General features: G+C 61.9%; 42 protein-coding genes (2 of these 42 only partly in view). 26 read left to right on the top strand and 16 right to left on the bottom strand.

Translation table 11 applies throughout. The annotated features are described in order from the left end of the window. Positions 1-641, bottom strand: the 5' portion of a protein-coding gene (locus CEC48_RS02715; RefSeq protein WP_088422329.1) for a LysR family transcriptional regulator. The gene continues 277 nt to the left of window position 1, outside the view; 641 of the gene's 918 nt are visible here — the first part of the coding sequence; its start codon is at positions 639-641; its stop codon lies off the left edge, out of view. Between the two features lie 118 nt (positions 642-759). On the opposite strand from CEC48_RS02715, the gene CEC48_RS02720 reads away from it, so the two are divergent. Beyond that, a complete protein-coding gene (locus CEC48_RS02720) occupies positions 760-1,755 on the top strand; it encodes an aldo/keto reductase (RefSeq protein WP_088422330.1) in 996 nt (331 codons plus the stop codon). A 6-nt stretch (positions 1,756-1,761) separates the two neighbouring features. Here the strand turns inward: CEC48_RS02720 and CEC48_RS02725 are convergent, their stop codons facing one another. Continuing rightward, positions 1,762-2,160: a hypothetical protein gene (locus CEC48_RS02725; RefSeq protein WP_088422331.1), complete on the bottom strand. Its 399-nt coding sequence runs from the start codon at positions 2,158-2,160 to the stop codon at positions 1,762-1,764. 375 nt (positions 2,161-2,535) lie between these two features. Next, a complete protein-coding gene (locus CEC48_RS02735) occupies positions 2,536-3,426 on the bottom strand; it encodes a LysR family transcriptional regulator (RefSeq protein WP_088422333.1) in 891 nt (296 codons plus the stop codon). 182 nt (positions 3,427-3,608) lie between these two features. Here CEC48_RS02735 and CEC48_RS02740 point away from each other — a divergent pair, with 182 nt between their 5' ends. From CEC48_RS02740 to CEC48_RS02830, 19 genes are all read left to right on the top strand, one after another. Next, positions 3,609-4,280 carry a glutathione S-transferase family protein gene (locus CEC48_RS02740; protein ID WP_088422334.1) on the top strand — a complete coding sequence of 224 codons (672 nt, stop codon included), beginning with the start codon at positions 3,609-3,611 and terminating at the stop codon, positions 4,278-4,280. Positions 4,281-4,497: 217 nt separating this feature from the next. After that, positions 4,498-6,492, top strand: coding sequence for a methyl-accepting chemotaxis protein (locus tag CEC48_RS02745; protein ID WP_088422335.1), 1,995 nt, complete (start codon positions 4,498-4,500; stop codon positions 6,490-6,492). A gap of 82 nt (positions 6,493-6,574) precedes the next feature. Next, on the top strand, positions 6,575-7,030 hold the full coding sequence (locus CEC48_RS02750; protein WP_088422336.1) for an SRPBCC family protein: 456 nt from the start codon (positions 6,575-6,577) through the stop codon (positions 7,028-7,030). 154 nt (positions 7,031-7,184) lie between these two features. After that, positions 7,185-7,631 (top strand): DUF411 domain-containing protein, encoded by a 447-nt coding sequence (locus CEC48_RS02755; RefSeq protein WP_088422468.1) that lies wholly within the window; start codon positions 7,185-7,187, stop codon positions 7,629-7,631. Between the two features lie 3 nt (positions 7,632-7,634). After that, positions 7,635-8,066 (top strand): YqaA family protein, encoded by a 432-nt coding sequence (locus CEC48_RS02760; RefSeq protein ID WP_088422337.1) that lies wholly within the window; start codon positions 7,635-7,637, stop codon positions 8,064-8,066. 56 nt (positions 8,067-8,122) lie between these two features. After that, positions 8,123-9,136: an alpha/beta fold hydrolase gene (locus CEC48_RS02765; RefSeq protein WP_088422338.1), complete on the top strand. Its 1,014-nt coding sequence runs from the start codon at positions 8,123-8,125 to the stop codon at positions 9,134-9,136. 25 nt (positions 9,137-9,161) lie between these two features. Next, complete coding sequence (locus CEC48_RS02770; protein ID WP_088422339.1) at positions 9,162-10,115, top strand: D-2-hydroxyacid dehydrogenase family protein; 954 nt, start codon at positions 9,162-9,164, stop codon at positions 10,113-10,115. A 427-nt stretch (positions 10,116-10,542) separates the two neighbouring features. Then, positions 10,543-12,102 (top strand): glycogen synthase GlgA, encoded by a 1,560-nt coding sequence (glgA, locus tag CEC48_RS02775; RefSeq protein WP_088422340.1) that lies wholly within the window; start codon positions 10,543-10,545, stop codon positions 12,100-12,102. 17 nt (positions 12,103-12,119) lie between these two features. Beyond that, positions 12,120-13,871: a malto-oligosyltrehalose trehalohydrolase gene (treZ, locus tag CEC48_RS02780; RefSeq protein WP_088422341.1), complete on the top strand. Its 1,752-nt coding sequence runs from the start codon at positions 12,120-12,122 to the stop codon at positions 13,869-13,871. Further along, positions 13,868-15,952: a 4-alpha-glucanotransferase gene (gene malQ, locus CEC48_RS02785; protein ID WP_088422342.1), complete on the top strand. Its 2,085-nt coding sequence runs from the start codon at positions 13,868-13,870 to the stop codon at positions 15,950-15,952. The genes treZ and malQ overlap by 4 nt, the downstream gene beginning before the upstream one ends. Then, complete coding sequence (locus CEC48_RS02790; RefSeq protein ID WP_088422343.1) at positions 15,949-18,705, top strand: malto-oligosyltrehalose synthase; 2,757 nt, start codon at positions 15,949-15,951, stop codon at positions 18,703-18,705. The genes malQ and CEC48_RS02790 overlap by 4 nt, the downstream gene beginning before the upstream one ends. A gap of 23 nt (positions 18,706-18,728) precedes the next feature. Continuing rightward, the gene (locus tag CEC48_RS02795; RefSeq protein ID WP_088422344.1) at positions 18,729-19,007 is read left to right on the top strand and encodes a DUF2934 domain-containing protein; all 279 of its coding nucleotides are present in this window, start codon (positions 18,729-18,731) and stop codon (positions 19,005-19,007) included. A gap of 122 nt (positions 19,008-19,129) precedes the next feature. Next, complete coding sequence (gene glgX / locus CEC48_RS02800) at positions 19,130-21,289, top strand: glycogen debranching protein GlgX (protein WP_088422345.1); 2,160 nt, start codon at positions 19,130-19,132, stop codon at positions 21,287-21,289. 1 nt (position 21,290) lies between these two features. Further along, positions 21,291-22,289, top strand: a complete 999-nt coding sequence (locus CEC48_RS02805; RefSeq protein WP_088422346.1) for an acyl-CoA dehydrogenase family protein — start codon at positions 21,291-21,293, stop codon at positions 22,287-22,289. Then, positions 22,286-23,044: a PIG-L deacetylase family protein gene (locus tag CEC48_RS02810; protein ID WP_088422347.1), complete on the top strand. Its 759-nt coding sequence runs from the start codon at positions 22,286-22,288 to the stop codon at positions 23,042-23,044. Before CEC48_RS02805 ends, CEC48_RS02810 begins: the two co-directional genes overlap by 4 nt. Next, positions 23,041-23,640, top strand: coding sequence for an SAM-dependent methyltransferase (locus tag CEC48_RS02815; RefSeq protein WP_088422348.1), 600 nt, complete (start codon positions 23,041-23,043; stop codon positions 23,638-23,640). The genes CEC48_RS02810 and CEC48_RS02815 overlap by 4 nt, the downstream gene beginning before the upstream one ends. Then, positions 23,637-24,296 carry a glycosyltransferase family 2 protein gene (locus CEC48_RS02820; RefSeq protein WP_088422349.1) on the top strand — a complete coding sequence of 220 codons (660 nt, stop codon included), beginning with the start codon at positions 23,637-23,639 and terminating at the stop codon, positions 24,294-24,296. Before CEC48_RS02815 ends, CEC48_RS02820 begins: the two co-directional genes overlap by 4 nt. A 188-nt stretch (positions 24,297-24,484) precedes the next feature. Then, positions 24,485-25,246 carry a PIG-L deacetylase family protein gene (locus CEC48_RS02825; RefSeq protein WP_088422350.1) on the top strand — a complete coding sequence of 254 codons (762 nt, stop codon included), beginning with the start codon at positions 24,485-24,487 and terminating at the stop codon, positions 25,244-25,246. A gap of 110 nt (positions 25,247-25,356) precedes the next feature. Next, entirely contained in the window at positions 25,357-27,831 is a 2,475-nt protein-coding gene (locus CEC48_RS02830; protein ID WP_088422351.1) for an autotransporter outer membrane beta-barrel domain-containing protein, read from the top strand. A 112-nt stretch (positions 27,832-27,943) separates the two neighbouring features. On the opposite strand, the gene glgB is transcribed toward CEC48_RS02830, so the two are convergent. The 3 genes from glgB to CEC48_RS02850 form a co-directional block, all read right to left on the bottom strand. Continuing rightward, the gene (glgB, locus tag CEC48_RS02840) at positions 27,944-30,178 is read right to left on the bottom strand and encodes a 1,4-alpha-glucan branching protein GlgB (RefSeq protein WP_088422353.1); all 2,235 of its coding nucleotides are present in this window, start codon (positions 30,176-30,178) and stop codon (positions 27,944-27,946) included. Further along, complete coding sequence (treS, locus tag CEC48_RS02845) at positions 30,175-33,522, bottom strand: maltose alpha-D-glucosyltransferase (protein WP_088422354.1); 3,348 nt, start codon at positions 33,520-33,522, stop codon at positions 30,175-30,177. Before treS ends, glgB begins: the two co-directional genes overlap by 4 nt. 113 nt (positions 33,523-33,635) lie before the next feature. Further along, entirely contained in the window at positions 33,636-35,633 is a 1,998-nt protein-coding gene (locus CEC48_RS02850; protein ID WP_088422355.1) for an alpha-1,4-glucan--maltose-1-phosphate maltosyltransferase, read from the bottom strand. A gap of 205 nt (positions 35,634-35,838) precedes the next feature. Between CEC48_RS02850 and CEC48_RS31480 the strand changes: the two genes are divergently transcribed. Beyond that, positions 35,839-35,997 carry a hypothetical protein gene (locus CEC48_RS31480; RefSeq protein ID WP_166742161.1) on the top strand — a complete coding sequence of 53 codons (159 nt, stop codon included), beginning with the start codon at positions 35,839-35,841 and terminating at the stop codon, positions 35,995-35,997. A gap of 182 nt (positions 35,998-36,179) precedes the next feature. After that, positions 36,180-36,740: a hypothetical protein gene (locus CEC48_RS02855; protein WP_088422356.1), complete on the top strand. Its 561-nt coding sequence runs from the start codon at positions 36,180-36,182 to the stop codon at positions 36,738-36,740. On the opposite strand, the gene CEC48_RS02860 is transcribed toward CEC48_RS02855, so the two are convergent. Further along, positions 36,737-37,231, bottom strand: coding sequence for an MgtC/SapB family protein (locus CEC48_RS02860; protein WP_088422357.1), 495 nt, complete (start codon positions 37,229-37,231; stop codon positions 36,737-36,739). The genes CEC48_RS02855 and CEC48_RS02860 overlap by 4 nt on opposite strands. 120 nt (positions 37,232-37,351) lie before the next feature. Between CEC48_RS02860 and CEC48_RS02865 the strand changes: the two genes are divergently transcribed. From CEC48_RS02865 to CEC48_RS02880, 4 genes are all read left to right on the top strand, one after another. After that, complete coding sequence (locus CEC48_RS02865) at positions 37,352-37,591, top strand: DUF3203 family protein (protein WP_088422358.1); 240 nt, start codon at positions 37,352-37,354, stop codon at positions 37,589-37,591. A gap of 184 nt (positions 37,592-37,775) precedes the next feature. Continuing rightward, the gene (gene ccoG, locus CEC48_RS02870) at positions 37,776-39,191 is read left to right on the top strand and encodes a cytochrome c oxidase accessory protein CcoG (RefSeq protein ID WP_088422359.1); all 1,416 of its coding nucleotides are present in this window, start codon (positions 37,776-37,778) and stop codon (positions 39,189-39,191) included. 171 nt (positions 39,192-39,362) lie between these two features. Beyond that, positions 39,363-40,772, top strand: coding sequence for a GntR family transcriptional regulator MpaR (gene mapR / locus CEC48_RS02875; RefSeq protein ID WP_088422360.1), 1,410 nt, complete (start codon positions 39,363-39,365; stop codon positions 40,770-40,772). A gap of 93 nt (positions 40,773-40,865) precedes the next feature. Further along, positions 40,866-41,324 (top strand): hypothetical protein, encoded by a 459-nt coding sequence (locus CEC48_RS02880; protein WP_256579654.1) that lies wholly within the window; start codon positions 40,866-40,868, stop codon positions 41,322-41,324. Positions 41,325-41,374: 50 nt separating this feature from the next. Here the strand turns inward: CEC48_RS02880 and CEC48_RS02885 are convergent, their stop codons facing one another. The 9 genes from CEC48_RS02885 to CEC48_RS02925 all read right to left on the bottom strand — a co-directional run. Then, positions 41,375-42,121 carry an SDR family oxidoreductase gene (locus tag CEC48_RS02885; RefSeq protein WP_088422361.1) on the bottom strand — a complete coding sequence of 249 codons (747 nt, stop codon included), beginning with the start codon at positions 42,119-42,121 and terminating at the stop codon, positions 41,375-41,377. A gap of 72 nt (positions 42,122-42,193) precedes the next feature. Next, positions 42,194-44,287: a bifunctional diguanylate cyclase/phosphodiesterase gene (locus CEC48_RS02890; RefSeq protein ID WP_088422362.1), complete on the bottom strand. Its 2,094-nt coding sequence runs from the start codon at positions 44,285-44,287 to the stop codon at positions 42,194-42,196. A gap of 274 nt (positions 44,288-44,561) precedes the next feature. Continuing rightward, positions 44,562-46,094, bottom strand: a complete 1,533-nt coding sequence (locus tag CEC48_RS02895; RefSeq protein WP_088422363.1) for an efflux transporter outer membrane subunit — start codon at positions 46,092-46,094, stop codon at positions 44,562-44,564. Beyond that, positions 46,091-49,198 carry an efflux RND transporter permease subunit gene (locus CEC48_RS02900; RefSeq protein WP_088422364.1) on the bottom strand — a complete coding sequence of 1,036 codons (3,108 nt, stop codon included), beginning with the start codon at positions 49,196-49,198 and terminating at the stop codon, positions 46,091-46,093. Before CEC48_RS02900 ends, CEC48_RS02895 begins: the two co-directional genes overlap by 4 nt. Beyond that, the gene (locus CEC48_RS02905; RefSeq protein WP_088422365.1) at positions 49,195-52,296 is read right to left on the bottom strand and encodes an MdtB/MuxB family multidrug efflux RND transporter permease subunit; all 3,102 of its coding nucleotides are present in this window, start codon (positions 52,294-52,296) and stop codon (positions 49,195-49,197) included. The genes CEC48_RS02900 and CEC48_RS02905 overlap by 4 nt, the downstream gene beginning before the upstream one ends. Continuing rightward, on the bottom strand, positions 52,293-53,600 hold the full coding sequence (locus CEC48_RS02910) for an MdtA/MuxA family multidrug efflux RND transporter periplasmic adaptor subunit (RefSeq protein ID WP_088422366.1): 1,308 nt from the start codon (positions 53,598-53,600) through the stop codon (positions 52,293-52,295). The genes CEC48_RS02905 and CEC48_RS02910 overlap by 4 nt, the downstream gene beginning before the upstream one ends. A 230-nt stretch (positions 53,601-53,830) precedes the next feature. Next, positions 53,831-54,331, bottom strand: a complete 501-nt coding sequence (tpx, locus tag CEC48_RS02915) for a thiol peroxidase (RefSeq protein WP_088422367.1) — start codon at positions 54,329-54,331, stop codon at positions 53,831-53,833. Between the two features lie 108 nt (positions 54,332-54,439). Next, entirely contained in the window at positions 54,440-57,154 is a 2,715-nt protein-coding gene (metC, locus tag CEC48_RS02920) for a cystathionine beta-lyase (protein WP_088422368.1), read from the bottom strand. Positions 57,155-57,179: 25 nt separating this feature from the next. Next, positions 57,180-57,671, bottom strand: partial view of a glutathione S-transferase family protein gene (locus tag CEC48_RS02925; RefSeq protein WP_088422369.1) — the 3' portion only. 156 nt of this gene lie beyond the right edge of the window; 492 of the gene's 648 nt are visible here — the last part of the coding sequence; its start codon lies beyond the right edge, outside the window; the stop codon is at positions 57,180-57,182.

Genomic DNA, 57,671 nt, shown 5'->3' on the forward strand with positions numbered 1-57,671 from the left:
ACCAAACGTATGTCCTTGCCGATCTGGAACTCCAGGCCATACCGTTTGCCGCTGGTGCTGGAGAAGTACTCGACCACTTGATGGCCAGCCAGGTCATCCAGCGTTGATGGCATACCGAACTGCTGCACGTAACCGGGGCTGGCGCAGGTCACCTGATCCATCATCGCCAGCGGCCGGGCCACCAGTGACTCGTCCAGCGCCAGGCCGCCGCGCAACACGCAGTCCACGCCTTCGCGGATCAGGTCCACCGGGCGGTCGTTGAGGCCGATTTCCAGGTCGATCTGCGGGTAACGCGTGGTGAACTCGGGCAATGCCGGAATCACCAGAAAACGCCCGATCCCCGACGGCATATCAATACGCAACGTGCCGCGCGGGTTGCGGCGACTGGTGGAGAACACCGCCTCGGTTTCTTCAAGATCAGCCAATAGGCTCACGCAACGCTGATAGTAGGCGGCGCCGTCCAGCGTCGGGCTGACCTGGCGCGTGGTGCGCTGCAACAGCTGCACGCCCAGGTGTGCCTCCAACTGCTTGATCAGGATCGTCACCGAGGCGCGCGGCAGTTGCAGGCTGTCGGCCGCCTTGGCAAAGCCGCCCAATTCGACGATCCGCACGAACACACGCATGGCGTTAAAACGATCCATTGGGCGGATTCCTTCAAGGATTATTTAGAATTTCATAATAGTGATAGTGGTTTTAGCCGGTTTATCCCGCTTTTGTCGAGGGCAACAATGGAGCCCTTCCCACACAGGAGCTGGACCCATGCACACTCGTCAACTCGGCAAAAACGGCCCTCAGGTTTCCGCCATCGGCCTCGGCTGCATGGGCATGACCGATTTCTACACCACCGGCACCGACACCACCGAAGCCATCAATACCTTGCACCGCGCGCTGGAGCTGGGGATCAACCTGCTGGACACCGCCGACATGTACGGCCCCCACACCAATGAAGAACTGATCGGCAAGGCCATCGCCGGCAAGCGCGAGCAGGTTTTTCTCGCCAGCAAATTCGGCATTGTGCGTGACCCGGCGAACCCGACGCTGCGTGGGGTGAATGGCCGGCCGGAGTACATCCGCGCGTCCATCGACGGCACCTTGAAACGCCTGGGCGTGGAAACCCTCGACCTGTATTACCAGCACCGCATCGACCCTGAGGTGACGATTGAAGAAACCGTCGGCGCCATGGCCGAGTTGGTCAAGCAAGGCAAGGTGCGTTACCTGGGCTTGAGTGAAGCGTCGGCCGCCACTCTGGAGCGGGCGCACAAGGTGCACCCCATCAGCGCGCTGCAAAGCGAATATTCGCTGTGGAGCCGCGACCAGGAAGACAACGGCTGCCTCGCCGCCTGCCAGCGCCTGGGGATTGCGTTTGTGCCTTACAGCCCGCTGGGCCGTGGCTTCCTGACCGGTGCGCTGAAAAGCCCGGATGATTTTGCAGCAGACGACTACCGCCGGTTCAGCCCGCGCTTTCAGGGTGAGAACTTTGCGAAGAACCTGTTGCTGGTGGAGCAGGTGCAAGTGCTGGCCGCCGACAAGGGCGTGACAGCCGGGCAGTTGGCGTTGGCTTGGGTGCTGGCGCAAGGGGATTACCTGATCCCGATCCCTGGGACCAAACAGCGTAAGTACCTGGAAGAGAACGTCGCGGCACTAGAGGTCAAGCTGAGCCAGGCTGAGTTGGCAGCGCTGGAGGCGATCTTCCCGGCCAATGCAACGGCAGGCTTGCGTTACCCGGAAGCGGTCATGCAGATGCTGGATAAATAGCCCCACTCAGCTGCGCTTGCGAAAATCCGACAGGATGAATGGCGTGTGCGCTCTCAGCCAGGTATCAACCTCATCGAGCGAACGCAGAAGCCCGCTGTGGGACTCGACACTGTTGCGCGTGACGCTGGCGGTAAACCCGTCGGCGTCCTGGCGCAGGGTGCCCGTGCACTTGACCGATTGGCCGTGTTCCTCGGTAAACGAGGTGGCGGTCAACGGCGCCGAGGTTAACGCCTGGGTGGTTCGCGCCTTGAGTGCCTTGCGCTTGGCGGCCAGTTCCTTGGCAACAACCACACTGCCAATCGCCATTGCCAGGTAAAAAAACGCCATGAAGTTGTAGGTGGTGCCTCTGACCGTGTGGTGCTGGATGCCCAGCCACTTGACGACCTGGTAGATGATTTCGTCCATGTTTTACCGTGCAATCCGTTAAGGCCGTTGGAGATTCAGGCCCGCATCAAACACCCCTGCATCACAAAATAGAAGCCTCGCGCAGGCGTTTTTTTACTTCACCATGACGTTAGCGCCGAATCTACTGAGGCTCGCCACAGCGAGTTTCCCTAGGGAGCAAGCGGGTCGTGCATCATTGGTCTGTACTTTTTGCTGAAGCCACCCGGACGATCAGCTTGCCGCTGTTGCGACCATCGAAGAGCGGCAAAAAGGCGTCCGGAATATTTTCGAAGCCATCGACGAAGTGTTCGTTGAAGGTACAGTTCGGGCAGCCGATTTGGTCCGTCGGGCAGGGCCCTTGCGAATGATCTCCGGTTGGCGCTCCTTCTATCGTCACTAGGCCATCGCTGCGATGCGCGCGGCCAGGAATTCAACCACCGCCCTCACTTTCGGCGACGGCCGTGGTCCTTGCGGAAACACGGCGTGCACGTCCACCGGCGACATCTCATAGTCTTGGAGCAAACGCACCAGCGTTCCATTTCGCATCGCTTCGGCAGCGGCAAGATCAGTGCTCAACGCCACACCCAATCCCGCAATCGCCGACGCAATTACACCAGGGCCTGAGTGCGTCTGCACACGCCCGCGCACCTTGACCGACGTGACTGTGGCTCTTCTCGTGAACTCCCACGTATGTGCCCCGAAACCACCGGGGCCGAAGATGCAATCATGCTCAGCCAATTCGGCTGGAGTATGCGCAACGCCGCGTTTGGCAAGGTAAGCGGGGGCGGCCACCACATAGCGCTGGAGTTCATCCAACCTGCACGCCCCCATTGAAGAGTCGGCAAGCTTGCCCATGCGGATGGCAACATCTGCGCCGTCCGCAATCAGGTCTTGATAGTGGTCTGTGATCGTCAGATTGATACGCAGGCCGGGATGCAGATCCATGAGCAATGGTAGATGCGGAATGATACGTAGCGTGCCGTAGAGCACAGGGGCGGCGAGCCGCACCAGACCTTGCAGGGAATCTACGCCGCGTGCGGCGTGCTCCGCCTCATCGAGATCAGCCAGGATCTGCCGCGCACGATCGAGGAAGGTAGAACCCGCGTCCGTCAGCGTGACCTGCCGCGTCGTGCGCAGGAACAGCTTCACGCCCAGCCGTGTCTCAAGCTCGGACACGACCCGCGACACCGATGGTTGCGTAAGTCCCAGCTCCCGGGCTGCGCGCGAAAAACCGCCGCTCTCTGCTGCTCGAACGAAAACCAGCAACTCCTGAAGTCGATCATTCATTTGTTTTCCAAATATATGCTGTTAGCTCAGGCAGTCTAGCGCCTATTTTACAAATATATAAACTCCTAGCCAATGCAACGACCTGGGAAGCCACATGCCCCCGTCAATGTCGTTCTTGTAGGAAAAAATTGAGAATCTGGGGTGGGCCGCCCATTCACGGGCCCGAACCGAAAGGAACAGTTATGACAATCAAGATCTATGGTGACGCAGGCTCGGGCAGCTTACGTCGCGTGACCACGGCTGCGAAGATCATGGGCATTGAGATCGAACGCATCGATGTTGACCTTTTCAAGGGCGAGAGCCAGACCGACGAGTTCAAATCGCGCCTCAACCCCCATGGCCTGACGCCGGTTATGGAAGATGGAGACACCATCCTCTGGGAATCTTCTGCGATCAATCTGTACCTCGCTAACAAGGTGAATTCGCCCCTGGTCGGAACTACGCAGGAGGAGCGCCTCCAGGTCCTTCAGTGGATGTTCTGGTCGGGCGAGCATTGGCGCACCTACACCACCACCCTCTTCAATGAACGCGTGGCAAAGACGGTCATGGGGGTACCGAAGGACGAGTCGCTCATCACGTTCGCTGAGGGCAATATCCGCGCCGGAGCAAAGGTACTTGATAAGCATCTTGAAGGCCGTAAGTTCATGGTTGGCGATGCGTTGACCTTGGCCGATATCGATATTGCTGCGCCCTTCTCCCAGGCCGATCGTTCAAAGTTGCCGTTTAAGGAACATTCAAACCTGATCGCTTGGCACGACAACCTTCTGCAGTCGTTCCCCGCGTGGGCGCAGACGAAGGCGGAGGTTGACAACCGTATGGAAAGCTTCCTGGCAAGCGTCGGCGTAAAACTTTAATTGGCAAGCGGTTCCCGGCTAGCGGTCGCATGAAAATGGTGCGCGCGGGTCGGGATTATCCTTATGTTTCCTGTCCTGGCACGCCAAGAGTGGACATTTTTTATTAGCGCCACTTTCTTGCACGACAGTGCCTAAAGCTCGCCCTTTCCAAGCCGATAGCCCTTCGAAGCTCTAAAAAAGCCGCGTCGCACAATAAACGCTTCGTAAGGACGACCCCATGCCCTCATTACGCTCTATCCAAGCCCGTTACACCCTGTTTCTGGTGCTGTTCGTCCTGTTGTTATTCATATTGACGGTCGTGGGCATCGGACAGTTGGTGGCGCCCACGCTGCGCCATACCGAAGAACAGGTGGTGCTCAATCGCATTGCCGAAGTGGCCGAGCAGATCCAGGGCGAACTGAACAAGGTTCAGGCCCAGCAACGCAGCATCACCCAAACCATCCCCCTGCTGGACAGCGACGCCATCGACAAGGTGCTGCCAGGCCTGGTGGACCAGTACGGCGAATTGAAAGTGTTCGGTGGCGGCATCTGGCCCCTGCCCAACCAGCGCACACCGGGGCGCAACAAGCACAGCACCTTCTGGCACCGCGACGCCTCGGGCAAGCTGGCGGTCAATACCTTCTGGAACAGCGACGCGGCCCCCAACTATTACGACCAGAGCTGGTACAAGGGCGGCCTCGCCTCGCCGCGCGGCCAGTGCGCCTGGGCAGCGGCCTACAAGGATGATGCCAGCCAGGAGCCTCGCACCAATTGCGCCATGGCGATCCAGCGTGACGGCGCGGCGTATGGCGTGGCCACCATCGACGTGACCCTGGGTTTCTTCAATGACCTGGTGGCCAGCAAGGAAAAAGACCTCGGCGGGCAAATGCTGATCGTCGAAGCTGACGGCAAGATCATCAGCAACAGCACGCGCATCAGCGGCCCGGTAGTGTTGAAGAACATCAGCGAACTGGCCGGCACTTCCGCGTTTGCTGCTCAGGTCAGCGCCGGCCTGGCCCATCGTGACCAAACCCTGCAGCGCAGTGAGTTCGACAACCAGGGCGTGGCCAGCACCTTCTTCATGCGCCCGATCCAGGGCACACCGTGGTTCCTCGCCACCGCGCTGCCGACCTCGCTGATCACTGCCCAGCGTGATGACGTGCTGGGCACCCTGGCGATGCTGCAAATCCCGATGATTCTGCTGTTGGTGCTGTTGCAGGTGTATGCCATCCGCCAGTTGATAAAACGCATGACCGCGCTGAAGACCAATATCGACGCGCTGTCCAACGGCGATGCCGACCTGACCCGGCGCATCACCATCCGCGCCGAGGATGAACTGGGCGCGATTGGTCATTCGGTGAACCGCTTTATCGTCTACCTGCAAAACATGATCGGTGAAGTCACCCTGGCCACCGGCGCCATGTCGTCGAGCCTGGCGCAGTTGCAGCAAACGTCGGCCCAGACCAACCAGATCCTGGTGCGCCATGCCTCGGAAACCGACCAGACCGTCACCGCCATCACCGAAATGAGCTCCACCGCCGACACCGTGGCCGAGAACGCCGCCGAAACCGCCGCGTTCACCCAGCGCGCCAACGAGCACGCCGACCGTTCGCGGGTGGTGGTCGGGGAAGCTTCGCGCAGCGTCAGCGCGTTGATCGGTGAAGTCTCCAGCGCCACCCACACCGTGGAAAACATGCGCCAGGACGCCGCGCGCATCACCGAAACCCTCGGTGTGATCGGCGCCATCGCCGGCCAGACCAACCTGCTGGCACTCAATGCGGCCATCGAAGCCGCCCGGGCCGGCGAACAAGGCCGGGGGTTTGCGGTGGTCGCCGACGAAGTCCGCGCCCTCGCCGCCCGTACCCAGGCCAGCACCTCGCAGATCAACGAGATGCTCGCGCGCCTGACCACCGGCGTGAGTTCCTCGGTGACCGCCATGGAAGCCACCCAGGCCAGTTGCCAGTCCGCAGCTGATGCCACAGCGCGGGTTAACACCGGGCTGGACGAAATGGCCGGCTCCGTCAGCCATATCAATAACCTCAGCACCCAGATCGCCACCGCCGCCGAACAGCAAAGCGCGGTGACCGAGGAAATCAACCGCAGCATGGTGCACATCCGCCACATGGTTGAGGAATTGGTGCAAAGCGGGCATGCCACGGAACACAACACCCAGAGCCTGCTGGATGCGAATGGCCGGGTAATTGCATTGATGGGGCGCTTCAAGGTGCGTTGAAAAAATAGCCTGAAAGCTCCCGTGCAATGCGCGGGAGCCAGACTATTCTGACAGCTCGCACTCGCCACACAGGAGGTGTGTCATGCACGCTGTTGAGCACCCGCTCCGTCTGGAGCGGATCAGTCAGGAACGCTATATCCAGGCCCCAATCGACGCCGTTTACGATTACGTCACCCAGCCGGATCGCTGGCATGAATGGCATCCGACGTCCCTGGGCGCCGACACCGGCATCACCGGTTCACTACCCGCCGGCCATCGTTTTACCGAAACCATCGACCTGCTGGGTGTGCGGGTACCCCTGAGCTATCGCGTGCAGATTGCACTGCGACCGCGGGAGTTCAAGACCGCATTCACTTCGCTGGCGGTCGACGGCTGTATCCACTATCTGCTGCAAGTAGAGGGCAGTGGCACGCTATTCAAGCGCATCCTGACCTACGAAACCGAGCTGCAACTGACCACCCTGCATGAACGCATGATCACACTGTCCAACCAGGCCCTTGATCAGCTCAAGCAGCGCCTGGAATCCCCGCCGGCCTGACAAAACCGTCATCTCCCCCTCAGTTTCCCGACCGCGCCAGGCCGTTATTCGGGTGCTGTCGGTTTTTCGTAAAACTTCGTAACACTCTCGGAAAACCCTGTTGTAAAAAGCAGGGAGAATGCCCGGCTGTTGCCCTTTATCTGACGAGATGACGATGAAAACCACCCTGCGACTGGCCGCGCTGTCGGCCCTGCTCATGAGCCCTTTGGCCCAGGCGGCCGAACTGATCCCGATTGATGTGCACCGCGATGCTAACTGCGGTTGCTGCAAAAAGTGGATAGCCCACCTGGAAAGCAACGGGTTCAAGGTCAACGACCATGTTGAAACCAACATGAGTGAGGTCAAGCAACGCCTGGGCGTGGCGCCACGCCTGGCGTCGTGCCATACCGGGGTGATCGACGGCAAGTTCGTCGAGGGCCATGTGCCAGCTGATCAGGTATTGGCCCTGCGCAAGCGTGACGATTTGCTGGGCGTTGCGGCACCGGGTATGCCCATGGGCTCGCCGGGCATGGAGATGGACGGTAGCCGTGATACGTATCAGGTGATCGGCCTGACCCGTGAAGGCAAAGACGTGGTAGTAGCCGACTACCCGGCACGCTGATAGATGCTCGCCGGTTACCTGGGGCTGTTTTTCGCTGCTTTCGGCGCCGCCACGTTGTTGCCAATGCAGTCGGAGGCGGTGCTGGTGGGGTTGTTGATCAGCGGGCATTACAGCCTGTGGGGGCTGCTCGCGGTTGCAACGGTTGGCAACGTTTTGGGCTCGGTAGTGAATTGGCTGCTGGGGCGCTCGGTTGAGCGCTTCAAGGCGCGGCGCTGGTTTCCCGTAAGCCCAAAGCACCTGGAAAAGGCCCGCACCCACTATCAACGCTGGGGGCATTGGTCGTTGCTGCTCAGTTGGGTGCCGATCATTGGTGATCCACTGACGTTGGTGGCCGGGGTGATGCGCGAGCCGTTCTGGCGTTTCCTGCTGCTGGTGACCCTGGCCAAAGGTGCGCGCTACGGGGTATTGGCCATGCTCACCCTGCACTGGATTTAATCTCCCGTTAATCCCCCCGCCACAGCATCCGGGCACTGTTTCCGGAGCCTATCCCAATGTCCAAAATCCGCTCATTCTGCGTCGCGAGCCTGCTGCTCGGCAGCGCCCTTCCCGCCTTCGCCGCCACAGAAGGCCCGACCTACGGCCCCGAACTGCAAGGCTTCAAATACCCTTACCCGGTGGAACACTTCACCTTCCAGTCCCAAGGCAAATCCCTGCAAATGGGCTACATGGACGTGCCGGCCAAGGGCAAGGCCAATGGCCGCAGCATCGTGCTGATGCACGGCAAGAATTTCTGCGGCGCCACCTGGGATGACTCGATCAAGGCCCTGAGCGACGCCGGTTACCGGGTGATCGCCCCCGATCAGGTCGGTTTCTGCACCTCCAGCAAGCCGGACAATTACCAGTACAGCTTCCAGCAATTGGCGATCAACACTCACCAACTGCTGGAAAAGCTCGGCATTCAAAAGGCCACGCTCCTCGGCCATTCCACCGGCGGTATGCTAGCCACGCGCTACGCGCTGCTGTACCCCGAGCAAACCGAGCAGCTTGCTCTTGTGAACCCTATCGGCCTGGAAGACTGGAAGGCCATTGGCGTGCCCTATCGCAGCGTTGACCAATGGTACGAGCGCGAGCTGAAACTGACCGCCGACGGCATCCGCAACTACGAACGCGACACCTACTACGCCGGGCACTGGAAGCCTGAATACGAGCGCTGGGTGCAGATGCTCGCCGGCATGAACAAGGGCCCAGGCCACACCCAGGTGGCATGGAACTCGGCGCTGATTTACGACATGATCTTCACCCAGCCGGTGTACTACGAGTTCAAGGACCTGCAGATGCCCACCCTGCTGCTGATCGGCACCGCCGACAACACCGCCATTGGCAAAGACATCGCGCCACCGGCGGTCAAGGCGAAGATCGGCAACTACGCCATGTTGGGCAAGCAAGTGGCCAAGCTGATTCCCCACGCAACCCTGGTGGAGTTCCCAGGCCTGGGCCATGCACCGCAAATGGAAGAACCGGCACAGTTTCACAAGGCGCTGTTGCAAGGGCTGAACGCCCTTTAATCCAACCTTTTCGAGGCATGCGTGAATGTCGGTACAGATCGCAGTGATTGATGATTGGCAGAATGTGGCCAGTGGCGTGGTGGACTGGTCAGTCCTGGCGTCGGTCGGCCAGGTGCATTTCCTCCACGACTACCCGGCGGACACCGCCACGTTGATCGAACGTTTGCAGGGCTTCGAGGTGATCTGCGTGATGCGCGAGCGCACCACTTTCGACCAGGCGCTGCTGCAAGGCTTGCCCAAGCTCAAGCTGCTGGTGACCGGCGGCATGCGCAATGCCGCCATCGACATTCCTGCGGCCAAGGCCTTGGGTATCCAGGTGTGCGGCACCGACAGTTACAAGCACGCCGCCCCGGAACTGACCTGGGCGCTGATCATGGCGTCCACCCGCAACCTGCTGGCCGAAGCAAACTCCCTGCGCGATGGCGGTTGGCAAGTCGGCCTGGGCGGCGATCTTTACGGCAAGACACTGGGGGTTCTCGGGCTGGGCAGCATTGGCCAGAAGATCGCCAGGTATGGCCAAGTATTCGGCATGCGCGTGATTGCCTGGAGTGAGAACCTCACGCCGGAACGCGCCGCTGAAGCAGGCGTAACGTGGGTCAGCAAGCGCGAGTTGTTTGAGCAGGCGGATGTGTTGTCGATTCACCTGGTACTCAGTGACCGCAGCCGCGGGCTGGTGGACGCCGAGGCGCTGGGCTGGATGAAGCCTACGGCGCAGTTGGTGAACACGGCGCGCGGGCCGATTGTCGATGAAGCGGCCTTGGTTGATGCCTTGGCCAATGGCCGGCTGGCAGGCGCGGCACTCGATGTATACGCCCAGGAGCCGCTGCCTGCCGGGCATCCGTTCCGCCAGTTGCCCAATGTATTGGCCACGCCACACGTCGGGTATGTCAGCGAGCAGAACTACCGCCAGTTCTACGAACAGATGATCGAAGACATTCAAGCGTGGGCCAAAGGAGTGCCCGTTCGCCCACTGTCTTGATGGCTGACCGCACCAATTAAGAGCGCGTGTGCTGTTGTGGTGAGGGGGGTTGCCCTCCTCATCACAGCAAGCTCCCTCCCCATTGGGAACAGCACTTCCCACATGAAAAAATTTTTGTCCTACAAAAACACCTCACAGACCCCACAGGCTCTGGGATCTGTCCTAGACTGATGACCGATGGGTCCGATTCAAAACAAAAACCCCGCAAAAAATCGAAACTTTCCAACTCTGCCGTAGGTCAGGTTTAAGGTAAGGCGAGCGCTGACGGTTCACACCGAACGCCCGTCCATCCACTCTATTTAAGACTCCAGCACAACTGGCATAAGCCTTGCCAGTCTGTGTAGCGCTTGTGCGCCTGGCCGCAGGATGCGGTCAACCTTCGCTGAAGGCCATATGCCATCAGCCGACCAAAACATGGGAGAGAGCTATGATCAGTGCCGCTTTAGATACTCAGGGAGAGCGTTTTAGTCAGCCGGTTGGCGGGCCGACCTCATTGGCCGACCTTCCCAACACGCTGCGGCCGGTCCCAAGTCAAAATCCCAATCGCAAGAAAGTGCTGTTTGTTACCTCGGAACTGGCTGACCTGGTGAAAACCGGCGGCCTGGGTGACGTGTCCGCCGCCCTGCCCCGCGCCATGGCGCACCTGCACGATGTGCGCGTGCTGATCCCCGGCTACCCGCAGGTGCTGGACAGCGACAACCCCATTCATATCATCGGTGAGCTGGGTGGCCACGCCGCGTTGCCACCGTGCAAGATCGGGCGCATGGACCTAAAGGACGGCCTGGTCATCTACGTGCTGATCTGCCCCGAGCTCTACGAGCGCGAAGGCACGCCCTACGGCGCCAACAACGGCCGTGACTGGCCCGACAACCATATTCGCTTCGCCCGCCTGGGCCTGGCCGCCGCCGATATTGCCGCCAACCTGGCGCAAATCCACTGGTGCCCGGACCTGGTGCACGCCCATGACTGGCCCGCCGGCCTGGCCCCTGCCTATATGCACTGGCGTGGGTCACGCACCCCGACACTGTTCACCATTCATAACCTGGCCTACCAGGGCGTGGTCAGCCTGGCCTCGTGCCCGGAACTGGGGATTCCCGAACACGCCTTGCAACAAGAAGGCATGGAGTTCTACGGCAAGCTGTCATTCCTGAAGGCCGGTATGGCGTATTCCAGCCATATCACCACGGTCAGCGCGACCTACGCCCAGGAAATCACCACCCCCGAATTCGGCTGCGGTCTGGATGGCTTTCTCGCCAGCAAGACCCAGCAAGGCCTGCTCAGCGGCATTCCCAACGGCATTGATGAAAGCTGGGAAGCGTCCACCGACCCACACCTGACTCACCCCTTCAACATCGGTGACTGGGAAGGCAAAGCACTGAACGCCACCCATGTACGCAACCTGTTCGGCCTGGAAGATTCCACCGGCCCGCTGTTCGCTGTGGTGTCGCGCCTGGTCTATCAAAAAGGCCTCGACCTGACTGAAGCGGTCGCAAGCTTTATTGTCGAAAATGGCGGCCAAATCGCGATTATCGGTCGCGGCGAGCCAGAAGAAGAGCAAGCCATGCGCACCCTGGCCCTGCGTTTTCCCGGCCAGATCGGCGTACGCATCGGCTTCAACGAGACCGATGCCCGACGCATGTTCGCCGGCAGCGACTTCCTGCTGATGCCATCCCGTTACGAACCCTGCGGCCTGAGCCAGATGTACGCCCAGCGCTTCGGTTCGTTGCCGGTAGCCCGCAACACCGGCGGCCTGGCTGACACCATCGAAAATGGCGTCACCGGCTTCCTGTTCAACGAATCCACCGTCGAAAGCTACGAAGCGGCCCTGAGCCGTGCGTTCAAGGTCTTCGCCTTCCCAGGCTTGCTCAACGCCATGCGTTGCCGGGCTATGGCCGCACCGTTCAACTGGTGCCAGGCAGTGGAACCCTACGCCGAACTTTATGAGCAACTGGTGGCGAAAGCGCTGGGAAGATCGGGGAAACAGTAAAAAAGAGGTCTTCATAGATGCCGTCAAGGACTCTGGAAACCTGGCCCCACGGCGCGATCATGCTGGATGCGGAACACACCCGTTTCGCCTTGTGGGCGCCAGACGCGTTTTATGTCAGCGTTGAATTTGAAGAAGGTAAATCGGTAGCGATGCTGCCCCAGGCCGATGGCTGGTTTGTGGTGCAGTTGCAATGCCCACCGGGCACACGCTACCGCTACAACATCGACGGTGAACAGGACGTTCCCGACCCGGCTTCCCGGGCACAGGCCACGGACGTTCACGGCTTCAGCGTGGTGGTCGACCCCTTGGCCTATCAGTGGCGCCACAGCCACTGGCAAGGTCGGCCCTGGCACGAAGCCGTGATCTACGAGCTGCATGTGGGCGTGCTGGGGGGCTACGCCGAGGTCGAGAAACAACTGCCGCGCCTCGCAGAGCTGGGGGTCACCGCCATTGAGCTGATGCCCATCGCGCAGTTCCCCGGCGAACGCAACTGGGGCTACGACGGTGTCCTGCCCTACGCGCCACAATCCTCCTATGGTTCGCCCGAACAGCTGAAACAGTTGATCGACAGTGCGCACCACCATGGCCTCGCGGTGATCCTCGATGTGGTCTACAACCACTTCGGCCCCGACGGCAACTACCTCGGCACCTACGCCAAGGGCTTCTTTCGCGAAGACGTGCATACGCCCTGGGGCGCCGGCATCGATTTTGATCGCCGGGAAGTCCGGGACTTCTTCATCGATAACGCGCTGATGTGGCTGCTGGAGTACCGCTTCGACGGCCTGCGCCTGGACGCCGTGCACGCGATCAACGACCCCGAGTTCCTTGAAGAGTTGGCCGCGCGCGTGCGCCAGCAAGTCGATGAAGGGCGCCATGTGTGGCTTGTGCTCGAAAACGAATTCAACCAGGCCAACCTGCTGGAGCGCGGTTTCGATGCGCAGTGGAACGACGACGGCCACAACGCCCTGCACGTGCTGCTCACCGGTGAAACCGACGCCTACTACACCGACTTCGCCGAAGACCCCACCGGCAAACTGGCCCGCTGCCTGAGCGAAGGGTTTATCTATCAGGGCCACACCACGCGCCATGGCCACTCACGCGGCGAGGCCAGCGGGCACCTGCCCCCCAGCGCCTTTGTGCTGTTCCTGCAGAACCACGACCAGATCGGCAATCGCGCCCTGGGTGAGCGCCTGCATCAACTGTGTTCGCCACAGGCCTTGAGCGCCGCGACCACCTTGCTGCTGATGTCGCCGATGATCCCCTTGATGTTCATGGGCGATGAAGTCAACGCCGAGGAGCCGTTCCTGTTCTTCACCGACCACCACGGCGAACTGGCCGAGGCGGTACGCGAAGGCCGGCGCAACGAATTTGCCGACTTTGCCGCGTTCAGCGACCCCGAGCGCCGCGAGCGAATCCCCGACCCCAACTCCCTGCAAACCTTCCGCCGCTCGGCACCTACCCTCGCCGACTGCGGCGACTCGCAGCTCTACCGCCAGCTACTGAGCCTGCGCCACCAACATATCGTGCCGCACCTGCCGGGCAGCGTGGCCCTGGGTGCGCACGTGCTGGCGGTGGGCGCAGTCACGGCGCGTTGGCGCCTGGGCAATGGCAGCCTGCTGCAGATCGACCTCAACCTGAGCGCCGATTCTCTGAACTACCCGGCCGCCGAGCACCTCCTATTTGTGACGCAGGCCAGTGGGGCCCAACAACTGGCCCCCTTCAGCGCCCGCGTCAGCCTGACCTATTCCCCTGTTGGAGAGCACCCTTGAGCGACGCGCAATTGGAAATACTCGCCAGCCGAGCAGGCCTGGCCGTCGATTGGATCGACGCTAACGGCCGCCCGCAACATGTAAAACCCGACGCCCTGCGCGCCGTACTCAAAGGCCTGGGCCACCCGGCCGACACCGATGCCGCCATCGAAGCCAGCCTGCTGGACCTGGAACGCGTGCAGCAAGACAAGCACCTGCCACCGCTGATGACCGTCGACAGCGGCGCCGGCCTGGACCTGGCGCGCTACTTCGCCCCCGGCACGCCGTGCCAAATTCACCTCGAAGATTCCAGCGTGCTGGACCTGAGCCTGGACGATGACGCCGTGTTGCCCGGGTTGATTCCCGTTGGCTACCAACAAGTGCACATTGCCGACCAGCATTTCACCCTGGCCGTCGCACCGACCCACTGCTACACCGTCGCCGAAGCGGTCGACACCCAAACCGCCCGTGCCTGGGGCCTGAGTGCCCAACTGTATTCGCTGCGCCGCAGCGGCGACGGCGGCTTTGGCGACACCCAGGCGCTGGAACAACTGGCCCGCGCCGCCGCCGAACGTGGCGCCGATGCCTTGGCCATCAGCCCGATGCACGCGATGTTCAGCGCCGACACCGGGCGCTTCAGCCCTTATTCGCCGTCCAGTCGCCTGTTCCTCAACAGTTTGTACGCCTCCCCCGGCTGCATCCTCGGCGAGCGCGCCGTAGAGATCGCCATCGAAGCCTGTGGCCTGGCGGATGAGTTGCACGACCTTGAGCAGCAAACCCTGATCGACTGGCCGGCCGCCGCCAAAGCCAAGCAGCGCCTGCTGCGCACCCTGTATGAAGATTTCCGCCAGGGCGGCCATCCCCAACACGCCGACTTCCTGAGCTTCCGCCAGGCCGGTGGCGAAGCACTCGAAAACCACTGCCGCTTCGAAGCCGTGCAAGCCGAACGTGCGGCCAACGGCGAGAGCCTCGACTGGCGCCACTGGCCCGAGGACTGGCACAGCCCGCAAAGCCCGACACTGGCGCAGTTCGCCGAAGCCAATCGGGATGAAATCGGCTTCTACGCCTTCAACCAATGGCTGATCGCCCGTTGCCTGGAACGCGCGCAACAAGCGGCGCGCGGCAGTGGCATGGGCGTAGGCCTGATCGCCGACCTCGCAGTGGGCGCCGACGGCGGCGGCAGCCAGGCCTGGAGCCGCCAGGACGAACTATTGGCGGACCTCACCGTGGGCGCGCCACCGGATATTCTCAACCGCGCCGGCCAGGGTTGGGGCATCTCCGCCTTTTCCCCCGAAGGCCTCAAGCGCAATGGCTTTCGCGCATTCATCGAAATGCTGCGGGCCAACTTCGCGCATGCCGGCGGCTTGCGCATCGACCATGTGATGGGCCTGCAACGCCTGTGGGTGATCCCGATGGACGCCTCACCGCGCGAAGGCGCCTACCTGTATTACCCGGTGGACGACCTGCTACGGCTATTGGCGCTGGAATCGAGCCGCCACCAGGCGATCGTCCTCGGCGAAGACCTCGGCACCGTGCCCGACGGCCTGCGGGAAAAACTTATCGCCCGCTCGATCCTCGGCATGCGCGTGCTGCTGTTCGAGCAAGACCACAGCGGCCAGTTCAAGCCGATCCTGGATTGGCCGGACAACGCGCTGGCTACCACCAGCACCCACGACCTGCCGACCCTCAACGGCTGGTGGCACAGCCGCGATATCGACTGGAATATCCAGCTGGGTCTGATCGATGCACCCACCGTCGAGCAATGGAGCGAACACCGCCTGCGGGAACGCCAGGCGCTGCGCCAGGCCTTGAGCCAGGACCCGCAGAACTTCACCGACGAGGTGCGCAACGAAACCGACCACGTCATCGACGCCAGCGTGCGCTACCTGGGCCACACCCGTGCGCCCTTGGTATTGCTGCCGCTGGAAGATGCACTGGGCGTTGAAGAACAGGCCAACCTGCCCGGCACCACCGACACCCACCCGAATTGGCGGCGCCGCCTGCCGGGCGATGCAGCCACCCTGCTCGACGATGAAAATGCCGCACGCCGCCTCGAGCTGCTGGCCGTGGCGCGCATCCAGGCCCAAGAGCGTGACCGATGAAGCCGTTGACCCTGCGGGCCACCCAGCGCCTGCAATTTCATAAAGGCTTTACCCTCGACGATGCGGTGCCGCTGGTGCCGTACTTCGCCGAACTGGGCATCAGCCACCTCTATGCCTCGCCGCTGCTGAGCGCCCGCGCCGGCTCGATGCACGGCTATGACGTGGTCGACCCCACTACCGTCAACCCCGAGCTGGGCGGAGAACCTGCACTGCGTCGGCTGGTGGCGGCCCTGCGCGAACATGACATGGGGCTGATCCTCGATATCGTCTCCAACCATATGGCCGTCGGCGGTGGCGATAATCCGTGGTGGCTGGACCTGCTGGAGTGGGGCCGACTGAGTCCCTACAGCGAATTCTTCGACATTCAATGGCACTCGCCAGACCCGTTGCTCAAGGGCCAGTTGCTGATGCCGTTCCTCGGCAGCGACTACGGTGAAGCCCTGCAATCCGGCGCCCTGCCGCTGCGCTTCGACCCACAGCACGGCAGCTTCTACGTCGAGCATTACGAACACCGCTTTCCGATCTGCCCACGGGAATACGGCGAGTTGGTGCCCATCAAGGCGCTGGCCGATCGTTTCAGCAGCCTGGCCTACCAGCCGGACGCCTACCCCCAGGCCGCCGCGCTGAAACACGAGCTGGTCGAAGCGGCCCACGATCCCGAAACCCTGAAGGCCATCGAAGAGAACCTCAGCCTCTACGACGCGCGTCAGCCCGAAGGTTTTGCCCGCCTGCACAACCTGCTGGAACAACAAAGCTATCGCCTGGCCAGCTGGCGCACGGCGGCGGACGATATCAACTGGCGGCGCTTCTTCGACGTCAACGAGCTGGGCGGCCTGCGGGTCGAACGCAGCGCGGTGTTCGAAGCCACCCACGGCAAGATCTTCCAACTGATCAGCGAGGGCTTGATCGACGGCCTGCGCATCGACCATATCGACGGCCTCGCCGACCCGCGCGGTTACTGCCGCAAACTGCGGCGCCGGGTGGACTCGCTGGCGGGCGGGCGGCACTTGCCGATCTTTGTCGAGAAGATCCTCGGCGAAGGCGAAACCTTGCGCGAAGACTGGCGCGTAGACGGCACCACCGGCTACGAATTCATGAACCAGCTGTCGTTGCTGCAACATGACCCCAAAGGCTTCGAGCCGCTGGCCGAGTTATGGACCCGCCACACCGAGCGCCCGTCTTCGTTTATCGAAGAAGCCTGGCTGGCCCGCCAGCAGATCCTCAACGGTTCCCTGGCCGGCGACTTTGAAAGCGTGGCCCAGGCCCTGCTGCAAGTGGCTCGCGATGATGTGATGAGCCGCGACCTGACCCTGGGTGCAATTCGCCGCGCGTTACAGGAACTGATCGTGCACTTCCCGGTGTACCGCACCTATATCAGCGCCCGGGGCCGCAGCGAACTGGATGACGTGTTTTTCCTGCAAGCCCTGGCCGGTGCCCGCAGCACCTTGAGCGAAGCCGACTGGCCCGTGCTCGACTACCTGGAAAAATGGCTTGGCGGCCAACCCTGGCGCGACCGCCCGTTGGGGCGTGAACGCAAGATGCTCAAGCACGCCTGCGTGCGCTTCCAGCAACTGACCTCACCGGCGGCGGCCAAGGCGGTGGAAGACACCGCGTTCTATCGCTCCGGCGTGTTGCTGTCGCGCAATGACGTGGGCTTCAGCACCGAGCAATTCAGCGCACCGCTGCAAGACTTCCACGCCGTCAATCAGCAGCGCCTGCGCACCTTCCCCGACAACCTGTTGGCCACCGCCACCCACGACCACAAGCGCGGCGAAGACACCCGCGCGCGCCTGGCCGTGCTCAGCGAGTGCGCCGAGTGGTACGCCGAACAGGTGGAGCAATGGCGCCCTCTCGCCGCCCGCCTGCGCAGCGATGCACATACCCCTTCGGCGGGTGACGAACTGATCCTCTATCAGGTGCTGCTGGGCAGTTGGCCGCTGGACCTGCACCGCGACGATGCCGAGGGCCTGGCGGACTATCACCAGCGCCTCTGGCAGTGGCAGCAAAAAGCTTTGCGCGAAGCCAAGTTGAACAGCAGCTGGAGCGCGCCCAACGAGCTGTATGAACAAGGGGTCGAAGCGTTCCTGTCACGACTGCTGCTGGAGGACTCAGGCAAGGCCCTGCGCAACGCCATCGGCGCAGCCGCCCAGGCCATCGCTCCAGCGGGCGCGGTAAACGGACTGGCGCAATCCTTGCTTCGCCTCACCGTGCCGGGCGTGCCGGATTTGTATCAGGGCGATGAGTTCTGGGACTTCACTCTGGTAGACCCTGATAACCGCCGGCCGGTGGACTTTCACGCGCGAGAACAGGGCCTGCACACGCCGCCGGACATCGGCGAGCTGATGTTCAACTGGCATGACGGGCGCATCAAGCAAGCGTTGATCGGCCAGGCCCTGGCGCTGCGCAAGGCGCATCCGCAGCTGTTTCGCCAGGGCACTTACGAGCCTCTGGAAGTGGTGGGCGAACACGCCGAACGGGTGGTCGCCTTCTACCGTGAATACCAGGGCAAACAGTTGCTGGTGGTGGTGCCGCGTTGGCCTCACCGGCTGCTTGAAAACGGTGTGTATCCCCTGATCAACGCGCAGATTTGGGGCGATACGCGGGTCAAATTACCGTTCGCCGCTCCAACCCAAAATTGGAAGGGACTTTTCCGAACAGGCGCAGTCACACCCAACAAGGAGCTCATGATCAGCGCTGCCCTGGGGGATTTCCCGGTCAATGTCTTTATCAATCCTGATGATCAAGAAAGCTGAAATTTTCTGTGAGGAGCATTGCGATGAGTACTGAAGACAAACGCATACGCGAATTAGCGCATCAGATCTGGGAGTCTGAAGGTAAACCCCACGGCGAAGACGCGCGACACTGGGAGATGGCGCGCAAACTGGCGGAAGCCGAAGCGCTGACGCCATCCAAAACGCCGAAGGCCCCCGCCAAGGCCAAGCCTAAAGCCAAGCCGGCAGCGTCTGCTGCGGCCAAGCCGCCAGCGCCTGCCAAGCCAGGCGCAGCGCCGGCGGCGAAGAAACCAGCCGCGGCGAAGAAGCCCAAGGCACCCTGACCCAAAGATCCTCCTGTGAGTGCACCCGCACCGCAGGAGGCCATCCAATCACCGATATTTACCTGGCTTTACGTCAGCAGGGCCCCGTTCGGCCTGGAAAAACTACTTGCAGGAGCATCTCAATGAGCAAACCCAACAAGCCCAAATCGACGCCGGAAAACGAGCCGTCGCGGATTCGTGAAGGTTTGCCCTTCCCCCTCGGCGCGACCTGGGATGGTCTGGGGGTCAACTTTGCGCTGTTCTCGGCCAACGCCACCAAAGTCGAACTGTGCATTTTCGACGACAGCGGCGAAGTCGAGCTGGAACGCATTGAACTGCCGGAATACACCGACGAGACCTTCCACGGCTACCTGCCCGACGCCCATCCAGGGCTGATTTACGGCTATCGCGTGTACGGTCCTTATGACCCCGCCAACGGTCATCGCTTTAACCACAACAAATTGCTGATCGACCCCTACGCCAAGCAGCTGGTGGGCGAACTCAAATGGTCCGAGGCGCTGTTCGGCTACACCATCGGGCACCCCGACGCCGACCTCAGCTTTGACGAACGCGACAGCGCGCCCTTCGTGCCCAAGTGCAAAGTCATCGACCCGGCCCACACCTGGGGCAACGACCAGCCGGTGCGCACGCCGTGGGATCGCACGATCATTTATGAAACCCACTTGCGCGGCATCACCATGCGCCACCCTTCGGTGCCTGAAGAAGTGCGCGGCACCTGCGCCGGGCTGATGGTGGACGATGTGCTCAAGCACATTCGCCAGTTGGGTGTGTCGTCGGTGGAGCTGCTGCCGGTACACGCCTTTGTCAACGACCAGCACCTGCTGCAAAAGGGCATGACCAACTACTGGGGCTACAACAGCATTGCCTTCTTCGCGCCAGACCCGCGCTACCTGGCCAGCGGCAAGATCGCCGAGTTCAAGGAGATGGTTGCGCACCTGCATGAAGCCAAGCTGGAAGTGATTCTGGACGTGGTCTACAACCACACCGCCGAAGGCAACGAGCAAGGCCCTACCCTGTCCATGCGCGGCATCGACAACGCCTCGTACTACCGGCTGATGCCGGATGACAAGCGCTTCTACATCAACGACTCCGGCACCGGCAACACGCTGGACCTGAGCCACCCTTGCGTACTGCAAATGGTCACTGACTCGTTGCGCTACTGGGCCACCGAGATGCACGTCGACGGTTTCCGCTTCGACCTGGCGACCATCCTCGGCCGCTACCGCGACGGGTTTGACGAGCGCCACAGCTTCCTCGTGGCCTGCCGCCAGGACCCGGTGCTGCGCCAGGTAAAAATGATTGCCGAGCCCTGGGACTGCGGCCCCGGTGGCTATCAGGTCGGCGGCTTCCCGCCGGGCTGGGTGGAATGGAACGACCGCTTCCGCGACACCGTGCGCTCGTTCTGGAAAGGCGACGACGGCCAGTTAGCGGATTTTGCCGGGCGCATGACTGCCTCGGGCGAGATGTTCAACCAACGTGGTCGCCGGCCGTACAGCTCGGTGAACTTCATCACCGCCCACGACGGTTTCACCCTGCACGACCTGGTGTCCTACAACGACAAGCACAACGAAGCCAACGACGAGAACAACCAGGACGGCAGCAACAACAACCTGTCGTGGAACCACGGTGTCGAAGGCCCCACCGACGACCCGGAAATCAACGCGCTGCGCCTGCGCCAGATGCGTAACTTCTTCGCCACCTTGCTGCTGGCCCAAGGCACTCCGATGCTGGTGGCCGGCGATGAATTCGCCCGTACTCAGCACGGCAATAACAACGCCTACTGCCAGGACAGCGAGATCGGCTGGATCAACTGGGAATTGGATGAAGATGGCAAGGCCCTGCTCAAGTTCGTCAAGCGCCTGATCAAGTTGCGCCTGGCCTACCCGATCCTGCGTCGCGGGCGCTTCCTGGTGGGCGACTACAACGAAGACATCGGCGTCAAGGACGTCACCTGGCTCGCGCCAAGCGGTGATGAAATGACCATCGAGCAATGGCAAGACGGCCACGGCCGCTGCCTGGGCATGCTGATGGATGGCCGCGCCCAGGAAACCGGGATTCGCCGCCCAGGGGCCGATGCCACGTTGTTGCTGGTGGTCAACGCACACCACGACATGGTCAATTTCCGCCTGCCGCCGGTGCCGGACGGTGGTTTCTGGACCTGCATGCTCGACACTAACCAACCGTCGGTGCGAGGCCAGGAGCGCTTCGATTTCGATCACGAATACGCCGTTACCGGGCGCTCGCTGTTGCTGTTTGAACTGCAGCATGAGGACGAGGTGTGAAATGGATTTGCACGACTTCCTGCAACAGACCCCAGGCTACCCGGACACGGCGGCACTGGGCCGGGCGCTGAGCACGCTGGTAGACAGCGGCCTGGATCAACTGCCCCGGCCCGGCAGCGGCGAGACCCTGCAACGGTTCAGCCGCCTGGCCCAAGTGGCGGGCCATGACTTGGGGCTGTGCAAGTTGTTCGAGGGGCATACCGATGCCCTGGCGATCCTCACTGAGTTGGGCAGCCCGCTGCCGCCGCTCGGCAGCACCTGGGGGATGTGGGCCGCCGAGCCGCCCACGGCCAAGGTGCGAGTGCGGCGCAACGGACAGCGCCTGGTACTGGAAGGCCGCAAGGCCTGGTGCTCCGGCGCGGCGGTGGTCAGCCATGGTTTGCTGACGGCCTGGGATGACGAGGATCGTCAACAGTTGGTGGCGGTGCAAATGGATCAGCCTGGCGTAACCGTCACCGATGATGGCTGGCGTGCGGTGGGCATGGCGGCGACGGGCAGCGTTGAGGTGTTGTTCGACCGGGCCACCGGGCTGGCCGTTGGCGGCCCGGGGGATTACCTGGAACGGCCCGGTTTCTGGCAAGGCGGGATCGGCATCGCCGCGTGCTGGTACGGCGCTGCGCAACGCCTGGCCGAAGCCCTGCGTGAGCACTGCGCACGCAGCAAGGAGCCCCATGCGCTGGCCCATTTGGGGGCCGTCGACAGCGCCCTGCACAGCGCCGCCTGCGTACTGCGCAACAGTGCCGTACAGATCGACAGGCACCCCAAGGCCAATGCCCAACTGCTGGCCCAACGAGCGCGGGCCTGTATCGAAGAGTCCGCCGACCAGGTGATACACCATGTCGGCCGCGCGCTGGGTGCCGGCCCTTATTGCAAGGACGCCCATTTCGCCCAACTGATGGCGGACTTGCCGGTGTACCTGCGTCAAAGCCATGCCGAGCGGGACCTGGGCGCCCTCGGCCAACAAATTGCTGAACAAACCACAGGGCAGTGGCAATTATGAAAACCAACCCTATCGTCGGCCAGGGCACGCCGTTGCACCTGTGGCAAACCTCGTCGCGACTGGCGGAGCTGGCGTGTGTCGACATCGCCGACCTGGTGCCCGAAGGCAGCCGCGCCGTCATCATCGCGCCCCACCCGGACGATGAAGTGCTGGGTTGCGGCGGCCTGTTGCAAGGTCTAGCCGCCCTTGACCGGCCCATGCTGCTGATCTCCGTTACCGATGGCAGCGCCAGCCACCCGGGCTCCCGCCGCTGGCCGGTGGAGCGCCTGAGCGTGGTGCGGCCACAAGAATCGGCGCAGGCGCTGCATCGGCTGGGGTTGCCGTTGCATAGCCTGAAATGGCTGCGGGCAGGTTTTCGTGACAGCCAGGTAGCGGCGGGCGAAGAGGACTTGAGTCAATTCATCGAACGCTATCTCAAGCCCGGCGACGTGGTCTTCACCACCTGGCGCGAAGACGGCCATTGCGACCATGAAGCCGTAGGCCGCGCCAGTGCCAAGGCGGCCCGGGCCGTGGGCGCGACCTTGCTGGAGCTGCCCGTGTGGACCTGGCACTGGGCAACCCCCGAAGACAGCCAGGTGCCTTGGCACCGTGCACGCAAAATTCTCCTTACGCCGCAAGCTGTGGCCCGTAAACGGCACGCTATCCACGCGTTCGCCAGCCAGCTGGAAGGCGATCCGCAGATCGGCCTGCCGCCGGTGCTCGCACCCTATGTGCTGGAGCGCCTGCTGCAACCGTTTGAAGTGGTGTTTGTATGAGCGTCACCACGCCCTATTTCGACCAATTGTTTGCCGGCAACGACGATCCCTGGGCCTTTCGCCAACGCTGGTACGAGCGGCGCAAACGGGCACTGACCCTCGCGTTGCTGACCCGACCACTCTACGCCTCGATCTTTGAACCCGGCTGCGCCAATGGCGAGCTGAGCTTTGAGCTGGCCGCACGCTGCGACCGCTTGTTGTGCTGTGACACCGCGCAGGCCGCCGTCAGCCTGGCGCAGGCTCGGCTCAGCTGTTTCAGCCACGCCAAGGTGCAGCAGAGACGCCTGCCGGAGCAGTGGCCCACCGAGACCTTCGAGCTGATTGTGCTGAGCGAGCTTTGCTACTACCTGGACCCGAGGGACTTCGATGGGCTGATCGATCACGCCCTCGCCTCCCTCACGGCTGACGGACAAATCCTCGCCTGCCATTGGCGCCCGCCCATCGAAGGCTGCCCGCAGACGGCCGAACAGGTGCACGCGCGCCTCGGTCAACGCCTGGGCATGCCCCATCTGGTGCAGCATCACGAAAGCGATTTTCTACTGGACCTGTGGAGCCTCGACGGCACCACAGTTGCGACCCTGGAGGGACTGCGATGATCGGCATCCTGATACCCGTGCACAACGAAGAAACACTGCTGCCCGACTGCCTGAAAGCCGCGATGGTCGCGGCCAGTCATCCGGGGTTGCAGGGTGAAGAGGTGCAGATTCTGGCAGTGCTCGACAGTTGCAGCGATCGCAGCGCCGTCATCGCCCGCGAATACCAGGTACACAGCCTGGAAGTGCAGGCGCGTAACGTGGGCCACGTGCGCGGCGTGGGTGCGCGGTACTTGCTCAACAACGGCGCCCGCTGGATTTCCTGCACCGACGCCGACAGCCGCGTCGCCCCGGATTGGCTGGTGGCGCAGTTGGCCTTGGGCGTGGATGCGGTGTGCGGCACGGTGACGGTGGATGCCTGGAGCGAAGGCTTCGACCCGGCGGCGCAAATTCGCTATCACCAGGCCTATGAGGCCCGGGACGGGCATCGGCATATCCATGGCGCCAACCTCGGCGTCAGCGCCGGGGCCTACGTGCGTGCCGGCGGCTTTGAGCCTTTGCCCTGCCATGAAGATGTGGAGCTGGTGCGCCAACTGGAGCGCTGCGGTGCTTCGATTGCCTGGAGTCACTCGCCCCAGGTGATCACCAGCGCCCGTCTGGATTGCCGGGCACAAGGCGGCTTTGGTGATTACCTGAAAAGCCTGATGCAGGCCTCCTGAAAAAATAGCGACATTGAACGGTGTGAAAGCAACGATTCGTAACTATCATCAGTACTCCTAGCACGGCAATCCAGGGTTGGAACGCCGTCGCGCCGCGAGCGTCGGTTGCATGACGCTCGTGTACCAACAAGAGCCGTCCCGTCAACGGGGTACGGCCTGCACCACCGATGAACAAGGACGTGACACCCATGAGACCTGCACCGTTAAATGACAACCGCCGGGGCCCCGCGCAAATCTGGAACAGCGCCCCGCAACTCGCGCAAATTCCTGCTATCAATCCTGCAACCCTGGTGCCCGAAGGCGCCCGAGTGGTGGTGATCGCCCCACACCCTGGCGACGAAGTGATCGCCTGTGGCGGCCTGCTGCAATTGCTCAGCACCCGTGAATACGCCCTGCAACTGATCTCCATCACCGACGGCAGCGCCAGTCATCCGGGCTCTACCGTGTGGCCGGCCAAACGCCTGAGCGTGGTGCGCCCCCAGGAAAGTGTCGAGGCCCTGCGCCGCCTGGGTGTGCCCTTGCACAGCCTGAAATGGATTCGCGGCGGCTTTGCCGACAACGCCCTGGCGGCGCGGGAACAGCAAATGAGCCAGTTCATTGCCCGCTACCTGCAACCCGGCGACGTGGTCTTCACCACTTGGCGCAACGACGGTAACAACGACCATGACGCCGTAGGCCGCGCCGCCGCCAAAGCCTGCGCGCTCAAAGGCGTGCACCTGCACGAGCTGCCGATTTGGGCGTGGCACTGGCCCGTTCGCGAGACGGCCGCCATCCCCTGGCAGCGTGCACGCAAAGTACGGCTCGACACCTGGAGCGTCGCCCGCAAGCTGCATGCCGCCCATGCCTATGCCAGCCAATTGGCAGGTGACCCGGAAATCGGCCTGGCGCCGATACTGGCGCAGGTGCTGCTGGAGCGCATGCGTGAGCCCTATGAGATTGTGTTTTTGTAGCCCCGGCTACCCTCGTCTATACCTGTTATTTCTCACAGTAGCGGCGCTGCCTATGCAGCGCTAACGTGATAGCCCGCGCTTGCCCCTCAGGCGTCCAGCGAGGGCGAATCATGACCCCACGGCTTGCAACCCTGATGCACTTGGGAATCTTCTCTTCAGCCTTGCTGGCGGGATGGCCGCTGGCTGCTTTCGCCGATTGCGTCCTGACGCCCACCACCGGCGATGACACATTCACCTGCAGCAGCGGCACCAGCGCGGGGGTTGTCGACACGGCAGGCAACAACACACTGCTGTTCCCCCCTTCCGGCACTGGCGTGATCAATGGCGACGTGACGTTCGGGCCGGGCCGTGACCTCATCACCATGAACTCAGGCACCCTCGATGGTTCGGTGAACATGGGCGACGGTGCCAATATCTTCCAGCTCTTCGGCGGCACGATAACCGGCAGCGTCATCCAGGGCACTGGCAACGGTATTGTGCAAATCAGCCAGGGCAGCGCCGGGGCCGTCATCCAGGGGTTGGGCAACAATAATTTTTCCATGAGCGGCGGCACCATTGCGTCCGTGACCCAAGGCGATGGAAACAACGAGGCGAACCTGAGCACCGGCCGGATCATCGGCGACATGACCGCCGGGGATGGCAACAACACCGTCACCGTTTCCAATGGCGCCATTGGCGGCAAGATCAGTGTTGGCAATGGCGACAACCAGATTCTGATCAAGGGCGGCGATATCGCCGAGGGCGTCTTTACCGGAAACGGCAACAACGTGTTCACCTGGAACACTGCCGGGCTGATTCACGGCCCGATCGTGACCGGCAGCGGCACCGACCGGGCGTTCCTCTACAACCTGACTGAAACCACCTTGTCGTCCACGCCTCTGCTGGATGGCGGCCTGGACAACGACTCGCTGACGTTCGACAACACGAAATCCGCCACGCCGCAGCGTTACGTCGACTGGGAAACTGTCACCCTCAACAATGGCTCGGTGTTTACCCTGGGCAGCGGCACATTCACCCTTGGCGACGCCGGTACTCACACCGGGACGATGGACATCAACGTCGGCACGTTAGTGGTCACCCAAGGCAGCATCAGCCCCTTTACCACCGGCCAGCTCACCACCGTGAACAATGGCGGGCTGATCGACATGACCAGCGCGAGCAGCACCGCCACCGATAGCCTGACCATCAACGGCAACTACACCGGCAACAATGGCCGGCTGGCGTTGCAAAGCGTGCTTGGCGGCGACGGTTCTCCCAGCGACAAACTGATTGTCAGCCAGGGCAGCATTCAGGGTACGACAGGCATCAGCATCACCAACCTGGGTGGCCCCGGTGGCCAGACCGTGCAGAACGGTATCCAGGTGGTGCAGGCCATCAATGGCGCCACCGGCAGTGACCTGGCTTTTTCCCTGCCAAACGGTTCGGTCTCCGCCGGGGCCTTCGAGTACTACCTGTACAAGGGCGGCGTCACACCCGGCACCGCGCAAAACTGGTACTTGCGCTCGTCAGTTGAGGCCCCACCGCTGCCCAATCCACAAGACCCTGGCGGCCCTGTAGGCATTTTCCCACCTGTCCCTGCCGACGGTACACCGGGAACGCCAGGGATTTTCCCGGGGGAGGAACCCATTCCGATTTACCGCCCGGAAGTGGCGGACTATTCGGTGTTGTTCCCCGCCGTGCAGCAACTGGTCCAGGGCATGATGAGCACGTATCACGAGCGCATGGGTGACCAAGGCCCGCCACAACAGAGCGGCGCGATACCTGCGGGATGGGCCAGGGTGTTTGGCAGCAGCACGCGCCAGTCCTTTTCCGGCACCGTCAGCCCAAGCCTGGACAGCTCGCTGTCGGGCTTCCAGGTGGGCACCGACCTTTATGCCTGGACCTCGGACAATGGCCTGACGCAGCGTGTGGGGTTCTTTGTCGGCCACAGCCGCTTGACCGGCAACGTGGCAGGGTTTTCCGGTGGTTTCCAGAACACCGACACGGGCGACATCACCTTGCGCGCCGACAGCCTGGGCACCTACTGGACCCTGATCGGCGCCAACCGCGCGTACCTGGACCTGGTGCTGATGGGCACCCGGTTCGATGGCCACGACGAATCCAGCCGGGGCGTCAAACTGCAAACCAGAGGGCACAACGTGGCGGGTTCGGCAGAGGTTGGCATGCCCTTCGCGGTTTCCGAGCATTGGGAGGTGGAGCCGCAGGCCCAGGTGATCCTTGATCGTACCTGGCTGGACAGTCAGAACGACGGCATCGCGGATATCTCGTTCAACGCCGACACTCATGTCACCACTCGCGTCGGGGTTCGTTTGCGCGGCGACTACAAGGTCAGCGGGATGCCGATGCAACCTTACCTGCGGGCCAATGTGTGGCATGCCGGGGCCGGGAGCAACACCGTTACGTTCAATGAATCGACGGCTATCAATACCGAACAGCAATCCACCACGATGGACGTCAGCGCCGGGGCGACGCTGCAGGTTTCGAATACCGTGAGGGTGTATGGCGAGGTGGGGTACAACCAGAATCTGGACAGTAACCAGCTCAATGGGCGGGAAGGCACGATTGGCCTAAAGGTCGACTTCTAACCTGTAGGAGCGAGCTTGCTCGCGAAGGTCGTCAACGATAACGCGCCAAATCTGAATAAACGCGGTGTCTTGACGTTTTTCGCGAGCAAGCTCGCTCCTACAAGGGCGGCGGTCAGCCTTCGGGTCGCAGGATCAACACACCCAACGGCGGCAGGTTCAACGACAGCGACAAGGGCTGCCCATGCTTGGGCTCCTCCTCGGTAAACGCTCCACCTCCGTTGCCGAAGTTGGACCCGGCATAGGTATCAGCGTCGCTGTTGATCACCTCGCTCCAACGCCCGGCAAACGGCACGCCGACCTTGTAGGCTTCCCTCGGCACAGGGGTAAAGTTGGCCACCACCAGCACCGGCCGACCGTCCTTGCTCCAGCGCAGCCAGGCATAGACGCTGTTGATCGCATCATCCCCAATCAGCCACTGGAAGCCCTGTGGCGCGTCGTCCTGGTCGTGCAGCGCAGGCTCTTCGCGGTACAGGCGGTTGAGGTCGCCCACCAGCTTCTGCACGCCCCGGTGTTCCGGGTATTGCAGCAGGTACCAGTCCAGTTGCTGGTCGTGGTTCCACTCGCGCCATTGGCCGAATTCGCAACCCATGAACAGCAGTTTCTTGCCCGGGTGCATCCACATGAAGCTCAGGTAGGCCCGCAGGTTGGCAAATTTCTGCCAGCGGTCACCGGGCATCTTGTCGATCAGCGAGTGTTTGCCGTGCACCACTTCATCGTGGGAAATCGGCAGGATAAAGCGCTCGGACCAGGCATACACCAGGCCAAAACTCAGCTCGTTGTGATGATGAGCGCGGTACACCGGGTCTTGCTGAATGTAGTGCAGCGAATCGTGCATCCAGCCCATGTTCCACTTGTAGTTGAAACCCAGGCCGCCCTGTTGGGTCGGCTGGCTCACGCCCGGCCAGGCGGTGGATTCCTCGGCGATCACCAGGGCGCCGGGGGCTTCCAGGGCCACCACGTCGTTGAGGTGACGCAGGAAGTCGATGGCTTCAAGGTTTTCACGCCCGCCGTGGCGGTTCGGCACCCACTCACCGGCCTTGCGCGAATAGTCGCGATAGAGCATCGACGCCACGGCATCCACCCGCAGGCCGTCGATATGGAAATGCTTGAGCCAGTGCAACGCCGAGGCCAGCATAAAGCCGTGGACTTCGGTGCGCCCGAGGTTGTAGATCAGGGTGTCCCAATCCTGGTGGAAGCCTTCCAGCGGGTTGGCGTATTCGTACAATGCAGTGCCGTCGAATTGCGCCAGGCCGTGGGTGTCAGTGGGGAAGTGCGCCGGTACCCAATCGAGGATCACGCCGATATCAGCCTGGTGACAGGCGTTGACGAAAAACGCGAAATCGTCCGGCGAACCGAAGCGCGCCGTCGGGGCAAATTGCGAGAGCGCCTGATAGCCCCACGAGCCGCCAAACGGGTGCTCCATGATCGGCATCAGTTCGATGTGAGTGAAGCCCAGTTGCTGCACGTACGGGATCAACCGCTCGGCCATTTCACGCCAACCGTACTGGCGCGACACTTCGCCGACTTCGTCCAACTCGCACTGCCAGGAGCCGGCATGCAGCTCGTAGATCGACAAGGGTGCGCTGGGCTTTTGCCGCTCGCCGCGCGACTGCATCCAGTCGTGGTCCTGCCAGTCAACCTGCAACGGCGAGGCGACTTTGGAGGCGGTATCCGGCGGCATCTGCGTGGCCAGGGCCATCGGGTCAGCCTTGAGCGGCAGAATGCCGTGGGCACCGAGTATTTCGTATTTGTAGGCGGCGCCCGGTTGCAGGCGCGGGATGAAAATTTCCCAGACCCCGGACGGATGACGCAGGCGCATCGGATGACGGCGCCCGTCCCATATATTGAAGTCGCCTACCACCGACACCCGGCGGGCATTCGGTGCCCACACGGCAAAGCGCACACCCTGAATGCCGTCGACGCTGGTTACTTGTGCGCCCAGGCAACTGCTCAAGTCGCGGTGATTGCCTTCGGCGAACAAGTACAAATCCATCTCGCCCAGCAGCAACTGGCTGAAGCTGTAAGGGTCTTCGGTGATCTGTTCGCCACCGGCCCACTGGATCTTCAGCAGATACGCCTGGCGGCTGCCGAAATGCCCGACAAACAAGCCAGGCACCTGGGTCGCATCGAGGCTGCCGATGGGCTCGCCACTGTCCTTGGCCAGCACCTGGACACTCAAGGCTTCAGGCAGGAAAGCCCGAATGAATTGGCCGCCCTGCTCGTCATCATGGGGCCCGAGGATCGAGAACGGATCATGGTGTTCGGCCCTTACCAGGGCTTCGATATCAGCAGGCTTGGGCATCACACTCAACTTTTCCTGCAGCGGTTCTTTGCTTGTAAAACTCATGACGTCTCCCCACCGCGTGCAGTTTTGGATATTGGTTTCAACCCGCTGAGCAGCCCGTGCAAACCTTGCAACGGCACCGGCAACCAGCTCGGGCGATTTTCTGCTTCGTAGGCCACTTCGTACGCGGCCTTCTCCAGGCTGAACAATGCCAGCGCTGCGTCCTGGCCTTTGGCATCCTGCCAGTCATGGCCCAGTGTAGTCGTGGCTGCGTGATAGGCCTGGATAAATGCCTGTTTGGCCTCATGCAAGTAGCGATCCGCGACCCGCTGGCGTGACGCATTGGCTTCAGGCGACTGGTCAACGCCCTGCACATTCACCGCCATGGCCGCCGCGTAATCAAACGATCGCAGCACCCCGCTCACATCCTTGTACGGGCTGCTTTTGCCGCGACGTTCATGCAGCGGCCGCGCGGGTTCGCCCTCGAAGTCGATCAAGTAGGCATCGCCCTTGACCACCAATACCTGGCCCAGGTGCAGGTCGCCATGCACGCGAATGCGCAACCCGCCCACCGTGGCTTTCGCCAGGTCCTGAACATGAGTGGCGATGGCTTTTTTCTGATCCAGTAAAGCACTGACCAACGCCTGATCGGCAGGGTTCAACTGGGTTTGATGCTGTTTAAGCAACTGCAACGCACGATCGATTTGTGCGCCCACTTGCTTGGCCCAGCCCTGGCTGTCCTTGACGGAGGTAGCCTCAGGCTTAAACGCTTTGTTGGTGGTCGGTGCCGCCAGCACCAGGTGCATCTCACCCAGGCGCTGGCCGAACAAACCGGCGAAATCCGCCAGTTCGCCGAGGGCGTTGTAGTGCTGTTCCTGCTCGGACATGGCTTCGGCGAGTTCGTCGCGAATCGCCCGCTCCAGGTTGTTCTGGGTCCAGCCCCAGGCATCGCCCTGGTTGCTCAGGTAACCCTGGGCGATCATCAACAGGTTGTCCTGGCCGTCGGTGTCGTGGCGGATCACCGAGCCCAGCAGCGGTGAAATATGTTCGTAGCCGGCTTCTGTCAGGTAGGCGCCCATTTCAAGTTCCGGGTGAACCCCGGCGCTGACCTTACGGATCAGCTTGAGTACGAGGCTGCCGCCCACCACCACCGAACTGTTGGACTGTTCGGCGGCGAGGTAGCGCACTTGCGATTCATCGTTCAACTCCAGCCTGGCCAACTGCGCCGTCGGCTCGAAGCGAATATCGCCATCGGTAGAGCTGAGCACGGTGTTGGCCTGCAAGCCGTGGATCACTGCGCGGATATACGTATCGAGGCTGAAGGCGTCAGTCACCAGGCCGACCTGACGCACTCGCCGCACACGGGCCAGCGCCAGTTGTTGCGGCAAGGCGCTGGTGAACTGGTCTTCGCCGAGGAAGCCAAACGGCAGTTGATAGCGGCTGACCTGCCCGGCGCTGGTGACTTCAATCTCACTGAGCAACACCGGGTGCTGCGGGTCGCCAAAGCGTACGCCGTAGGCGATGTGCACGCTGTCGATCGCCGTGTCCTTGCTGGCAAACCAGCGGCGCTTGGGCAGCCACGCCGGCAAGGCGTTCTGTTCCAGGGTGGTGCGGCACGGGGCTTCGAGCAGTTCTTCCAGGCGCTTTTTAAGCACCAGGGTGGTGAAGTCCGGGATGCTTTGCGCCGGTTCCACGTGCCAGCTTGGCATCTGGTTTTCCGCCGCGAGCACAAACCAATAGAAGCCATACGGCGCCAGGGTCAGCAGGAAATTCAGCTGGCCAATCGGCGGGAATGCATTGCCGCCGAGCATTTCCACCGGAACCATGCCGGCAAACGCCGAGAGGTCCAGCTCTGCCGCCTGGGCGCTGCGGGACACGTTGGCCACGCACAGGATGATTTCAGTCTTGCCGTCGGCGCCCGCGTATTCGCGGGTATACGCCAGGATTCGGCGGTTGGTGGGCGAGAGCATTTTCAGGCTGCCGCGACCAAAGGCCTTGGACTGTTTACGCACCGCCAACATGCGCCGGGTCCAATTCAGCAGCGAGTGCGGGTCTTGGGTCTGGGTTTCGACGTTGACCGACTGGTAGCCGTACTGCGGGTCCATGATCGGCGGCAGCACCAGGCTGGCCGGGTCGGCGCGGGAGAAGCCGCCGTTGCGGTCGATGGACCATTGCATCGGCGTGCGCACGCCGTCGCGGTCGCCGAGGTAGATGTTGTCGCCCATGCCGATTTCATCGCCGTAGTACAGGGTCGGCGTGCCGGGCATCGACAGCAGCAGGCTGTTGAGCAGTTCGATGCGCCGGCGATCACGCTCCATTAACGGCGCGAGGCGGCGACGAATGCCGAGGTTGATCCGCGCGCGCCGGTCGGCGGCGTAGTAATTCCAGAGGTAGTCGCGCTCTTTGTCGGTGACCATTTCCAGGGTCAGTTCATCGTGGTTGCGCAGGAAGATCGCCCATTGGCAATTGGCCGGAATTTCCGGGGTCTGGCGCAGGATGTCAGTGATCGGAAAACGGTCTTCCTGGGCCAGCGCCATGTACATGCGCGGCATCAGCGGGAAGTGGAACGCCATGTGGCACTCGTCGCCGTCATCGCCTTTCTTGTCACCGAAGTACAGCTGGGTGTCTTCCGGCCATTGGTTGGCTTCGGCCAGCAGCATGCGGTCCGGGTAGTTGGCGTCGATCTCGGCGCGGATCTGCTTGAGCACGTCGTGGGTTTCGGGGAGGTTTTCGTTGTTGGTGCCGTCGCGTTCGATCAGGTACGGGATGGCGTCCAGGCGCAGGCCGTCGATGCCCATGTCGAGCCAGTAGCGCATCACCGACAGCACGGCTTTCATGACCTGCGGGTTGTCGAAGTTGAGGTCTGGCTGGTGGGAATAGAAACGGTGCCAGAAGTATTGGCCGGCGACCGGGTCCCAGGTCCAGTTGGACTTTTCGGTGTCGAGAAAAATGATGCGGGTGCCGTCGTATTTCTGGTCGTCATCGGACCATACGTAAAAGTCCCGCGCTGCCGAGCCGGGTTTGGCCTTGCGGGCGCGCTGGAACCACGGGTGCTGGTCGGAGGTGTGATTGATGACCAGTTCGGTGATTACCCGCAGCCCGCGTTTGTGGGCTTCGGCGATAAAGCGCTTGGCGTCGGCCAGGGTCCCGTAGTCGCTGTGCACGCCACGGTATTCGGCGATGTCGTAGCCGTCATCACGGCGTGGCGAGGGGTAGAACGGCAGCAGCCAGATGGTGTTCACACCGAGGTCGGCGATGTAGTCGAGCTTGGCGATCAGCCCGGGAAAGTCACCGATGCCGTCGTTGTTGGAGTCGAAATAAGATTTGACGTGAACCTGATAAATCACCGCGTCCTTGTACCAGAGCGGGTCTTTGATAAAGGTGGCAGCCTTGGGTTTCTTCGCCATTGGAAACTCCTGGGAATTCTGAAAAATCTGCCTGAAGGAACTCGGTCAATGTGGGAGCGGGCTTGCTCGCTCCCACATTTGATCTCCAGTGGTTTGGAGATCGGTGCTCGGCTTCAGGAAACGGTAATGCGCCAGATACCAAACGGCTGATGCCACGGCTCGATTCGCATCCACTGGGTCTTGCCGTACCAGGTCCAGCGGTGGCCGGTCATCAGGTCTTCACCTTGGGTCTGGGCATCGTCCGGCAGGCCCATCTCCCACAGCGGCAACTCGAAGTTCGCCTCCTGTGCATTGAACGGGTCGAGACTCACGGCCACCAGAATGAAGTTGCTGCCATCCTCGCTGCGCTTGCCGAAGTACAGGATGTTGTCGTTCCACGCGTTGTAGAGCGTTAAGCCCAGGTGCGTCTGCAAGGCCGGGTTTTGCCGGCGGATGCGGTTGAGCTGGGCGATCTCGGCAATGATGTTGCCCGGCGCCGTAAAGTCGCGTGGGCGGATCTCGTACTTCTCCGAGTCCAGGTACTCTTCCTTGCCCGGCACCGGCGCCGCTTCGCACAGCTCAAAGCCGGAATACATGCCCCACAGGCCCGAGCCCATGGTGGCCAGTGCGGCCCGGATCAAGAAGCCGGCCCGACCGGATTCATGCAGGAAGCCCGGGTTGATGTCTGGCGTGTTGACGAAGAAATTGGGCCTGAAGCATTCGCGCAACGGTGACTCATTCAACTCGCTCAGGTACTCACTCAACTCGGCCTTGGTGTTGCGCCAGGTGAAGTAGGTGTAGCTCTGGGAGTAACCGACCTTGCCCAAACGCGCCATCATCGCCGGGGTGGTGAAGGCTTCGGCGAGGAAGATCACTTCGGGGTATTTGGAGCGCACGTCGCTGATCAGCCATTGCCAGAACGGCAGCGGCTTGGTGTGGGGGTTGTCGACGCGAAAGGTCTTCACGCCCTCTTCCACCCAGCCGACCACAATGTCGCGCAACTCGACCCACAGGCTGGGAATGGCATCCGCCGCGTAGAAGTCGACGTTGACGATGTCCTGGTATTTTTTCGGCGGGTTCTCGGCGTATTTGATCGAGCCGTCGGGCCGCCAGTTGAACCAGCCCGGATGCTGCTTGAGCCACGGGTGGTCCTGGGAGCACTGGATGGCGAAATCCAGGGCGATTTCCAGGCCATGCTCGGCGGCGGCCTTGACCAGGTTGCGGAAGTCTTCACGGCTGCCCAGTTGCGAATGGATAGCCTCGTGGCCACCCTCTTCGCTGCCGATGGCATACGGGCTGCCCGGGTCGTCGGGCCCGGCGGTCAGGGAGTTGTTCTTGCCCTTGCGATGGCTGCGGCCGATCGGATGGATCGGCGGAAAATACAGCACGTCAAAACCCATGTCATGGATCATCGACAGCCGTGAGTGCACATCGTTAAAGGTGCCATGGCGCGCAGGATCGTCGGTGATCGAGCGGGGAAACAGCTCGTACCAGCTGGCAAACTGCGCAGCCTCACGCTCCACATCAATCGGGAATACGGGGCTGATGCTCAAATAGGCGCGGTGGTCGGCCTGGGTCATCAGGTGTGCACTGTCTTCGTGCAGAAACAGCGCGACCTGCTCGGTTTCCAGCAGGCCGGAGAGCTCGTGGTGCAGCAGCATCAGGCGGTCGCGCAGTTCGTTGTCGCTGCGCTCGGCGGCTTGGAGCACCTGGCTGCGACCTTCCTGCAATTCCAGGCTGACCGGCACGCCGGCCTCGTGTTTCTTGCTCAATTCGTAACGGAAGCTGGCGAACGTGTCGATCCAGGCCTCGATGCAATACTCATGCGGGCCCTGGACGGCCACGGTGAACGCGCCTTCCCAGCCGTTGTTGCCGACATCGGTCATCACCACGCTGTGCCAGCTTTCTTCGCTCAGCGGGCGCCAGCGGATCATCACCGCGAGCTTGTCGTGGCCGTCGGCGAATACCTTGCTGGCGACCTGGACGCGCTGGCCCACCACAGCCTTGACCGCAAACTCGCCGCCATCGATCACCGGGGTGGTGCTTTCAATCGCAATCCGTGGCAGCAACAGTGCCTGGGACAGCGGTAACGTGGAGGTTAAATCGTCTTGTGTCAGTGTTTCAGCAGTCATCGAGCATCTCCCCTTAACGCCCAGTGGACGCTCTTGTGCCTGATCCAAATTCTGAAACGACGCCGCTCTCCCTGAGCAGGGCCGTATAGGTTCCGAGCATGCCGGCGGGTGAAAAGTTCAGGTGGATATGCCGCCATCGGGCGGGGAATCAAATCCACCGGACGATTGTCCACCGGTAGAGCAAAGCACAAAGGAGGCCACACCGATGAATATCCCGATCCCGGCTGAAACCCCGGACCCGAACATTGACAAGCCCACCCTGCCGCCCACCGAGCCGGACCCGGTTCCCGAGCAGGAACCGCCTGGCACCCAGCCACCACCGGTGGAAGAACCACCAACGACGATGCCACCGGTGATTGTCTGAATCGAAGGTTACAGTTACGGTTTTGACGATCCTGAACCGACCGTCAAAACCGAAACCTCCTACCGGCAACAGAGATGGCTCTTAGATCCAACGCCTACACGAACCTTGAGACTTGACTCGCGCGAACGCAAACCCTCGTCCCTGGGAGGTAGCGTTTATTCCATATCCCGCGAGGAAACATCATGTCGACGATCAATAGCCAACGGAGTGCGTACAACCCATTCCTGCAAAATGAACAGCCCCCGAACGGAGCGCGGGTAGGACAAAGCCTTACCGATCTGAAAGCACTGCTGACCCAGGACAATATTGACCGGTTGTTGCGCAATCCCGACGCTGCAGAAACCACCAAGACCCTGGGCAAGATCCGTGATTTATTGACCCCGGAGAATCTCAACGCCCTGCTGCGCGGCCCCGATGCCAAGGCGAACGCCAAAACCCTCATGGATCTAGGCACGCAGTTGGGCGAAAACACCATCAACCCCAGGCTGAACGCTGCCACGGGCGAGTTGGCCAAAGCCGTAAGGGAGGAGAATGAGAACAGAAGAAACGACCTGCTTTATCAGATCGCCACTGCCGACCCAGACAACGACACGGCTATGTGGGACGCAATATCAAACTGGCAGCAATCCATAAGTAAATTCCAGAAGCGTGGCCAGCAATGCAAGGCGACGGCTAACACCTTCACAGAGATCGGCTCCCGCTTGAGCAAGAGCAACATCAATGTAAGGCTGGGTTCCAGCTAATCCTTTTCCAGCAGCCTGACGATCCTGGGCATCACACTGAACACCATCAACGCCAGCACCGTACTCAACACCGCCGTCGATTCACGCCCCATCCCCGCCGCCACGCCAATGGCGGCGGTCATCCAAAGGCCGGCGGCGGTGGTCAGGCCCTTGACGTGCTGACCCTCTTCGTCTTCCTTGCCCTTGAGGATGGTACCGGCGCCGAGAAAACCGATGCCCGCAATCACGCCTTGCAACACCCGGCTCATGGCGTCGGCCTGGGAGCCCGACAAACTCGGCACCAGCACAAACAACGCGGCGCCCATGGCCACCAACATATGGGTACGCACCCCGGCCGCCTTGCCTTTCTGCTCGCGCTCATAGCCCAGGATCCCGCCGAGTATCGCGGCAATCAGCAACCGCACGGTGATTTGCGTCAGCTGCCGGGCATCGCCGATGTCCGCAAATTCCGCTTGCAGGGTTTCCCATACTTCATGCCACCAGGCGTCCATGGACGTGTCCTTTTCATGGGTCGATACGGGATGGACAGCGCCGACCGTCAGTCAGTTGCGCAGAACGATTCATCCACGCGCAACGCCTAACGATCAGTAACCCCGGAAAAGGACAGCACCATGCCCGTACGTATTGAAAACCAGACCTGTTACTTCAAGGTCGACGAGAACGGCGACGAAAAAAGCCTCGCCGCCACCGATGTGACCGTGATTACCGACAGCGCCAAATCCATGTCGGCCGTTGAGCTGAACGGCGAGCGGGTCTACATCACCGAAGCAGAAGCCGATGCATTGACCGTAGCAGGCGCCACCGACGGTCGTAAGCACCTGAAGGCCACCGACGGTGATTCGGTGATTTGATTGACCTGGATCATCACTGCCTGAAAACTGCTGCACCCCACGGCCCACAGGGTGCAGCACATTGTCGCAGGCGCGCACCGCAGGCTCATCTGATCCGCTTTTTATCGCCCTACCTGAGTCTGTTATGCAAACAGAGCGCCGGTCATAGTTCATCCGCCTGATGGAGGCTGATGAGCGAAAGACCATGAGCGATAGAATCCCCGTCCGAACCGTAGAAGTGTATGAGCCTGCGCATTCGAAGAAGATGAAGGCCACATCCAGCGACAACCTGATTCATACCCGCAGTTTCACCGGGCTGTTCCGTACCTTGCGTGTGGTGGGCGCGGGCTTTCTGTTCCTGGCGTTTTTCGGCACCGTGTGGCTGAACTGGGGCGGACGCCAAGCGGTGTTGTGGGACCTGGCTGAAAGCAAATTCCATATCTTTGGTGCAACGTTCTGGCCCCAGGACTTCATTCTGCTGTCGGCGCTGTTGATCATCTGTGCGTTCGGCCTGTTCGCCATTACCGTATTCGCGGGCCGTGTGTGGTGCGGTTATACCTGCCCGCAAAGCTCGTTTACCTGGCTGTTCATGTGGTGCGAAAAGGTCACCGAAGGCGAGCGAAACCAGCGCATCAAGCTGCAAGCCGCGCCCTGGGGCTTGAACAAGCTGGCAAGGCGCTCGGCCAAGCACACGCTGTGGCTGGGTATCAGCGTGCTGACCGGGCTGACATTTGTCGGCTATTTCACGCCGATCCGCCCGTTGGCCGAGGAACTGCTGACCTGGCAAATGGGTGGCGCTAGCCTGTTCTGGGTGCTGTTTTTCACCGGCGCCACCTACATCAACGCGGGCTGGCTGCGCGAAGCAGTGTGCATGCACATGTGCCCGTATGCGCGGTTCCAGAGTGTGATGTTCGACAAAGACACCCTGACCATTTCCTACGACGTGGCCCGTGGCGAAAACCGTGGCCCGCGCAAACGCGACCTGCAACCGGCGGACGTCGGCCTGGGTGACTGCATCGACTGCCAGCTGTGCGTGCAGGTGTGCCCCACCGGCATCGACATTCGCGATGGCCTGCAAATGGAATGCATCGGCTGCGCCGCGTGTATCGATGCCTGTGATTCGATCATGGACAAAATGGGCTATGCCCGCGGCCTGGTCAGCTATACCTCGGAGCATCAGTTGCAAGGTGGCAAGACGCACCTGCTCAGGCCCCGGCTGATCGGCTACAGTGCCGTGTTGCTGGTGATGATCGGTGCGCTGGTGGTGGCGCTGGTGGAGCGGCCGATGGTGTCGCTGGACGTGACCAAGGACCGTGGGATGTTTCGCGAGAACAGCGAAGGCTTGATCGAGAACATCTACAGCCTCAAGGTCATCAACAAGACCCAGCAGCCTCAGGATTATCGCCTGGAGCTGGTGGACGGTATCGGCTTCCAGTTGCAGGGCAAGACCGAAATCAGCCTGGCACCGGGGGAGATTACCGACGTGCCCGTTTCGGTGGCGATGACGGCAGAGAAGCCGGCCAGCAGTTCCCAGACCATCCGTTTCAAGGTAACGGACGTGGATGAGCCGTGGGTTTATAGCGCGGCGGATAGCCGGTTTGTGGCGCCGTTGAATCGCTGAACACCGAGTTTTGAGAAACACTGGAGATCAAATGTGGGAGCGGGCTTGCTCGCGAAAGCGGTGTACCAGTCAACGGGTGCATCAACTGAAAGACTGCATTCGCGAGCAAGCCCGCTCCCACATTTTGATCTACGTTCAATCAGCAAAATCTGTTCAAAGCACTGAGCCCCAATGAAACGCTACGAAAAATTCGCCGACGACATCGCAGAACTGATCCGCTCCGGCGTCCTCGGCCCCGGCCAACGGGTGCCGTCGGTGCGCTACGCCAGCCAGACCTACGGCGTCAGCCCGTCCACCGTGTTCCAGGCCTACTACCTGCTGGAACGTCGTGGGCTGATCCGCGCCCGGCCGCGTTCCGGGTACTTCGTCAACACCCATGCGCCGAGCCCGTTTTCCGAGCCGGTGGTGAGTGCCCACGTGCACGAATCCACCGAAGTGGACGTCAGCGAGTTGGTGTTCTCTGTGCTCGACTCCATCAAGGACCCGCAAACCGTGCCCTTCGGCTCGGCCTTCCCCAGCCCGACGTTATTCCCGCTGCAACGCCTGTCCCGCTCCCTGGCCAGCGCCAGCCGGGAAATGGACCCGCGCATGGTGGTCACCGACATGTCGCCGGGCAACCCGCAACTGCGCCGGCAGATCGCCCTGCGCTACATGGTCGGCGGGCTGATGCTGCCGATGGAAGAACTGCTGATCACCAACGGCGCCCTTGAGGCGCTGAACCTGTGCCTGCAGGCCGTGACCGAACCCGGCGACCTGGTGGCCATCGAAGCCCCGGCGTTCTATGCCAGCCTGCAAATACTCGAACGCCTGAAACTCAAGGCCGTGGAAATTCCCGTACACCCGCGCGATGGCATTGACCTCAAGGTGCTGGCGCAAAGCCTGGAACGCTACCCGATCAAGGCCTGCTGGTGCATGACCAGCTTCCAGAACCCGATGGGCGCGACCATGCCCGAGGCCAGGAAGCAGGAGCTGGTGCAATTGCTGCGCAGCCATCAGGTGCCACTGATCGAAGACGACGTGTACGCCGAACTGTACTACGGCCAGCAGGCACCCAAACCGGCCAAGGCTTTCGACACCGAAGGCCTGGTGATGCATTGCGGCTCTTTCGCCAAAAGCCTGGCCCCTGGCTACCGCATTGGCTGGGTGGCTGCCGGGCGCTATGCGCAGAAGATCGAGCGGTTGAAGTTGATGACATCGCTGTGCGCCTCGATGCCGGCCCAGGCGGCGATTGCCGATTACCTGCAACACGGCGGCTACGATCGGCACCTGCGTAAATTGCGGTATGCGCTGGAGGAACAGCAAAGCGCCATGCTTGCCGCTATCGCGCGCTATTTCCCGGCACAGACACGGGTCAGCCAGCCGGCAGGCGGATATTTCCTGTGGCTGGAGCTGCCGGAGCAGACCGACTCGTTGAAGTTATTCCAGATGGCGCTGGCCCAGGGCATCAGCATCGCGCCGGGGCCTATCTTCTCGCCGACCCAGCGTTTCAGGAACTGCATTCGCCTGAATTACGGCAGCCCGTGGGATGAGTCGTGTGAAAAGGCAATGGAGACGCTGGGGAAGATTGTGCGTTCGTTTTAAAGCGCTGGAACCAAACCGGGTGCTGGACCACACAGGAGGGCGACATTTCTCTCGAAGAAATGTCCTTTCCCTGGTTCAAATCAAAGGTACCCGATGACTATTTCTCCCCCGGCGGGCCTGAAGCCCCTACCCGTCCCGCCCAACTACATGCGTGCAGCAGAACAGGACCAAGTTCGTGAGATGACCGGGCCAATGGGCCGGCCCGACGGCGACCATCGTACGGCTGAAAGGATCATCGAACAGAGTCCGGTGCTAAGCCGTTTCCTTGGGGGTTACGATCATCTTGCGATAGGTGATGACCTCAAGCGGCAAGTCGGCGACTGGACCGAAGCCAATCCGGATCCGGACTCTCGCGCCAATGCCGCCTACGACCTGGACAAGGTGCTGCGGTTCATTGACAACCTCGACGACCGTAAGCTGAACGCCAGTCACACTCGAAATGGTGTGGTAGATGGCTTCTCTGACTCAGGCTACAACACTCAGGACAACTCGGAGGCCCGGCTGCTCAGCCGGTTCTCCCAACAGGGCTATCAGGTGTTGCGTCGGGCCTGAGGCGGGACCTGTGGCGAGGGATTAGTCCCTCGCCACAGTCCGAAACCACCCTAGCGACCGCCCGCCAGGTCAATAAAGGTCCCAGTGGCATAGGACGCCTTGTCCGACAGCAACCAGATAATCCCTTCCGCGACTTCTTCGGCGCGCCCGCCACGGGCCATGGGAATCCCGGGCTCCAGCTTGCTGACCCGATCAGGGTCGCCGCTCAGGGCATGGAAATCGGTAAAAATGAAGCCCGGACGCACACCATTGACCCGAATCCCCTCACCCGCCACTTCCTTGGAAAGCCCGATGGTGAAGGTATCCAGCGCGCCCTTGGACGCAGCGTAGTCGACATATTCCCCCGGCGAGCCCAAACGCGCGGCGGCCGACGAAACGTTGACGATGCTGCCGCCCTGCCCGCCATGCTTGGGCGACATGCGCAGCACCGCATGCTTGGCACACAGGATAGGCCCCAATACGTTGGTCTTGAGCGTCTTTAAGATACGGAACTCGGACATTTCATCGACCCGCGACTTGTGCCCTACGGTACCGGCGTTGTTGACCAGCGCCGTCACCCGACCCAGTTCGGTATCGACCCGGTGGAACAGGCCGATCACTTCGTCTTCGATGCTGACATCGGCCCGCACGGCAATCGCCTGGGCGCCAAGGGCGCGCACTTGCTCAAGCACCCGGTGGGCGGCGTCCTCATCGGCCTGGTAGTTGATGCAGAGGCGATAGCCCTGGGCGGCGGCCAACAGCGCCGTGGCGGCGCCGATCCCACGGCTGCCACCGGTGATGATGACGACTTTGTCCATGTGTACGGTCTCCTGGTTCAACGTGAGCTGATGGATCCAATACTACCTGCGCCCTGCAGGTTTTGCATGGGCTCACATCACCGACTGCGCACTCACCACCTGCTCGGCGCGCTGGATGTCGGCCATGAAGCCGTCGGCCGGCAGCGGATGCCCCAGCAGATAACCCTGCAGCGAATCGCAGCCCAGCCGCGTGAGGAAACTCTGCTGGACGTCGGTCTCCACGCCTTCGGCCACAATACGCAGGCCCAGGGCCTGGCCGAGGGCGACGATGGCCGAGACGATGGCGGCGTCATCGCTGTCGTGCTCCAGGTCGCGGACAAACCCCCGATCGATTTTCAACTCGTTGGCTGGCAGGCGCTTGAGGTACATCAGGCTCGAATAGCCGGTGCCGAAGTCGTCGATGGACAGGTCGACGCCCATGTCCGAGAGTTTCTGCAACACCGTCATGCTCGCATCGGCATCGCTCATGGCGGTGGTTTCGGTGATTTCCAGGGTCAGGCTGTTGGCCGGCAACCGGTGGCGTTCCAGCGCATTGGCAACGCTCTTGACCAAGCCTGCGTGGCAGAACTGCAACGCCGAGAGATTCACCGCGATACGCCAGTCGCGATAGCCCTGGGCATACCACACCTGCATCTGGCGGCAGGCTTCGTTGAGCACCCATTCGCCGATGGGGATGATCAACCCGGTCTTTTCCGCCAGCTCGATAAACTTGTCCGGCAACAACAAGCCTTGTTGCGGGTGCTCCCAGCGCAACAGCGCCTCGGCACCAACCGGGCGGCCGCTGATGGCGTCGAACTTGGGCTGGTAATACAGCCGGAATTGTTCGTGCTCCACGGCGTTGCGCAAGTCCTGCAGCAGTTGCAATTGTTTGCGCGCATTGGTGTTCATCGATACATCGAAAAAGCTGTAGCCGTTCTTGCCCATGCCCTTGGCGTGATACATCGCCGCATCGGCATTCATCAGCAGTTCCTGGGGCGTGGCGCCGTTGCCGGGGAACAGCGCGATGCCGATGCTCGCGGAGATTTTCAGCTCATGCTCGGCGACGTGGAACGCCTGGTTGATCAGGCCCACCTGGCGCTCGGCCAGGCGCAACGCATCGTCGGGCTGGCTCAACTGCACCAGCAACACAAACTCATCACCGCCAATGCGGGCCAGGGTGTCCTGGCTGCGCAAATCTTCCCGCAGGCGCAGGCCGACTTGCTGCAACAGTTGGTCGCCCATGTGGTGGCCGAAGGCGTCGTTGACCGGCTTGAAGCCGTCCAGGTCGATAAACATCAGCGCAAAGCAACTGCCCTCCTCGCTCACCCGCTGTATCGCCTGTTGAATCCGGTCGGCGAGCAAGGTGCGGTTGGGCAAGCCGGTGAGCATGTCGTGCAGGGCCAGGTGAGTAAGTTCCTGGTTGGCCTGGGTCAGGGAGTCGGCCAGCACCGCCGTACGGGCTTCCAGGCGGGCATCGGCCAGGGAGGTCAGCAGCGCGATGACCAACACCGCCAGGGTGGTGACCAGCACCAGGTTATCCAGGCCTTTGCCGCTGAGGCCGGTCAATGCCGCGCCGCAAAAACTGCCATCGGCGAAACGCGCAGCGGCCATGCCGGTGTAGTGCATGCCGACGATTGCCATGCCCATCACCATCGCCGCCCCGCCCCGGGCCAGGCGCACGTAAGGCGTGTTGCGCCGCAGGTTGAAGGCGATCCACAAGGCTGCCGCCGAGGCACCGACGGCAATCAGCAACGAGGCGGTGAACAGCGTGGGGTCGTAGTCGATGCCGGGCGTCATGCGCATGGCGGCCATGCCGGTGTAATGCATGGCGCTAATGCCTGCGCCCATGATCAAGGCGCCAAACCCGAGCTGCCACTCCGGCAAACGCGGCTGACTGACCAGCCACAAGGCAAAACCGCTGGAAAGGACTGCGATCAGCAATGACAGCAGCGTGATGCCGACGTCATAGCCCAGGCTGATGGGTAAGCGAAAGGCGAGCATGCCGATAAAGTGCATCGACCAGATGCCCACGCCCATCGCCAGCGCGCCGCCGCCCATCCACAGGTACACCGCGCGGCCTTTGGCCGTGGCAATACGCCCGGTCATGTCCAGCGCGGTATAGGACGCGAGGATCGCGACGAACAGAGAAATCAGGACGAGGGCGGGGGAATAGCTACCGGTGAGCATGGGACTTCTCGTGACCAAGGGGCCGAACGGCATCCGTGCAGGGCTGAAAAGTCAGGGATTGTAGCGACAATAATTCTTGTACACCTGAATTATTATCGTATAGCCATTAGTGGCAATTTGACGCCAATCTACTGACTCAAAAAACCCGCAAAACCACTGTGGAAGCGGGCTTGCTCGCGAAAGCGCAGTGCCAGTCAACAATGCATCAACTGACCCGCTGCCTTCGCGAGCAAGCCCGCTCCCACACAAGCCCGCACACCCATCGGATCGTTGTTTACTTCTTATCGCTCAGTTGCATCTGCCCATCCCAACCACCACCCAGCGCGGCGATCAATTGCACACTGGCAACCAGCCGGGTTTGCAGCAGGGTCAGCACCGTGCGCTCGTTGCTCAGGGCAGTTGCTTGCACGGTGACCACATCGAGATACGCGATCAAACCGGCCTTGTACTGGTTCTGGGTCAGGCGCAGGGATTCCCGGGCAGATTCGAGGGCCTCGTTGCTGACGACCGCCTCGTCTTCCAGGACCTTGAGCTGAACCATGTAGTTTTCCACCTCGCGGAAACCGTCGAGTACGGTCTGGCGGTACTTGGCCACGGTTTCGTCATAGGACGCTTCGGCACGGTCGACTTCCGCCGAGCGCTGGCCGCCGTCAAACAGGGTCATCGCCAGTTTCGGCCCCACCGACCAGAAGCGGTTCGGCAGGCTGATCCAGTCGGCGTAAGTGCTGCTGGAATACCCGCCGGCCAGGCTCAGGGTCAGGTCCGGGTAGTAAGCGGTTTTGGCCACACCGATATTGGCGTTGGCGGCAATCACCGAGCGCTCAGCCTGGGAAATATCCGGGCGGCGCTCCAGCAGTTGCGAGGGCAGGCTCACCGGAATCTGCGGCAGCGCCGGAATGTCCTTGCTCACCGCCAGGTTGAAGTTGGCCGGCGGCACACCGGTCAGCACGGCAATCGCGTTTTCAAGCTGCGCGCGCTGCCAGATCAGGTCGATCATGCTGGCCTGGGTGCTTTTCAGCTGGGTCTGGGCCTGGGCGATGGCGTCCTTGCCCGAGACACCGGCGCGGTATTGGTTCTGGGTCATTTGCAGGGAGCGCTGATAAGCGTCCACCGTGGCTTGCAGCAAACGGGTCTGTTCATCCATGACCCGCAGTTGCAGGTAATCCTGCACCAATTCCGATTGCTGGCTGAGGCGCATCGCCGCCAGGTCCGCAGCGCTGGCTTCGGCACTGGCTTCGTTGGCTTCCAGGCCCCGGCGCAATTTGCCCCAGATATCGGCTTCCCAGCTCACGCCCACCTGAGCATTCAAGGTGTTGCGGATACCGCTGCTGGAACTGCTCAGGCTGGCGTTACTGCTGCCGGTACCCTGGCTGGCCCGGCTTTTGTCGGCACTCAGGTCGACGGTCGGGAAGAACGCCCCACGGGCACTGCGCACCTGCGATGCAGCCTGGCGATAACGCGCCTCGGCCTGGGCCACGGTCTGGTTGGAGCTGTTGAGTTTCTCTACCAGTTCATTGAGTTGTTTGTCGCCGTACAGCTCCCACCAGGCACCCCGGGCCAACGAGTCGCTGGGCGAGGCCTGGCGCCAGCCCTGGGCTTCTTTGTACTGGGCCGGCTCGGTCAATTCGGGGCGTTTGTAATCCGGGCCGACGGCGCAGGCGCTGAGCATCAGCACGAGGCCCACTGTAGGAGCGAGCTTGCTCGCGAAAAGCCTGAGAACACCAAGTTCATTCAGGATGTCAGCGTTATCGTTGACGCCCTTCGCGAGCAAGCTCGCTCCTACAGGGGAACGCGTTGAGTCGGTCATAGCGCAGTGTCCAGGGCAGCATCGGTACGCACTCCGCGCCAGCCGTTGAAACGGTGGCGCAGGCGGTCGAGATAAAGGTAAACCACAGGCGTGGTGTAAAGGGTCAGGATCTGGCTGACTATCAGGCCGCCGATAATCGTCAGGCCCAAAGGCTGGCGCATTTCTGCGCCTTCGGCGGTGCTGAGCAGCAATGGCAAGGCGCCGAGGATCGCCGCCAGGGTGGTCATCAGGATCGGCCGCAGCCGCACAAGGCAGGCGGCGCGAATCGATTCCAGCGGGGTCATGCCGTCGTGGCGCTCCAGTTGCAGCGCAAGGTCGATCATCAGGATCGCGTTTTTCTTCACGACCCCGATCAACAGGAACAACCCCAACAGCGAGATCAAGCTGAACTCGCCCCCCAGCACATAGATCGACAACAACGCGCCGACGCCCGCCGAGGGCAAGGTCGACAGGATGGTCAGCGGGTGGATGTAGCTCTCGTACAGAATACCCAGCACCAGGTACACCGCCACCAGTGCGCCGAGGATCATGAACGGCTGGCCTTTCTGGGTGGCCGCGAACGCATCGGCGGTGCCGGACATCTTCGCAATCACATCTTCCGGCAAGCCGACCTTGGCAATCGCCCGCTCGATGGCACCCGTGCCCTGCTCCACCGTCACGCCGGGGGCCATGTCGAACGCAATGTTTTCCGACGCAAACTGCCCTTCATGGCGGACCGTGTCGTCGGCCAGGCTGTTTTCATAGTGGGCAATGGTCGACAGCGGCACCCGCGCACCGGTCGATGTGATGACCTGCATCTGATTCAGGGTAATCGGGTCCTGGGCGTATTTCGGGTTGACCTCCATCACAACCTGATACTGGTTGAGGCTGTCATAGATGGTCGAAATCTGCCGCTGGCTGTAGGCGTTGTTCAGTACCGCCGTGACCATGCTCATGTCGATGCCCAGGCGTTTGGCCTGGTCGCGGTCGACAATCAGCGTGACCTGCGCCGCACCGCGACCCTCACGGGCGTCGATGGCGGTCAGTTCGGGCAGCTCACGCAACGCGGCGACCACTTTCGGGTACCACAGGCGCAAGGCCGCCAGGTCGCCGCTTTGCAGAATGTAGGAATACTGCGCGGTGGTCTGGTCGCGGCTGCCACCAAACTGCAGGTCCTGGTCGGCCATCAGGAACAGACGCCCACCCGGCACCAGCGGCACGTCTTTACGCAAGCGCTCGATCACACCCTGGGCGGAAATCTTGCGCTCGCTGATGGGTTTGAGTCGCACCAGCATCACCGCGTTGTTGGTGCCGTTGTTGCCGCCAATAAAGCCGGCCACGCTAAGCACCGCCGGGTCCTTGAGCACGGCCTGGCGGAAGATTTCCATCTTCGGCTGCATCACGCCAAACGACAGCCCGTCATCACCGCGCACAAAACCGATCAACTGGCCGGTGTCTTGCTGGGGCATGAAGGTTTTCGGCACCACCACGTACAGGGCAACGTTGACGCCAATGGTGATCAACAGACTAAGCAGGGTCAGGCGCCGATGGCGCAGCACCCAGTCGAGGCTGCGGGCGTAGCCGGCGACCATGCGCGCGTGAACCTTCTCGCTCCAGCGCTGCAAACCGGTCTCCTGCCCCGGGATGTGCGGCTTGAGCCAGCGGGCACAGAGCATCGGGGTCAGGGTCAGCGACACCACCAGCGAGACGATAATGGACGCCGCCAGGGTGATCGAAAACTCGCGGAACAAACTGGTGACGATCCCGCCCATAAACAGGATGGAGAGGAACACCGCCACCAGCGAAACGTTCATCGACAGCAAGGTAAAGCCAACTTCCTTGGCCCCAAGATACGCCGCCTTCATCGGCGGCACGCCCTCGTCGATATGCCGGGAAATGTTCTCCAGCACCACGATGGCATCGTCCACCACCAGGCCGGTGGCGAGGATCAACGCCATCAGCGAGAGGTTATTCAGGGAAAAGCCGAACAGGTACATCACGGCAAAGGTACCCACCAAGGACACCGGCACTGCCAGGGTAGGAATCAACGACGCACGGAAGTTACCGAGGAACAGGTACACCACCAGGATCACCAAGGCCACGGCGATCAACAAGGTCATCTCGGCCTCGTGCAGCGTAGCGGTGATGACAGGCGAGCGGTCCATGGCCAGGTTCAGCTTGACGCTGGACGGCAACACCGCCTGCAACGCCGGCAACTGGGCCTTGATCTGCTTGACCGTCTCGATGATGTTGGCATCCGACTGGCGGTTGATCACAAGCAGCACCGCAGAGTCATTGTTGAAGAAGCCGCTGTTGTAGCGGTCTTCCACGCCGTCGCTGATCTTGGCCACGTCACCCAGGCGCAGGGCAGCGCCGTTCTGGTAGCGAATCAGCAGTGGTTCGTAGTCCTTGGCTTTTTCCAGCTGGTCGTTGGCCTGGATCTGCCAGTTGCGCTCACTGTCTTCCAGCGAACCCTTGGGCCGTCGCACGTTGGCATTGGCGATAGTGTTGCGCACATCGTCCAGGGCTACGCCGTACTGGTCCAGGGCCTTGGGCTCAAGTTCGATACGCACGGCGGGCAAGGAGCTGCCGCCGATCTGTACTTCACCCACGCCCGGCACCTGGGACAGGCTTTGGGACAGGATGGTCGAGGCCAGGTCGTACAGCTGACCCTTGGGCAACACGTCCGACGTCAGTGACAGCACCATGATCGGCGCCTGGGACGGGTTGATCTTCTTATAGGTGGGCATGCTGCGCATGCCGCTGGGCAGCAGGTTGCGCGAGGCGTTGATGGCCGCTTGCACTTCCCGCGCCGCACCGTTGATGTCGCGATTGGAGTCGAACGCAAGGATCACCCGGGTCGAGCCCTGGCTCGACGAACTGCTCATGGTGGTGATGCCGGAAATCGCGCCGAAGGATCGCTCAAGCGGCGTTGCCACCGTGGAGGCCATGACCTCGGGGCTGGCGCCGGGCAGGCTGGCCGATACCACGATCACCGGAAAGTTGATCTGCGGCAGCGGCGACACCGGCAGCAAGTTGAAGGCCACGCCGCCCAACAACATGATCGCCAGGCTCAGCAGCATGGTCGCTACCGGCCGGCGAATGAAAGGTCCGGACAGGTTCATGACTCAACCGGCTCCAGGCGCACAGGCTCTTTGCGCCAGCGCCGACCCAGGCGGTCGAAATACAGGTAGATCACCGGGGTGGTGAACAGGGTCAACACCTGGCTCACCAGCAGCCCGCCGACCATCACCAGGCCCAGCGGCTGACGCAACTCCGCACCGGAACCGGTGGCGAGCATCAATGGCACGGCACCGAACAACGCGGCCAGGGTGGTCATGAGGATCGGGCGGAAACGCAACAGCGCTGCCTGATAGATCGCGGTTTGCGGGTCCAGGCCCTGGTTGCGTTCAGCGTCGAGGGCGAAGTCGATCATCATGATCGCGTTCTTCTTCACGATACCGATCAACAGGATGATGCCGATGATCGCGATCATCCCCAGGTCGTTGCCACTGAGCAACAAGGCCAGCAAGGCCCCCACCGCCGCCGACGGTAAGGTCGAGAGAATGGTGATCGGGTGGATGTAGCTCTCGTAGAGCACACCCAGCACGATGTACATGGTCACCACCGCCGCCAGGATCAGCAGCAAGGTGCTCGACAGCGAAGCCTCGAATGCCTGGGCCGCGCCCTGGAATTGAGTCTGTACGCCCACCGGCATGCCGATGTCTTTCTGGGCCTGGTTGATCAGCTCCACGCCCTTGCCCAGCGCCACACCAGGGGCCAGGTTGAACGACATCATCACCGCCGGGAACTGGCCGATATGCGCGATCGCCAATTGGGCCTGGCGCTGTTCCACATGGGCCAGGCTCGACAGCCGTACCTGGCCGCCGTCGGTGGTTTTCACGTGGATCTGGTTCAGGGCGGCCGGGCCGAGGGTTTCCCCCGACTGGGCCTGCAACACCACGCGGTATTGGCTGGCCTGGGTGTAGATGGTGGAAATCTGCCGCTGGCCGAAGGCGTCGTACAGCGCATCGGTGATGGTCGACACCGACACGCCAAGCCGCGAAGCGGCGTCGCGGTCGATCACCAGGTACACCTGCAAGCCTTTGTCCTGCAGGTCGCTGGCGACGTCAGAGAGTTCCGGCAACTGGCTGAGGGCGTGTACCAGCTTGTCGCTCCACAGGGCCAGCAGCTCGGCGTCCGGCGAGGACATGCTGAACTGGTACTGGGTGCGGCTGACACGGTCTTCGATGGTCAGGTCCTGCACCGGCTGCATGAAAAGGCGGATACCCACCAGCTTGTCCAGCTGCGGCTGCAGACGCGTGATGATTTGCGCTGCGCTCAGGTCCCTTTCGCCGTGGGGCTTGAGGTTGATCAGCAGGCGACCACTGTTAAGGGTGGCGTTATCACCGTCCACCCCGATATAGGAGGACAGGCTCTCCACCGCTGGGTCTTGGAGGATGATCTTCGCCAGCTCCTGCTGGCGCTGGCTCATGGCCGCAAAGGAGATCGACTGCGGCGCTTCGGAAATGCCCTGGATCACGCCGGTGTCCTGCACCGGGAAGAAGCCCTTGGGCACCGCCAGGTACAGCACCACGGTCAGGCCCAGGGTAGCGATGGCTACCAGCAAGGTCAGCGGCTGGTGCTTGAGCACCCACTGCAATTTGCGCCCGTAGGCTTCGATCAGCCAATCGATCCAGGCGCCGCTGGCCTTGTAGAAACGCCCTTGCTCTTCTTCCTTGGGTTCGCGCTTGAGCAAACGCGCGCACATCATCGGCGTCAGGGTCAGGGACACCACCAGGGAAATCAGGATCGCCACCGCCAGGGTGATGGCGAATTCACGGAACAAACGCCCGACCACATCGGCCATGAACAGCAGCGGTATCAATACCGCGATCAGCGACAGGGTCAGGGAAATCAGGGTGAAGCCGATTTGCTTGGCGCCCTTGAGCGCGGCGGCCATCGGCGTCTCGCCTTCCTCGATATAGCGGGAAATGTTCTCCAGCATCACGATGGCGTCGTCCACCACAAAACCGGTGGCGATGGTCAGCGCCATCAGTGTCAGGTTGTTGATGGAGAAACCGGCCAGGTACATCACGCCGAAGGTACCCACCAGTGACAGCGGCACAGCGATGGACGGAATGATGGTGGCACTGAAACGGCGCAGGAACAGGAACGTCACCATCACCACCAGAGCAACGGCGAGCAGCAATTCGTATTGTACGTCCTTGACCGAGGCACGGATGGTCTGGGTACGGTCGGTCAGCACCGTCACGTCCAGGCCGGCCGGCAGGTTGTCGGTGATGCTCGGCAGCAGCGCCTTGATCCGGTCCACCACCTCGATAACGTTGGCCCCAGGCTGGCGCTGGATGTTCAGCAGCACCGCCTGGTTTTCATTGGCCCAGGCCGCGAGGCGTTCGTTCTCGGCGCCGTCGACGATCTGCGCCACATCCTTGAGCCGCAACGGCGCGCCGTTTTTGTAGGCCAGGATCAGCTCGGCGTATTCCTTGGGTGAGACCAACTGGTCGTTGGCGTCGAGCATCGACACCCGCGTGGGGCCGTCGAAGTTACCCTTGGGCTGGTTGACGTTGGAGGCGGCGATCAGGGTGCGCACGTCCGACAGGTTCAAGCCGTTGGCCGCGAGCGCCTCGGGGTTGACCTTGATCCGCACTGCCTGGCGCTGGCCGCCGGCGATGCTGACCATGCCCACGCCGCTGATCTGCGCGATTTTTTGCGCCATGCGCGTATCGACCAAGTCGTTAAGCTTGGGCAGCAGCATGGTCTTGGAGGTGATGGCCAGGGTCAGCACCGGGGTGTCCGCCGGGTTGACCTTGTTGTACACCGGCGGCGCCGGCAAATCCTTGGGCAGCAGGTTGGTGGCGGCGTTGATCGCGGCCTGCACCTGTTGCTCGGCGACATCCATGTTGATGTCGAGGTTGAAACGCAGGGTCAGCACCGAGGCGCCCCCGGAGCTGGTGGACGCCATTTGGGTCAGGCCGGGCATTTGCCCGAACTGACGCTCCAGGGGCGCCGTCACCGCGCTGGTCATCACATCCGGGCTGGCACCGGGGTACAGGGTCATCACCCGGATGGTCGGGTAATCCACCTGGGGCAAGGCCGAGACCGGCAACAAGCGGTAAGCGATCGCACCGGCCAAAACAATGGCCAGCATGCTCAGGGTGGTGGCTACCGGGCGAAGGATGAACAGCCGCGAGAGGTTCATTTGCCGCCCTTTTGCGCCTTGCCGGCATCAGCCGGGCCTTGCTGGGTCTTGGCTGCCGGTTGGCCCTGCAGGTGTTCGGTCGGGGTGGTCGGCACTTCACTGCTGTCGTTGACCACTTCGATTTCACTGCCGTCTTTCAGGCGGTCGGTGCCTTCCAGTACCACGCGGTCGCCGGCGGCCAGGCCTTCTTTGATCACGGTGTTGTCGCCGTCGGAATCACCGATCACCAGCGGACGTACCTTGACCTTCTTGTCACCATCGAGCACGTAGACAAAGGTGCCGGTGTTGCCGAACTGAATCGCAGCCGACGGTGCCAGCACCACGTTATGCAGGGTGTCGGCCAGCAAGTGCACATTGACGAACTGGTTGGGGAACAGCGCCAGGTCCTTGTTATCGAACCGCGCCTTGAATTTCAGGGTGCCGGTGGTGACGTCGATCTGGTTGTCGAGGCTCTGCAACACGCCGCTGGCCTTGAGGGCCGCATCGCCACGGTCCCAGGCTTCCACTGGCAGCTTGTTACCGGCGTGATAACGCGCCAGCACGGTTTCCAGGGTGTTTTCCGGCAGCGTGAAGACCACGCTGATCGGTTGGGTCTGGGTGATCACCGCCAAAAAGGTGGTGTCGTTGGCGGCCACAAGGTTACCCACGTCCACCTGACGCAGGCCGACACGCCCGGTAATCGGGGCGCGGATCTTGGTGAATTCGAGGTTGAGCTTGGCGTCATCCACCGCGCCCTGGTTGGTCTTGACCGTGCCCTGGTACTGCAACACCAGCGCTTCGGCGGTGTCCAGGGTTTGCTTGGCAATACTGTCTTGCGCATACAGGTCGCGATAACGCTGCACATCGACCTGGGCGTTTTTCAGCTGGGCCTGGTTCTGCAAGAGCGTGCCCTGGGCCTGGAGCAAGGCATTCTGGTAGCTGCGCGGGTCGATTTCTGCCAGCAGGTCACCGGCCTTGACCATCTGCCCTTCTTCGAAGGCGATCTTGACCAGCTCTCCGCCTACCCGGCTGCGCACATTAATAGTGTTCAACGCAGTGACCGTGCCCAGTGCCTTGTAGTACACCGGGAATTCACCCTGCACCGCAGGCGCCACACGTACCGGCACCGGGCCGGTCGAGCCACCAAAGCCCGGGCGCATCATGCCCGACTTGCCGGCATGCCCGGCGGGCTTCTTCTCGGCGCTGTCTTTGTGACTGCCGGGCCAGAACTTCCAGCACAGGCCGGCAATAACCAGCAGCACGAGCAGGCCGAACAGCCAGCGGCGGGAGTGACGAGGGGTGGATTGCATGGAGTGATCAACCATTGGGCGCGAGAGCTTCTTCTTTGGGAGGCTGAAAGATAAGCACTGGAGCGCGTTAAGAAAAGCGCCTTTACCGGCTATTTACCTTGGATTACAACTTTTAACTTCTGTGCTTAGTCCATTCGCTATCTGGCTAAGCATCTGAAGCACAAATAAAAACGGCCTGGACTAGGCCAGGCCGTAATACTGCATCACGCGTGTTACTGCAAAACGACAGTAATGCGTAGTAACAGTTACTTCAAAACAGCCAGGGCTGCTTCGTAGTTCGGCTCTTGGCCGATTTCGCTGACCAGTTCGCTGTGCAGCACGTTGTCATTTTCGTCCAGCACTACGACGGCACGGGCGGTCAGGCCTTTGAGCGGGCCGTCAGCAATCGCAACACCGTAATCAACAGCGAAGGCTGCGTCACGGAAGTCCGACAGGTTCTTCACGTTTTCCAGGCCTTCGGCGCCGCAGAAGCGCGCTTGGGCAAATGGCAGGTCAGTGGAAACGCACAACACCACGGTGTTGTTCACGTCGTTGACCTGGGCGTTGAACTTGCGAACCGATGTGGCGCAGGTCGGGGTATCAACGCTTGGGAAGATGTTCAGCACTTTGCGCTTGCCGGCAAAGGTAGCCAGGGTTGCGTCAGACAGATCGCCGGCAGTCAGGGTAAAGGCTGGCGCCTTGGCGCCGACTTTCGGCAACTCGCCGTCGACCTGGACAGGGTTGCCACGGAGGGTAACTTGAGCCATGAACGGAATCCTTCTAGTGGTGGTAGTGAAACGAATTTCAGGTGCCGAAGTTAAACACAAAGTTCGATTGGCACCTATGGCTGGACGCAAATTGTCATGGAGCGCAGCTCAACGCCCCGCCGCCACGAACCCCTGCTGCAAGTCCTCGATCAACGCTTCCACATCTTCCAGCCCCACATGCAGGCGCACCACTGGGTTCAGTCCACGGTCGACAGCACTCTCGCGATCCTGCGTATCGCCCAGGGTGACCAGGCTTTCAAAGCCACCCCAGGACGCGCCCAGGCCGAATAGCTGCAAACCGTCGATAAACCGTTCGACGTAACCGGCATCTGCGCTGCTGAGTTCAAACGACAGCAAGCCGTTACTGCCGCTGAAGTCACGCTTCCACAGCGCATGGCCAGGATGCTCTGCCAGTGCCGGATGGAACACTCGCTTGACCTGCGGCTGCACCTGCAACCAATGGGCGATCGCCAGCGCCTGGCGCTCGTGCACATCCAGCCGGGAAGCCAGGGTGCGCGCACCACGCAGGATCAGGTACGCATCATCGGCGCTGACCGCGTTGCCAAAGGCGTCGCTCATTTTTGCCAGGGCCGGCCATACCGCTTGCGTGGTGCAGACGCTGCCCATCATCACGTCGCTGTGGCCGCCGAGGTATTTGGTCAGGGCCATGATCGAGATATCCGCGCCCAATGCCAGCGGGCGGTACAGGTAGGCCGAGCCCCAGGTATTGTCCACCGCCAGCAAGATGCCACGCGGTTTGCACAGCGCGGCAATCGCGGGCAGGTCACACAGTTCATACAGCAAGGACCCGGGTGCTTCGGCGTAGACCATTTTGGTGTTGGCTTGCAGTTGCGCTTCCAGGCCGCTGCCGTCCGGGCTGAAGTAGCTGACTTCGATGCCGAACGGCTTAAGAAACTCGCGGGCCAGCTTGCGCACCGGCGAATACACCGCGTCGGTGATCAGCACGTGGTCGCCGGGCCGCAAGTAGGCCAGGAATGTCTGCGCCGCGGCGCCCAGGCCGGTGCCATACAACCGTGTGCGGTAGCCGCCTTCAAGTTCGGTGACCAGGTCTTCCAGGGCAAACGCGGTGGGATTGCCGCGTGCACCGTAACTCAGGACGCGCTCGCTGTCGCGTCGGGAGCGGGCGTCGCGCATCTGGGCCAGGTTGTCGAACAGCACGGTGCTCAACCGGGTGATAGGTACGTTCACCGCCCGGCCGCCGCTGCCACCTTCAGTGCGCGCGGCATGAATCAGCCGGGTGCGCACGCGTGACGCTGGCGCCAATGGTTTGAGGCTGGTGATCTCCGCCTCGCTCATCTGCGCCAACAGGCCGATTTCCCAGGCCAGGTATTGGCGGGCGGCGTCCTTGTTGCCGCTGTGGCGATCGTGGGTGAAGAACAGGAAGTCGATGCACTGATTATCCGGTGGCGTTTGCGCATCTTCGATCACCGGCAAACCAGCCGCGACCCAGGCTGCGTAGCCGCCGTCGAGCAGATGCACGTCATCGCCCAATTCCAGCCCGGCAAAAGCGGCCAGCGCCGGGTCATCTGCCAGCAGTACCAAGGGGCGCGTACCGGTGGCCAACAGCGAACGGATCGACCAGCGCGAACCGGCAATGCGGCCCTTGCGATGGGCCATGCTCGGGCGCAGGTCCACCAGGTCCACGGCGTTGTCTTTCAGGGCATCGGCCAGCGCCTGTACCGAGATCAATGGCAGTGCCTTGAACGGCGCAGCCTGCTTGACCGGCAACGCCAGGCCACTCTGGATGCCCTCCTCCAGCACATACGCCTCATGCCCCAGCTGCCTCAGCCAACTGGCAACGATCGGCGCGCGCACGCCGTCGCTGTCCACCAGCACCACCCGCGCCTGACGCACGCCGATGTAAAGGTCGGTGGACTGGATCAACTGCCCGCCCGGCGTATGCTGCGCCCCCGGCAGACTGCCGGCGGCAAACTCTTCGGCAGTGCGCACATCACACAGGAACAGGCTACGGGCCGTATCTGCCACCCATTGCCGAACCTGATCCGCCTTGACGCCGACTACCCCGGCGCGCTCTGCCAGTTGCCGGGCAGCCTGGCGCTGCTGGCCCAGGTCCGTCGAAACCTGGTCGGCATAACGCCGGGTACTGCCATGTTCCAGCTTGAAATCGGCCAGGTACCAACCCTGGGTACCGTTTTCCAGGGCATAAACCGGGTTCTTCACGCCGAGGTTGATCAACGTCTGGGCGCCAATAATGCTGCGGGTACGACCCGCGCAGTTGACCACGATCGGCGTCGTCTCATCCGGCACCAGGTCATGCACGCGGTAGCCCAGCTCGCCGTTGGGGCAGCAGATGGAACCGGGAATGGTCATCTTGCGGTATTCATCGAACGGCCTGCCGTCCAGCACCACCAGCGGCTCGCCCGTGGCCTGCCAGTCCGCCAATTGTTGCGCGGTGACGTGGGGCGTGTGGCTGGCCTCTTCCACCAACTCGCCAAAAGCTTTTGACGGCACATGCACCCCGGCAAACAACTGCAAACCCGCTGCCTGCCAACCGTCAGCGCCACCTTGCAGCACATGCACATGGCCGTAGCCCAGCGCCTGTAAGCGCTGCGCCGTGCGCGCAGCCACATCGCCGCCGTCCTGGTCGTAAATCACCAGGCGCACCTGCGGATTCGGTGCCAGGCGCTGCACCTCAAGCTCCAGGCGGCTATAGGGCAGGTTTACCCCATGGAACAGGTGGGCCGCGCCGTACTGGCCGTGCTCGCGTACGTCGAACAGGGCGATTTCCTGGCCGTCGAACAGCCATTGTTGCAATTGCCCGGGTGTGATGGTCTGGCTCATGAAAGTCCCGCAAAAAAGAGATGAGTTACTGCAAGGCCAACGAACGCTCGCCGGCGGCGACTTCACGCCCCTTGGCGTAGGCCCGCTGGACTGCCGGGCGCGCCTTGATGCGCAGACGCCAAGCCTGGATGTTCGGGTAGTTCGCCAGGTCCTGGCCTTGGCGCAGGGGCTGGATCCACGGGAAAATCGCCATATCGGCCACCGAGTATTCACCCGCCACATACGGCACCTCGGCCAGGCGCTGCTCCAGCACCCGATACAGGCGCGTGGCTTCGGCGTTCAGCAAGTCCAGGGCAAAGGGAATCGGCACCGGGGCCTTCTCCTTGAATAGCTGCAACTGGCTCAGGTACGGGGTGATATGCCCCACCTGCCAGAACAGCCATTCCTGGACCTTCTGGCGCTCGGCGGTGCCGGCAGGCGGCAGGAAACGCCCGGCCTTGTCGGCCAGGTAATTCAAGATCGCGCCAGATTCGAACAGGCTCAGGGGCACTTCAAGGCTGTAGTCCACAATCGCCGG

This window comes from Pseudomonas sp. K2I15, assembly GCF_002204795.1.
Lineage (GTDB): Bacteria > Pseudomonadota > Gammaproteobacteria > Pseudomonadales > Pseudomonadaceae > Aquipseudomonas.

What these genes read in the sequence shown, in the direction of transcription:
- CEC48_RS02720 (WP_088422330.1), top strand. Translation starts at nt 760, where the DNA reads ATGCACACTCGTCAACTCGGCAAAAACGGCCCTCAGGTTTCCGCCATC.
- CEC48_RS02725 (WP_088422331.1), bottom strand. Translation starts at nt 2,160, where the DNA reads ATGGACGAAATCATCTACCAGGTCGTCAAGTGGCTGGGCATCCAGCAC.
- CEC48_RS02735 (WP_088422333.1), bottom strand. Translation starts at nt 3,426, where the DNA reads ATGAATGATCGACTTCAGGAGTTGCTGGTTTTCGTTCGAGCAGCAGAG.
- CEC48_RS02740 (WP_088422334.1), top strand. Translation starts at nt 3,609, where the DNA reads ATGACAATCAAGATCTATGGTGACGCAGGCTCGGGCAGCTTACGTCGC.
- CEC48_RS02745 (WP_088422335.1), top strand. Translation starts at nt 4,498, where the DNA reads ATGCCCTCATTACGCTCTATCCAAGCCCGTTACACCCTGTTTCTGGTG.
- CEC48_RS02750 (WP_088422336.1), top strand. Translation starts at nt 6,575, where the DNA reads ATGCACGCTGTTGAGCACCCGCTCCGTCTGGAGCGGATCAGTCAGGAA.
- CEC48_RS02755 (WP_088422468.1), top strand. Translation starts at nt 7,185, where the DNA reads ATGAAAACCACCCTGCGACTGGCCGCGCTGTCGGCCCTGCTCATGAGC.
- CEC48_RS02760 (WP_088422337.1), top strand. Translation starts at nt 7,635, where the DNA reads ATGCTCGCCGGTTACCTGGGGCTGTTTTTCGCTGCTTTCGGCGCCGCC.
- CEC48_RS02765 (WP_088422338.1), top strand. Translation starts at nt 8,123, where the DNA reads ATGTCCAAAATCCGCTCATTCTGCGTCGCGAGCCTGCTGCTCGGCAGC.
- CEC48_RS02770 (WP_088422339.1), top strand. Translation starts at nt 9,162, where the DNA reads ATGTCGGTACAGATCGCAGTGATTGATGATTGGCAGAATGTGGCCAGT.
- glgA (WP_088422340.1), top strand. Translation starts at nt 10,543, where the DNA reads ATGATCAGTGCCGCTTTAGATACTCAGGGAGAGCGTTTTAGTCAGCCG.
- treZ (WP_088422341.1), top strand. Translation starts at nt 12,120, where the DNA reads ATGCCGTCAAGGACTCTGGAAACCTGGCCCCACGGCGCGATCATGCTG.
- CEC48_RS02790 (WP_088422343.1), top strand. Translation starts at nt 15,949, where the DNA reads ATGAAGCCGTTGACCCTGCGGGCCACCCAGCGCCTGCAATTTCATAAA.
- CEC48_RS02795 (WP_088422344.1), top strand. Translation starts at nt 18,729, where the DNA reads ATGAGTACTGAAGACAAACGCATACGCGAATTAGCGCATCAGATCTGG.
- glgX (WP_088422345.1), top strand. Translation starts at nt 19,130, where the DNA reads ATGAGCAAACCCAACAAGCCCAAATCGACGCCGGAAAACGAGCCGTCG.
- CEC48_RS02805 (WP_088422346.1), top strand. Translation starts at nt 21,291, where the DNA reads ATGGATTTGCACGACTTCCTGCAACAGACCCCAGGCTACCCGGACACG.
- CEC48_RS02810 (WP_088422347.1), top strand. Translation starts at nt 22,286, where the DNA reads ATGAAAACCAACCCTATCGTCGGCCAGGGCACGCCGTTGCACCTGTGG.
- CEC48_RS02815 (WP_088422348.1), top strand. Translation starts at nt 23,041, where the DNA reads ATGAGCGTCACCACGCCCTATTTCGACCAATTGTTTGCCGGCAACGAC.
- CEC48_RS02820 (WP_088422349.1), top strand. Translation starts at nt 23,637, where the DNA reads ATGATCGGCATCCTGATACCCGTGCACAACGAAGAAACACTGCTGCCC.
- CEC48_RS02825 (WP_088422350.1), top strand. Translation starts at nt 24,485, where the DNA reads ATGAGACCTGCACCGTTAAATGACAACCGCCGGGGCCCCGCGCAAATC.
- CEC48_RS02830 (WP_088422351.1), top strand. Translation starts at nt 25,357, where the DNA reads ATGACCCCACGGCTTGCAACCCTGATGCACTTGGGAATCTTCTCTTCA.
- glgB (WP_088422353.1), bottom strand. Translation starts at nt 30,178, where the DNA reads ATGAGTTTTACAAGCAAAGAACCGCTGCAGGAAAAGTTGAGTGTGATG.
- treS (WP_088422354.1), bottom strand. Translation starts at nt 33,522, where the DNA reads ATGGCGAAGAAACCCAAGGCTGCCACCTTTATCAAAGACCCGCTCTGG.
- CEC48_RS02850 (WP_088422355.1), bottom strand. Translation starts at nt 35,633, where the DNA reads ATGACTGCTGAAACACTGACACAAGACGATTTAACCTCCACGTTACCG.
- CEC48_RS31480 (WP_166742161.1), top strand. Translation starts at nt 35,839, where the DNA reads ATGAATATCCCGATCCCGGCTGAAACCCCGGACCCGAACATTGACAAG.
- CEC48_RS02855 (WP_088422356.1), top strand. Translation starts at nt 36,180, where the DNA reads ATGTCGACGATCAATAGCCAACGGAGTGCGTACAACCCATTCCTGCAA.
- CEC48_RS02860 (WP_088422357.1), bottom strand. Translation starts at nt 37,231, where the DNA reads ATGGACGCCTGGTGGCATGAAGTATGGGAAACCCTGCAAGCGGAATTT.
- CEC48_RS02865 (WP_088422358.1), top strand. Translation starts at nt 37,352, where the DNA reads ATGCCCGTACGTATTGAAAACCAGACCTGTTACTTCAAGGTCGACGAG.
- ccoG (WP_088422359.1), top strand. Translation starts at nt 37,776, where the DNA reads ATGAGCGATAGAATCCCCGTCCGAACCGTAGAAGTGTATGAGCCTGCG.
- mapR (WP_088422360.1), top strand. Translation starts at nt 39,363, where the DNA reads ATGAAACGCTACGAAAAATTCGCCGACGACATCGCAGAACTGATCCGC.
- CEC48_RS02880 (WP_256579654.1), top strand. Translation starts at nt 40,866, where the DNA reads ATGACTATTTCTCCCCCGGCGGGCCTGAAGCCCCTACCCGTCCCGCCC.
- CEC48_RS02885 (WP_088422361.1), bottom strand. Translation starts at nt 42,121, where the DNA reads ATGGACAAAGTCGTCATCATCACCGGTGGCAGCCGTGGGATCGGCGCC.
- CEC48_RS02890 (WP_088422362.1), bottom strand. Translation starts at nt 44,287, where the DNA reads ATGCTCACCGGTAGCTATTCCCCCGCCCTCGTCCTGATTTCTCTGTTC.
- CEC48_RS02895 (WP_088422363.1), bottom strand. Translation starts at nt 46,094, where the DNA reads ATGACCGACTCAACGCGTTCCCCTGTAGGAGCGAGCTTGCTCGCGAAG.
- CEC48_RS02900 (WP_088422364.1), bottom strand. Translation starts at nt 49,198, where the DNA reads ATGAACCTGTCCGGACCTTTCATTCGCCGGCCGGTAGCGACCATGCTG.
- CEC48_RS02905 (WP_088422365.1), bottom strand. Translation starts at nt 52,296, where the DNA reads ATGAACCTCTCGCGGCTGTTCATCCTTCGCCCGGTAGCCACCACCCTG.
- CEC48_RS02910 (WP_088422366.1), bottom strand. Translation starts at nt 53,600, where the DNA reads ATGGTTGATCACTCCATGCAATCCACCCCTCGTCACTCCCGCCGCTGG.
- tpx (WP_088422367.1), bottom strand. Translation starts at nt 54,331, where the DNA reads ATGGCTCAAGTTACCCTCCGTGGCAACCCTGTCCAGGTCGACGGCGAG.
- metC (WP_088422368.1), bottom strand. Translation starts at nt 57,154, where the DNA reads ATGAGCCAGACCATCACACCCGGGCAATTGCAACAATGGCTGTTCGAC.